This is a genomic window from Synechococcus sp. 63AY4M2 (genome assembly GCF_002760475.1).
Taxonomy (GTDB): domain Bacteria; phylum Cyanobacteriota; class Cyanobacteriia; order Thermostichales; family Thermostichaceae; genus Thermostichus.
In genome coordinates this window covers 1411841-1468916 of sequence record NZ_AXUX01000001.1, presented here as the reverse complement: position 1 = coordinate 1468916, position 57076 = coordinate 1411841, and the positions used below count along the sequence as shown (strand labels likewise).

Here is a 57076-nt window from a genome sequence, read left to right as displayed (position 1 = left end):
CGGCAAATTTTTCCGCCAGTGGTCGCTGCTGGCCCCAAAACCGTGGATAAGCACCACCGCCGGGCCGGCGGATCCCGCCTGTTGGTAGCGGATGGACTGGCCCTGCCAGAACCAGCGCCCCTCGCGGGGGGCCAAGACGCTTGTAGAAGGCTGTTCAGAGAGCATGGAATCCCTATCTCACCCCGAAGGATAGCGCTCTTTTTTGTTGGCACAATCTGGATTGGGAAGCAAGTTCTCTCCCTAGGCCCGTGGCAATGTCGTTGGTAACCTACTCCCTTTTGGGCGTCAACCTGCACCTTACCCTGCCGGAAACCCATCTGCAGAGCTATACCGCCTGGATTGAAGCCCGCATCAGCCAGGGCCTGGGTGCTCAGGTAGTCACCTGCAATCCGGAGATGATCATGCAGGCGCAGCGGGATCCGGCCTTTGCCCAAGTGCTGCAGGAGGCTGAGCTGGTGATCCCAGATGGGGCGGGGGTGGTGTGGGCTTTGCGGCGGCAGGGGATCCGTGTCCAGCGGGTGCCGGGGATCGAGCTGGCCGAAGCTTTGATCTCGCGGGCAGCAGAACGGGGGTGGCGCTTGGCCTTGGTGGGAGGAAGGCCGGCAGTCAACCGGGCAGCGGTTCAGCAGTGGCAAGCTCACTTTCCCTCTCTGTCCATTTGGGGCCATCACGGCTACTTCTCTGGCGCCGAAGAGGAAAAACTTCTGCAAGCTCTCCAGAAAATCCAACCCCAACTGGTGTGGGTGGGGCTGGGATCCCCGCGCCAGGAGCTGTGGATCCAGAGATGGCGCAGCCTCTTGCCCCAGGCCATCTGGATGGGGGTGGGGGGCAGCTTCGACATTTGGGCCGGCCAAAAACGGCGAGCCCCCCGCTGGTGGCGTGACCATCACCTGGAATGGTTGTATCGTCTCTATCAGGAACCTTGGCGCTGGCGACGCATGTTGGCTTTGCCCAGGTTTGCCTGGCGGGTGCTGTGGGATCGCTGATACATTTACGCTGAACACTGCTGAACATCACTGTTCAACTATGCAGCGATAGCATTCTGCTTGTTTCCATTCGCGTTAGCGGGACGGAGTCCAAACAGAATGGCGGTATCCCGCAAAGCTTTGAGTAGAATACCCAAAGCGCAGTTTCCGTGTCGTCTTACTACCAATTTTCTGCTTTGCTTTGGCTACCATGTTGGCAGACTCGAAAGTAAACAGAAAGATCAACTGGTAGTAATCCGTACTGAACATATTATACATTATTTTCAGTATAGTTGAGCTTATTATTGACTAGAGTCATGCTCCTAGCCTGGCAGCTCCACTCGTTCCCTTCTCTCTAGGCGCTTTACCACGATGCTTGGTCAGCACATCGGCTACGCTCCCCGCCTTCACCCTTGGGCTGGTACAGCCCCAAACCCCTCCCTCCTCGTCCCAACCGACCCAGAAACCACCTTGGGCCTCTACCGCAAGCCCCAGACCGGATCCCTGCCAGCCCTAGGTAGCGCTGAGAGCATGGTGTCGCTGCGGGGGGTGAGCAAGGTCTTTCCCAACGGCAACTGGGTTTTCCGAGATGTGAACTTGGAGGTGCGCCGCGGCGAGTTTGTGTTCGTAACCGGGGTGTCGGGGGCGGGCAAGTCCACCCTGCTACGGCTGCTCTACGGGGCCGAACAGGCCACCGAGGGCACGGTGATAGTGGATGGGGTGTGTCTGTTTTCTTCGGAAGGTCGGCGACGGCCCTACCGCATCCCGCCCCGCCCCCTAGCCATGTTGCGGCGGCGCTTGGGGGTGGTTTTTCAAGACTATCGCCTCTTGGCCAATCGCACCCTGGCGGAAAATGTGGCCTTTGTGCTGCGCGCCCAGGGACTTTCCCCAGCAGAGATTCGCCGCCGCCTGGGGCCGACCTTGAAGATGGTGGGGCTGACCGAGAAGCGGGATTGCTTCCCGGACGAGCTTTCGGGAGGGGAGCAACAGCGCCTCAGCTTGGCCCGCGCCATTGTCAACATGCCCGTCTTGTTGCTGGCCGACGAGCCGACGGGAAATCTGGATCGGGAAAACTCCCTATTGGTGCTCCAAATCCTGGAGCGGCTCAATTCTTTTGGCGTGACGATCCTCATGACTAGCCACGACCCCTATCTGGTGGAGCGGGCGGGTCACCGGGTGGTGCGCCTGGAGGGAGGACATCTGTACGATATGCGCTGAGGGGCTCCCGCCAGAGCGGCGCAGCCCCATCTTCCTCTCCACAACTGCGACGCTAAAGCTTAGAGCGGGCAAACTCTTGGACGGTAGGCAGCATGCACTCTCTCTCCCGATTTCTCAACAAAATCCGCTACCTCCTGCAGGAAACTTTTTTGGGGTTGCGGCGAGGAGGCTGGCTGAACTGGGCTGCTATCAGCACCCTGTTGGTGTTGCTGTTTCTGGTGGGGATCGGCGTGGAGCTGTCTCGGGGGGTGGATGCAACGGTCCAGTCGCTGGGGGGGCAACTGGAGATCTCCGTCTATCTGGAGCCGGAACGCCGGGGGGTGGATTTGCAGCCCCAAGTGGCCCAACTGCCTCATGTGGCGGAGGTGAGGGTGATCACCAAAGAGCAAGCTTGGCGCGACCTTTTGCTGGAGATGGGGATCCAGGATGAGGCGGCCCTGGAGACCCAGTTGGGGGATAACCCTTTGGTGGATGCCCTGCGAGTCAAGGCCGATTCTGCCGAGATCCTAGGTCAAGTGGCCGAGCAGATCCGCCAACTGGAGGGGGTAGACGAGGTGTACTACGGCGACCGCATTGTGGAGCAACTGGCCCAAATCCAGGAGGTGCTACGTCTGGGATCCCTGAGCATCACCGGGGTGTTGGCCCTGACGGCAGTGGCGGTGATCACTACCACCATTCGCCTGGTTGTCATGGCGCGGCGGCGGGAGATTGAGGTGATGCAACTGGTGGGTGCGACGGCGACCTGGATTTACTTGCCCTTTATTTTGCAGGGCTGCCTGTTCGGGGTAGTCAGTGCGCTGGGGGCTTGGGGCTTGGTTCTGGGATCCCAACAGTTACTGCAGGAGGCGCTGGAGCAGTTGATTGCGCTGCCCTTCCTCAAGGTGATGCAGGCCGATCCCGGCCAGGCGGAGTTTTGGTTTCTGCCGCTGCTGTTGCTGGGGATGGGGGTTTTTCTGGGCACCAGCAGCAGCTTGATTGCAGTGCGCAAGTCGGCGGGGCGTTGGTTTTGATCGGGGATCCCTCGCCCTGGGCCGGGCTGACGCCCTTATGAGCTGCGAGAGGTTTGCTAAGATAAAAGGCTACCTGGTAACAAGACGCCGACCATGACCTTGCGTAACCCTCACTTGGGCATCGACAACGACGAGCTGATGCGTCGGGTAGAGGCGTTAATTAACGCTTCCAAAAACCGCTATCGCATCACAGTGCAGGTGGCCAATCGGGCCAAGCGTCGCCGCTACGATGACCCCAACGATGTGGAAGAGGGCTGGATGAAGCCCATTCGCCGCGCCATCATCGAAATGTCCGATGAGCTGACCGAGCCGGAAATCATCGGCGACGAGTAGCCGCCTGGCCCCCTTGGAGCTGCGATGGCCAGCTAGGGAGGAAGTTGGCCGGCTCGCTCCTCAGAAATGGGATCGGGGTTGCTCAGCCGTGACTCCATTGGGTGCAAAAGGCGGTGGGTTTCTTCCGGGCTGAGGCCCTGGATGCGCATCTCCAGTGGGCTGCGGAACCAGAGGGCTTGTTGCGGAAACGGGATCTGGATCCCGGCTTGGTCGAAGGCATGCTTGAGGCGACGGCGGTATTCCCGCGTCACCCGCCACTGCTGCAGCGGTTGCACCTTGATCCAGATGCGCAATGTAATCCCCCGCTCCCCCAGGTCATCGACGCCGTGCATCTCGGGGGGCTCGCGGATCTTGTCCCGCCAGGCCGGCTCCCGATACATCTGTAGAGCCACCTGCTCGGTAATGCGGATGGCCTGTTCCAGGTCGTTTTCGTAGGCGATCACGATCCCCAGATCCACCCGCGACCAGCCGTTGGAGAGGTTCTCCACCACCCGAATGGCGCTGTTGGGAATGGAGCGGGCCCGCTGCGACACCGGCGGCAGGCTGCCGGGATCCCCCTGTGGCGCGGCGACCAAGAACAGCCGCCGCCCATCCAGTGTCACGGCCTCCGTTTGGATGGAAGCGGTGGGCAGGCTGAGCGCTTGCCGCAGCTCTTCCAGAGCATCCAAGCGGCTGAGCAAAGGCACGTTGGAGGCGGTGCCGTGGTTTTGAGAAGTTTCCTGCCCCCAGGCAGGCTCGATGGCCGGAGATAGGGCGAGGGACGCGCCGAAAAGGAGCGGCCACAGCAGGGATCCCATTTTCCCCGACTTATCTACCGGTCGCAGCTGGCGCAACATGAATCGTTTGCGTCCGCGGTGTGGAGTACTTGAACAACCTCACTCCAAAAAGAAAAAAGCAATGCCGAGAATGGCATAGGTGGCCAAGAGCAACAGCCCCTCCAGCCAGTTGGAGCGACCGTCGCTGCTGACGGAGTTGACCAGCAACACCGAGACGGCAATGGCCACCAGCTCCACTGTGCCGAAGTTAAAGTTCATCGGCTGGCCCAGCACGTTCCCGGCCAGCACCAACAGAGGCGCCACGAACAGGGCAATTTGCATCGTCGAGCCCAGAGATACTGAGAAGGAGAGATCCATCTTGTCTTTCATGGCCACCGTGATTGCCGTCGCATGTTCGGCCGCATTGCCGATGATCGGCAGCAAAATCACCCCCATGAACAGCGAGGTAATGTGCAAGTGCTCCAGAGTATGCTCCAGGGTGCTCACCAACAGTTCCGACTCCAGCGCCACCAACACCGTCAACCCCAAGAGGGCCAACAGCCAAAACCCCAAACCGGCCCGCTCGGGCGGGGCCGTCAACACTTGGGGAATGGATCCCTCTGCCTGCAAAACCGGATTGGGGGCGAGACGGGCAGCGGCTTCATGTTCTGCCGCCTCTGCCTCGTGAATGGTGTAAAGGTAGCTGTGGGTTTTGAGGGAAAACAGCAAGGTAAGGCCATAAACCCCGATCAGCACCAAAGCCACCGCTGTAGAGAGCTCTTGGATGGAGAGCGCGCCCAAGTTGGCGTCGGCATAGGTGACCACGCTGGGCAAGATCAGGGCCACCACCGCCAGGTTCATTACCGAGGCGTTCATACGCGCCACTTCGGGCCGAAAGCTCTGCTCGCGAAACTTAATGCCGCCCAAAAACATGGCCAGCCCGGCCACCAGCAGCAGGTTGCTGATGATCGAGCCGGTGATGGAGGCTTTCACCACCTCCACCAGTCCCGCCTGCAGCGCCACCAGGCCAATGATTAGCTCGGTGGCGTTGCCAAAGGTGGCGTTGATCAGTCCCCCGATCGTCGGCCCGGTCAAGGCAGCGATCTCCTCGGTGGCTTGACCCATAAACTTCGCCAAGGCCACCACCGCCAAGGCCGCACAAAGGAAGACCAGATTGGGATCCCAGCCCTGCAAGTGGCCTGTCCACGAGAGGGGAACCCCCAGCAGCAGCAGGAACATCAAGCCGTTCAGCGCTCTCTGCCAGCCTGCTGCAGGGCGAACTGAGGAAACCAGAGAATTTGCATCGGCCAGAGTCATAGTTCCGGGGAATAGAGGCTGATAGATAGTTTCAGAAGTGTGGCGGCGGCAGCAGCGGCCTTCCAAAGCAGTCTAGCTGCTGCCAGGGAGGCTTGAGTAGGTACTGCCATTAGAGGGAGATGACTCGATGGCGCTGCAGCAGGCGGAGGAGCTCGGCTCCCAGTTGATCCACCAGGTGCTGCGGATCGCCGATTTTCAAAAAGCTGCTGCCTTCCACCTCAAAGGGAAAGGATCCCTCGATGCCGTGGCGGGGCAGTTGCACCAGCAGCAGTTGCTCGGGGCGCTTCGATTGCAGGGCATAGCCCAGCTCCAGACAGACCTGTGGGCTGGGCAGAGGCCGCCCCCGGCCATTGACCTGCACAGGGGTGACATCGGCCACCACCAGCAACGCCTGCTTGAGCTTGCGAATCAGCGCTGCGTCGATGAGGGGTGTCTCTGGGGATCCCTGCAGTTGTAGCGGAAGAACCGGCTGATGATGGCGGTTAATGGCCTCCACCACCGTCTGCAACGCCTGGTGCAGCGTGGCGCTGGAGTCGGGGTAATCTGATTGGCCACAGAAGTAGATGGCCGGCTCCGTGATGCTTAGGGCAGCCCGCTTATTGAAGTAGATCTCGCGGCTGATTAAATCGAGGTTGGAGATGCTGTAGGCGCCGCTGCCCTCGATGTAAAACTCCACCAGCTCCCCTTCCAAGTAGCGCTGCCACCAGACAGAGGCCTTCACCTGCTCCACATCGTCGAGGAAATCGGCTCGCATCGCCGTTTTCAGGAGGCCGGTACGGCTTAGGCGCAAGTCAGGGGCTCGCTGTTGCACTTGGGAGGCAGACAACACCGAATCCAAATACCAGGCTCTCAAGACAATGATCGCCATCGGATCCCTCTGCGCTTAGCCTCAAAGGTACCTGATTTTGGCCGGCTATCCAAGTCAGCCTAGGCGCAGGGCCAGATCCAGCAGCCGGTGAGCCAGGGTCGATTTGGTGGCCAACGGGAGCAGTTCCGGGTTGCCCTGCCGCGGGATCCAGTAGCCTTGGTTGTGGCTGCTGCCAAAGCCGCTCTCCGGCTGGTCGATGGGGTTGGCCACAATGGCGTCCAGCCCTTTCTGCTGCAGCTTCTCCTTGGCCGGGGGGAGAGGATCCCCGCTCTGGGCAGCAAAGCCGATAAGAAGCTGGCCGGGACGTCGGTGACGGGCTAGGGCTGCCACCAAATCGGGGACAGGCTCCAAGGGCAGCAGCAGGGGCAGCTCGGCCTTGGCCAGCTTGCCCGCATAGGTCTGCGTGGGCCGCACATCCCCCACTGCCGTTGCCATCCAGAGCACGTCCACCTGGGGAAACTCCGCCCGCAAAACCTGCTCCAGTTGGGCTGCTGTCTCCACCGGGATGGCCCGAATGGCGAAGGGTGCTGGATCAAAGGGGATCCCCAGCGGCCCATGCACCAGCGTGACTTCGGCCCCCCGACAGGCGGCGGCCACCGCCAGCGCCACCCCCATCCGCCCACTGGCCGGGTTGCCGATAAAGCGCACCGCGTCGATGGGCTCGCGGGTGCCTCCTGCCGTCACCAACACCCGCTTCCCTTGCCAGTCTTTTTGCCCCCCTGTCCAGAGCAGAGCCCGCACATACTCCTGCAGCGCCTCTGGCTCCAGCAGGCGCCCTTCCCCCACCGCATCGCAGGCCAGGCGGCCCCTGGCCGTGGGCAAGGCCCAGAAGCGGGGATCCCGTTGCAGCCGCTGCCAATTCTCGGCCACTGCTTCAGCCTTCCACATGTGGGTATTCATGGCCGGCGCCAAGGCCACCGGACAGTGGGAGGCCAAAACCACGTTGGTGAGCAAATTGTCCGCCAGCCCCTGGGCCAGCTTGCCCAAGGTGTTGGCCGAAAGCGGCGCAATCAGGAGAGCCTCGGCCCATTCCCCCAGCTCGATGTGCAGCGGCCGTCCCCGCGCAGCTTGCCAGAACTCGGCATCTGTAAAAGCCGGCTGACGGGACACAGTGGCAAACGTCAGCGGGGAGATAAACTGTTGTGCAGCTTGCGTCAAAACCACCCTCACCTCTGCCCCCTGCTGGGCCAGAGCAGACACCAAAACCGCAGTTTTGTAGGCAGCAATTCCCCCGCTCACCCCAACCAGCAGACGCCGCCCCGACCAAAAGGGATCCATATCAGCGAATACTCAAACAGCCCTGTTTCCAGTTTCCCTGCCTTTGCCAGCAACACAACAGGAATCCCTCGCCCAAAGTGCTAGGGCTCAGGCCGCCGATCCCGCCGAGAACAGCACTTGCGAGCCTAGGGCTTGCCTGGGGAGAACCCCTCTTTCGCAAGTCCGACCTCGACTCTACAGGTTCTGTCCCGCAGGGGGAATTCGCTACTGCTGTTTTGCGCACTCGCCTCTTCAGATCCCATTCCGCTTGCCGAACTTGTCTCCTCTAATAAGAAAGAGTTGAAGGCAACTTATTGCAATCGCTATTTGTTTTTGGCTACACTAACTGTTGTCCTTGAGCCATCTTGATATGACTACGACCGGTAAACCAAAACCACTCACTGGCCAAGAGCTCCTCGACAAGGTAACTTCGATGGGAAATGCGGATCGCAAGGAAAAAGCTCGCGCCTGTGGCTACGTCACCTATACCAAGAATGGTCAGGAGCGAGTGAATCTGATGCAGTTCAACAATGCCTTGCTGAAGGCAGTCGGTGTGGATCTCGATGCTAGTGATGAGAACGGTTCCCGCGGTCGGGCTCCGACTTACCGGGTTTCGGTTCACAAGAATGGCAACCTCCTCATCGGAGCTGCCTACACCAAGAAGATGGGCCTCAAGCCGGGGGATCAGTTCGAGATCAAGTTGGGCCACCACAACATCAAGCTAGAGCGCATCGACTGATTTCCTGTCGCCTGCCTTGTCGAGGTTCTCTCTGCTGATAACAGCGTTTCAGCTTGGGTAAAGCCCTCGATGGTTAGGGAAGAGCGAGATGCTTCTTTCCCTCCATCGTCACCCTGTTTTTAGGCGGACAAGGGATCCTCGTATTCGTTGAGGATCCCTATCTGTCTGTATCATCTGTATCAATAGGTATCAATTGATGGCTGAAGCGCAGAGGGCTTCGTTATTCTGACAAAAGTTAAAGTTCATGAGGGCGGCGGCAATGTACACTCCAACTGCACAGAACCTGGCCCGTCGGTGGCGACGCTGGCGAATTTGGGTGGGGCTGGTGGTGTTGGCAGTGGTGTTCTGGGCCGTTCAGCCTCATCTGCAGGTTGAGTCGCAATCGAATGCGCCGCTGCAGTGGGTCTCCTCTCAGCCAGCCCCCGAGCAGCAGGATGTTTTTGTGGACGGGGTTCTACGGCTGCAATTCGATCGGCCGCTGGATCCCAATCTACAACGGCTGGCGGTTCAGTTGGAGCCGCCGGCAGCGGTCATTTTCGACGTGCAGGGAGACGAGTTGTTGCTTAAACCTCGGGATCCCTTGCGCTTTAGCACCGACTACACCCTCACGATCGCGCCGCAGGAGGGGCTGCCGCTGGAGCAGACCATCCAACTGCGCTTTCGCACCGAGCCGCAGTTTACCTACGAGCGGGACATCAAGCCGTTGCTGGAGGCCAGTTGTGTCGGCTGCCACCAGCCGGCAGGGCGACAGCGCACCCAGTTGCTGGACAGCTACGAAGCGGTTCTGGCCTACGTCAAGCCAGGGGATCCCAACAGCGAGTTGATCGATCCCCGCTGGACGCGCCGCCACGCCACCATCCTCAACGCCAACAACCCCAACCGCCCTCAGGCCCGCGGCGGATCCCCGGAGATCGCCTACCTCCAGGCCCGCGGGCTGCCCCTCTCTCGTCTGGGCTTTTGGACGCCGGAGGAGGTGGAGATCGTCCGCACTTGGATCGTCCAAGATGGGGCCCCCCGCAGCAGCGCCCGCGCTCAGGCGGGCAACTAGTCTCACCGCCATGACCGCTCCCCAACCGCTAGCCACCGTCATCCAGGGATCCCTGAGTCGGGGCTTGGAAGCTCGCCTCAACCCCGGTGTCTCGGTAGAAGACCTGCGGGTGGGCAAGTTTGTGGTGATCCAGGGGGAGCGCCACCGCTTCTTCGGCCTGCTCACCGACGTTACCTTAGCAACCAGCAACCCGCAGATCTTGGTCAATCCCCCCCGCCCGGAAGAGACCCTGCTGCAGGAGGTGCTGGCGGGTACCGGCACCTACGGGGTTATCGCCCTCACGCCCATGCTGATGCTGGTGCCGCGGCAGACGGAAGCAGAGAGGCTGTATCCCCTCATCGATCCCAAGCGGCCAGACGACTGCGGCTCAGCCCCTCCTGCTGCCGAGGCGATGGAGCTGTTGCCGGTGAAAACGGTGCCGGCCCACTTTTCCCAGGTGTACGAGGCGCGGGAGCTGGACTTTCGCACCGTCTTCGGCTGGGAAGACGACCCCACTCGGCGCAACTTCGCCATCGGCCAACCCTTGGACATGGCGGTGCCCATTTGTCTGGATCTGGATCGCTGGGTGGAGCGCAGCAACGGCATCTTCGGCAAGTCCGGTACCGGCAAATCCTTTTTGGCCCGCCTGATCCTGGCGGGCATCATCCGCAAACGGGCGGCGGTAAACCTGGTTTTTGATATGCACTCTGAGTATGGCTGGGAGGCGGCCAGCGAGGATAGGCAGGCCACCACCGTCAAGGGGCTGCGGCAGCTCTTCCCCGGCCAGGTGCAAATCTATACCTTGGATCCCGATTCCACGCGGCGGCGAGGGGTGCGGGATGCCCGCGAGCTGTTTATTGCCTACAACCAGATCGAGGTGGAGGATCTGGCGCTGTTGGCAGAGGAGCTCAACCTCTCCGAGGCCAGTCTGGAAAACGCCATTATCCTGCGCAACGAGTTTGGCCGCGACTGGATCAGCCGTCTTTTGAGCCTTTCCAACGCCGAGATTCAGGAGTTTTGCGAGCAAAAAATGGGCAACAAGGCCTCGATCCTGGCCCTGCAGCGCAAGCTCACCCGTCTCGACGACCTCAAGTACATCCGCAACAGCCTGCCCCACAACTACATCGGCGAGATCCTGGAGGCCCTCAGCCGCGGCATTCACGTGGTCATCGAGTTCGGATCCCAGTCCAACCTGCTCTCCTACATGTTGGCGGCCAACGTCATCACCCGCCGCATTCACCAGGCCTATGTGCAGCAGACGGAGCGGTACTTGCAGTCCAAAAATCCCCTCGACCGGCCCCGGCAACTGTGCATCACCATCGAGGAAGCGCACCGCTTTCTGGATCCGCGGGCGGCCAAGCAGACCATTTTCGGCACCATCGCCCGCGAGATGCGCAAGTACTTTGTGACGCTGCTGGTGGTGGATCAGCGCCCTTCCAGTCTCGACCGCGAGGTGATGTCGCAGTTGGGCACCCGCATCACGGCCCTTCTCAACGATGACCAAGATATCGAGGCTGTGTTCACGGGTGTAGCCGGCAGCCAGAACTTGAAAACGGTGCTGGCCAAGCTGGATTCCAAACAGCAGGCCCTGGTTCTCGGCCATGCCGTGCCCATGCCGGTGGTGGTGCAAACCCGCTCCTACGACCAGAGGTTCTACGCCGAGATCGCCGACCCCGACTGGTCGCAGGCCGAAGATGCGGAGGTGCTTTGGGCAGCTCAGAAGGCCAAGGAGGAACTGGGGCTGTAGGGAGGGCTGCCCCACAGCCCGGTCATCAGGCGCAGCAAAAAGCGCCGCAGCGGCGGAAAGCGTATCATCCCTATCAAAACCAAGCGCCGCAAGACCACCAGGGGCCAGTAGGAGTTGGAGAAAGTGCGGGTGAGGAGATCCGTAAAGAGCAACACCACCCAGTTTTCCCAGCGGCGACGGCGACCGTAGCGCCGCAGGACTTGGACCTCTCCCAAATCCTCCTGTCGTCTCCAGGCGTCCAGCAACACTTGGGCCAAGGCAGCGGCATCGCGGATGCCGAGGTTCAGCCCTTGGCCAGCTACGGGATGACAGTGGTGAGCGGCGTCCCCCACCAAAGCCAGGCGGTGCTGATAGTAGCGGCGGCTCTGGCGCAGGCGGGCCGGGAAGACTTGGGGCGGGTTCAGCAAGGTAAGGTAGCCGCCCTGGTCGCCGTAGTAGCGCTGCATCTCGGCCAAGAAGTCGGCCTGGGAAAGGGCCAGCGTGGCCTTGGCCTGCTCGTGGGGCAGGATCCAGACCACCTGGCAGCGGTTGCCGGGCAGGGGCAGGATGGCGAAGGGGCCGGCAGGCCAAAAGCGCTCGTAGGCGACGTTTTGGTGGTCTTGGGCAGGGGCCACCAGGGCGGTGATACACGACTGCCAGTAGTCCCAGCCGTCGCTCGGGATCCCTGCCCGCTGGCGCACTTGGGAGCGCAGGCCATCGGCGGCTACCACCAGGGAGGCGGCCAGCCGGCGGCGGCCTTGGGTCGTTTCCAGCTCTACCTCAGCCGCAGCCTCCCCGTAGGTTACGCTCTCCACCCTGGCTTCGTAGTGGCAGGTGATCTGGGGATCGGCAGCCACCCGCTCCTGGAGCACCTGCTGCAGCCGAGCATGTTCGCCGCAGTAGAAAACTGCCGTTTCCCCCACATCCTCCGGCCTAAACGTCACCCGCTGGGGAGCGTCGGCGTCGGTCAGAATCACCTGGGCAAAGGGTGTGATGTGGGGAGCCAGCGCCTCCCACACCCCGATGGCCCGAAAGATGCGGATCGACAACGGCGAAAGGGCATAGGCCAAGGGGCGCTGCCTGACTGCCTCAGCCGACTGGGCCTCAATGAGGGCCAAGCGCAGGCCGGATCCCTGCAGGGCACAAGCTAGGGTCAAGCCCGCAATGCCGCCGCCGACGATGATCACGTCGTAAACGGCTGCCAAGGTAGTCGGAGTGGGAGCAAGGGTTGTCATTTCTAGTGCTGAGTGCTGTGGGCAACTACTTCTGGGCGGGCGGAGTTTGCCGGCGTGGCGGCCCGCACCGCTCGGAACATGCCAAAGCGGCAGAGGCCAGTGCCGAAGGCCAGGCGCATGAGCAAGAAAGTGGGCACCTCCCGCAGCGACTTGATCAAGCCCACCAAGCCAAACTTCAGCAACCCTTCGGGACGGACAACCCCCTGCCAGATGGAATCCAGCCAAGAAGGAAGAGTTTCTTGCGTCCAGTCGGCAGTTTGCACCTGTCCTTCCACCAGGCCCGTGGCTTGCAACTGTTCGGCAAACCCCTCGATGCTGGAAAAGGCGGGGTGCGACCACTGATCCAACAACTGCCGCATCACCAGCCGCTCCCAGAAGTTGAGGGGCTTTTGACGGTCGTCGCGCTGGTTCCAGTCCGCCACCACCAAGATGCCGCCTGGCTTGAGCACCCGCAGCATCTCGCTGGCGTAGCGAGCCTTGTCCGGCATGTGGGGCCCCGCCTCGATGGACCAGACCACATCAAAGCTGGCGTCGGGGAAGGGCAGGTTGAGGGCGTCGGCCACCTGAAACCGGACGGGCAGATCGGGGGGGGTGAGCTCCTGGGCCCGCTGCACCTGCTGCGGGCTGATGGTGATGCCGGTCACCACAAAGCCATAGTCGCGGGCCAAGATGCGACAACTACCGCCAATGCCGCAGCCCACATCCAACACCGTCGTCCCCGGCGGCAGCCGATCCAGCCCGCCCCAGCGCACCATCTCGTGGACAAAGTCGTGCTTGGCCTGGATGAAGTTCTTCCGCCGCGGCGGGGATCCGTAGTGGCCCAGGTGAATATGCTCGCCCCAGTAGAACTCCAGGATCCCGTCTCGCGTCCATTCGTCGTAGGCGCGGGCTACCGATTCAGGAGAGCGGTACTTGCGGGCGGTCAACAGGTAGGCTCCCAATCCTATAGCTAGGAGCAGGACTAGGCCCCAAAAAACCCAGAGTGTTGGATTCATTAGAACTACCTTGAGATGGCTAGAGGTGGCAATTGATGATTGTTGCTGCGGTGGCAACAGACACAGCGGGGATCCCTTCTGGCCTCCGTTGATCCAGCGGAGCAAAGCCCCACTCTCATCTTGCCCTATTTGCCAGCTGCAAGGCGGCCTAGGAGTGTCGTAGCCGCACGGTTGCCCGCGGAGGAGACGCTGGCCTGAGCAACCTTGCCGGGGGCTAGGTGGCCTGGAGCTCCTCCCTTAGACGCTGAGTGGCTGCCACCATGTTTTTCAGGGCAGGGATCACTTCCTCCCAGCGGCGGGTTTTTAGGCCGCAGTCGGGGTTGACCCAGGTTTGCTCTAGCGGCAAGTGGGCCACTCCCAGGCGCAGTTGCCGGAGAATCTGCTCGGTGTCGGGCACCGCCGGGCTGTGAACGTCGTAAACGCCGTTGCCTACCTGGTGGCGATAGCCGGCTTGGGCAATCTGCAGCAAGGTTTTGTTGCTGCTGCGGCTGTTTTCGATGGAGAGGACGTCGGCATCCAGACGCTCGATGTGCTCGATGATGTCCCCGAACTCCGAGTAGCACATGTGGGTGTGGATCTGGGTTTCGGGCTTGGCGCCAGCGGTAGTCAGGCGGAAGGCCTCCACCGCCCAACTTAAGTATTCTGGCCAGCGCTCTTTTTTCAAGGGCAGCCCCTCTCGCAGCGCTGGCTCGTCCACCTGCACCATCGCGGCTCCGGCAGCTTCCAAGTCGGCCACCTCTGCCCGCAGGGCCAGGGCAATTTGCAGGGCCTGCTCGCGACGGGAAACGTCAACGCGGGGGAAGGACCAGTTGAGCATGGTTACCGGCCCTGTCAGCATCCCCTTGACCGGCTTTTGAGTCAGAGATTGGGCCACCTTGAACTCCCGCACCGTCATGGGGCGAGGGCGAGACACGTCGCCGTAGAGAATGGGGGGACGCACGCAGCGGCTGCCATAGCTCTGCACCCAGCCGTGCTCGGTAAAGGCAAAGCCCTGCAGTTGTTGGGCGAAGTATTCCACCATGTCGGTGCGCTCGAACTCACCATGCACCAGCACATCCAGGCCAATTTCTTCTTGGATGCGGATGCACTTGGCAATTTCGGCGTCGATGGCAGCTTCGTATTCGGCCTGGGAGATCTCGCCCTTTTTGTACTTGACCCGCCACTGCCGGACTTCGGGGGTTTGGGGAAAAGAGCCGATGGTGGTGGTCGGCAGCGGTGGCAGCTTGACCTGCCGGCCTATACGCTGCTCGTAGGGAAGGGAGCGCTGGAAGTCCTGCGCCGTCAGGTTAGCCAAGGCCTGGCGCACTGTAGAGTTGGGGGGATTGAAGTCCTGGAAGGCCTGCCACTGCTGCTCCAGCTCCTGCTGCTGGGCGGCGGTGTCTTCGCCGTTGAGGGTGCGGGCCAGCAGAACCACCTCGGCCAGCTTCTGCTCGGCAAAGCTGAGAACATTGCGCAAAGGCTCTGGCAGGTGGGTTTCCAGAGCAGCGTCGTGGGGCACAAATTGGAGCGAGCAAGAAGGCTGCACCCGCAGGTTGGGGGCTAGGGCTTGCAGCTCTTGCAGAGTGGCCAGAACGGCTTTGGGCTGGATCTGCCAGATGTTGCGCCCGTCCACTACCCCCGCCCCCAGGATCTTGTCGGCGGGGAAGCCGTGGGCTCTGACCAGTTCCAGGTTGTGGCCGCGGGTGAAGTCGAGGCTGAGGCCAGCTACCGGAAGCTCCACCGCCCAGGGGTAAGTCTCCCCCAAGTCGTCAAAGTAGGTAACCAGGTGGAGAGGGATCCCCACGCTTGCAAGCCAGCGGTAGGTCTGCTCCACCGCTTCCTGAAGACTTTTGCCTTCGCTGGTCACCAAGATGGGCTCATGGACTTGCACTTCCCGGATCCCCAGGCGCTGCAGCTCCTGCAAGAGTTCTCTGTAGAGAGGAAGCAGCTTCTCCAGATCCCCCCGCAACTCGCCAGAGCGCTGGCTTAGAGCAAGAAGGGTAACCGGACTGAGGAGGACGGGGCTGGTGCGGTTTCCTAGGATCCCTTGCGCCCGTCGCACCGTGGCCAGGAAGTCGTCGAAATGGGCCTGAGGGATCGCGTCGGCCTCAATTTCCGGCACCAGGTAGTGGTAGTTGGTGTCAAACCACTTGGTCATTTCCAAGGCCGGCAGCCCCTCCTGCCCCCGCGCCATGGCAAAGTAGCGCTCCAGGCCTGATAAGCTCTGAAACCGGGAGGGAATCAGCCCCAGCCAGGTGGCCCAGTCCAAAACGTGGTCGTAGAGGGTTTGATCTCCTACGGCAATGTGGTCGAGGTTGGCCTGTCGCTGGGTTCGCCAGGCCTGACTCTCCAGATCCTGCAGCGTCGCCAACAAGGCTTCCGCCTCCAGGGTGCCGCCCCAAAAGGCCTCCAGGGCTTTCTTCAGCTCGCGGCGCTTGCCCATGCGGGCATAGCCTAGGGTTTGAGTTTCAATGGCCATAAGGTACCTTGTCCTGAATCGAATTCGGTAATTGAGGTTGCCGCCAGTTGTCATCCAACCTAGGCAGCAAGAGATGGCCGCCGACATGCCTATCGGTGGCATCCCGGCAGAAGGTTTTCCCTAGGCCAGGAAACCTGCCGGAGCTGTCAAGGCGTTCCTTCACCCTGGCGGCTTGCCCACTCTGCACAGGGGGATGCCCAGAGGACTCTTTTGTGCAACCAAAGCGAGCAACCGTCCTCCTAGCTGCCCCTGAGCTATCTGCTCAGCTCTCTTGTCCGCGCTTTTGACTGAGTGCCTACGATCCGAGAGCGTCGAAAATCCGTAAGCAGGCCGATGAAAAAACTTCGAGACGGGAACGGGCTAACGTCAAAATGGGGAGCATATCTGTACCTCGCAGATATGGTGAACTGTGGAAAAACCGCCGGCGGGCATTCTGACTTGCTCAGTTTTGGAGGGGCTGGCTTGCGTTTCAAGGCCTCTTGCAACAACGAACTAGGGATCCCAAGTCCAAAACCGGCTCACAGCTGCGGGACAGCGGCAGATTCTCACTGCACTTTCCCCGTTGCCTCTGACGGCTGATCCCCGTCAGAACCGACAGTAGACTTTATCCTATCACTGGTTTTAGCGGGACTGGGCGGATTTGAACCGCCGACCTAGCGCTTAGGAGGCGCTTGCTCTATCCAGGCTGAGCTACAGCCCCAGGTCAGGTACCTCACTGATACTAGCAGAGAGGCTAGGGGGTATCGCCGCAAGGCTGCCGAGCAATAGCGTTCTTATGGAATTGCTGGAACAAAGGCTTTGCTTTCTGACACAAAACCCAACGCGGCGGCTCACCCCAGTAGTACTCTTTTTTCCAAATGGGCAAGCGCTCCTTGATTGCATCAATGATGTAACGTGCTCCAGCAAAAGCGGCGCCGCGATGTTCAGCTGTAGCACCAACCCAAACCGCAATATCACCAATTGCAAGATGACCCTGGCGGTGACAGGCAACAGCACCGCAGAGGCCAAACTTGGCGTGGGCTTCTCGGAGGATCTTCTCGCCCTCCTTCTGGGCAAGGATCTCGTAGACTTCGTACTCCAAGCTGAGAACAGGTTTGCCCTGGCTGTGGTTGCGTACCCAGCCCTCGAAGGTTACTAAGGCACCCGCTGTGTTATTGACGAGCAAACGACTGAGTTCAGCTGGCTGGATGGTGCTATCCACAATTAGAAAACGCAGCATTTAGCCCCCACAAACTGGTGGAATGAAAACTACCAAGGCACCTTCATCTATCGGCCTAGTCAAGTCACAGAACTCATGATTGACAGCAACCTTAACGTCCTCCGCTGCTAGCGAAAATCCATACTTTGCTTGCAGCTGCTGATAGAGCTCTAGGTAGTTTGCTGCACTGGTTTGCAGCACTTCGCTGCTCCGCTGAGCCTGTTCCCGCAGCACTGCTACATATTGAATTGTTACGGTCTTACTTAGGACAGATTGAGTTACCATGGCTGCAACTACCCCAAACGGATTGGAAAGTGGCATACTCCTCGGCGGTATTGACGTTCATGAGCTCGACCTCATGGTTGGGGGTAACTAGGGTGCAGGGCTGCCTGCTGAGGATTTCCACAGGGCAGTACACCCCTTCCGCGTAAGCCCTTTCTAGTACCGCTGCAGCTTGAGGAGTATAGATGGCGCAAAGAGCTTCCGGGAAGCCGCGCTCGGGGTTAACATAGCAAGTTGCGATTGTTTCGGCTTGGTAGTGATCCAGCAGCTTTTGGATTGTTTCTGACCGAAGGTTCAGTAGATCACAGGCAACAACCAACCAGTTAGCTTCAGGATGAGTATTCAAGGCAGTCAATAGGCCACTGATCGGGCCAACGCTTTCTACTAGATCTGGTAGTGTGGGCAAGAGCTCTAGAGCTGTGCCCGACCACTGACCGGCACGCGCTGACAAGTAAACCTGCTGGCAGTAGGGCTGCAGCAGTTCATAGAGATAGGCGGCGTGGGGTTTGCCAAAAGGGTTCAGCAGCGCTTTATCGCGACCCATGCGCTTGCTACGTCCCCCTGTGAGCACCAAGCCATAGAGGGGACGTTCCAGGAGGGCGTTTTTGCCGCCGGACTTAGTTACTAGGCGGGTCTCCTGGATGCAGATATGGGGCGACACCGACTTGCACATGTCATAGATTGTCAGCGCTGCTGTTGCCGCACCACAGAGAGCTTCCATTTCAACCCCTGTCTTAGCGCTGGTCTTGACAGTGCAGTGGATGGTTACAAGCAAGTGATCATCAATTGTGATATCAAAGGTGCAGTCTTCAACAGGGATCTGATGACAAAAGGGGATCAGTTGGTCAGTTCTTTTAACAGCCATTGTACCGGCAATGGTTGCTGTCTGAAATACCGGTCCTTTTTTCAGGTGGATATCTTGGCCAACAACATAGGATCTGAGAGCAGGTGGCAGTTGAACTCTTGCCCGTGCTGTGGCCGTTCGCAAAGACACCGATTTGTGGCTAATATCTACCATATGCGGATGGCCTTGAGCATTAAGATGGGCCCATGTACGATCAGCTTTGTCCATAGAGCTAGCCCCCTAAGCCGTACATTGGGTGTGAGACCTGCTCAACCCGGCGCAGTGGTTTCATCCCCAAAAGCTGCTGGTAAATTTGCTGACGTTGGCCTGGTGTTTTGTCTCGAACCGAGAGACCCTCCTCACTAAATAGGCAGGCAAAGAGACGACCATCAGCTGTCAAGCGCCACCGGGAACAGCTGCTGCAGAAGGGCTGAGACTCAGAGGCAATAAATCCAACTTTAACATTCTCGTCGATTGTAAAGTAAAACGCTGTCGAATCAGGTGCCGCTGGAAGGGGGGTTAGAGTATAGCGTTCTTGCAGACGGGCAATGCACTCTTGTGCTGAAACGTAGTGTTCTTCATAGAGAGAGTTGGCATAGCCGACCCGCATCAGCTCCAGAAAGCGAACTGTCACGCCTGTCTTGCGGGCAAACTCAACGAAATCAAATAGCTCGCAATCGTTGATCCCCCGCATTACAACCGTATTGACTTTGAGGCTAAATCCCCGGGCAATACCCTCCTGGATATTACGGAGAATATCCGCCAGGCAGTCGCGACGGGCAATTGCAGCTTGGGTGGAGGGCTGTAGGCTATCGAGGCTAACATTAAGGTTGAGAACGTTGGCAGCCTTGAGAACGTCCCAGTAGCGGTGGAGCAGCAGGCCATTGGTTGTTAGGCTGAGGGACGGGATCTTCAGCTTGGCAAGTTCCTGAATGACTTCATCAAAGTCTTGCCGAACCAGAGGCTCACCACCTGTAATGCGAACTTCTTCAATGCCATAGTCCAGCAACTCGCCAATAATTTCTTTGTATTGCTGCGGAGTTAAGTAGCTACTTTTGTCCAGAAATTCTGGATGCAAAGGCATGCAGTAGCGGCAGCGAAGGTTGCATTGATCGGTTAGAGAAACCCTTAGCTTGCGAATGCGACGATTCCATTGATCCACTAGCTGCATCTTAGTACCACGGATAGAATTGGATGCTTTGCTCGGGGCTGAGGATAGTTTGAGCCGGGGGTAACTCTACAAAGCCATCGCTGTCTGTTAGAGCGATGAAGTCTCCGGAGTTGTTAGGCATAATCGGTGTAAAGACTCGGTTGGCGCTCATCTTAACGGGCACAAAAAGAGTGAGATTGGGTTTGAAGGTAATGACTTCACTTAGGTGCCCAGAGTCAGTGTTACGGTTGAGGAGATAACGATGCAAACATACAAGAGCTGAGATGGGGTTGCCTGGGAGGCCCCAAACTATAGTATTGGCCTGATGGTCGATGCCAAACCACATTGGCTTGCCTGGCTTTTGCGCCACGCCGTGGATGTAGGCAGTAACACCACAGCTTTGCCAGATGGCCGGCAAGTAGTCACACTTTCCCCTTGAAACACCCCCAGAGTAAATCAAGAGGTCGTAGTTTGGGGTATTGGCTTGGTAGTGGGTGGCAATGGCAGCAGGATCGTCCGGAAGGTGATCGGTCTCAACCTCGGTATACCCGTAGGCAAGAAGAGCCGCTCGGAGGGCCTCAGCGTTGGAGCGCCGCAGTTGGTAGGGTGCAGGGGTTTGCTCAATGGGAATCAATTCGCTGCCAGTTGCCACAACTTTGATGCGAGGAGTCCTCTCAACTTGGATGCGGCTGTAGCCAAAGGAGGCCAAGATCCCGACGTGGATGCTCTTGAGGGTAATGCCGGGGCGGAGAACCAGCGCTCCTGCAGAACAATCGCTACCTTGGGGATGAACAAAATCACCCCTGTTGCGTTCGACTTCCTGGGTGATGGTGGCAATTCCTCCCTCGATACGAATTTGCTCGTAGGGAATGACGAGATCACTACCCAGCGGCAGGGCACAGCCAGTCATCACTTCCAAGCACTGCTGCGGATCGGGCAGGGTGGCAGGGCTTGTCCCCGCAGGGGCTATGCCTGCAACAGCAAAGCTTCGCTGCCCAGCAGCATAAGCGGCATAGTTGATGGCGATACCGTCCATCAGGACCCGGTTAATTGGCGGGTAGTCCCGATCGGCGTAGATCGGCTCTGCCAAAACCCGGCCCACACAGCTTGCAATCGGGATCGACTCGGTTTTGGCTGGCAGCCAGTGGTCTTTAATAATGGCTTCAGCTTCCTGGACAGTGACCATAGGTGTGGGGTGCGGAAAATTCCTGAAAGGCGGGTAGGAAATTGCGGTTTTCGTGGCCAGGGCGACTGAGCTTAATGAGGGCAAAGCGCTGCAACGGGGTCAGCTTTTGCCATAGCTCAAGAGTCAGCACGACCCCCTTGGCTGCCGCCTGCTCAAGAACGCAGTCAGGGATGGTGGTAGCGTCTTCCCAGGCAGGGTTTGGATCAACAGTTACCTCAGCGGCCTGCTCTTGGCAGACACTTTCGATAAGGTGAATTAGGTAGGCGCGGTAGGCAGCTCGGTTGTCAGCGGTATCCGTTGGCAGGTCAACCAAACTTTGGCGCTGCTGGTAACTAAAACGCAGCCACTGATGTAACTTGAGCTTGATGCCGCACTGATCGAGCTTTAAGCGCACGATCATGGGAATGCAGCGAAGGCTGTCGGCAAAGTCTTGCTCAAACTTAAAGATCATTTTGGTGGCCGCTCGATGCGACTAAGCTTGACGGCACAGGCTTTGAGTTCAGGTTGCTTTGAGCTGGGGCAGGCAACCGGGTGGGTGAGAGCGTTACAGCTTGTATCATTGCCCCACAATGCCCCCCAGTGCATGGGCATGAACACTGTGCCAGGGCTGATGGCGCAGGTAATTTTAACCGGCAGGGTAGCCTTGCCGCGCCGTGATTCAATCCTCACCCAGTCACCCTCAGTTAGCCCTACCTTGCTGGCATCGCGGGGATGGATTTCGAGAAAGGGTTGGGGGTGCATTGCTCGGATTTTGGCGACATGTCCAGTGCGGGTTTGGGTGTGCCAATGGCCATAGAGACGTCCTGTGGTGAGGATGTAGGGATATTCAGGGTCGGGCGGCTCGGCAAGGCCGCGGGAATGGCTGGGGATAAAGCGGGCACGACCTGTGGGCGTTGGGAAACGGTGAAAGGACTCCGTCCCGCTGGCGCGATCGGTATAGAGGTTGCGGGTCTCCACTGAACCTGTGCGCGGATATGGCCATTGCTGAGGCCCCTGGCGCAGGAGCTCATGGCTGAGGCCAGACTGATCGCAGAGACGCCCGGCAGTTAGACCCACATATTCGGCAAAGACCTCAGCGCTATCGGCAAAGTCAAATGCCTTGGCAAAGCCCAGGCGGCGGCCTACTTCCGCCCAAATTTCCCAATCAGCCCGCGCTTCACCAGGAGGGTTACGCCAAGCTGGACAGAGGGTAACGCGGCGCTCCGAATTGGTCATGGTGCCTGTCTTTTCGCCCCACTGGGCAGCAGGGAGTACCAGATGGGCATAGGCAGTGCTTTCGGTGGGGAAGTAGGCGTCTTGGACAATCGTAAAGGGCGACCGCGCCAGAGCTGCTTCTACCCGACGTAGATCAGGCAGGCTCACCAGGGGATTGGTGGCGGCAATCCACAAAATATCGAGGGCATCGGCTTCGAGGGCACGGATCATCCCCAGCGCATCAAGGCCAGGTTCAGGGTTAATTGGGCCAAGCTGCCAGTGCTGCTCCACTGCTGCCCGATCCTCTGGATTCGTAACCTTGCGGTAGCCGGGCAATAGATGTGCCAAGCCGCCCGCTTCTCGACCGCCCATAGCATTGGGCTGACCTGTTAGCGAAAAGGGCCCTGCCCCTGCAAACCCTATCTGGCCGGTGAGCAAATGGAGATTGATGAGGCTGGTCACCTTGGCCGTGCCTTCGCTGGACTGGTTAAGCCCCATCGACCACATGGAAAGCGTTTTCTGCGACTGCTGCCACAGTCGCGCAACAGCAAGTACCTCCTCAACTTCTAGGCCACAGCGGCTGGCTACTTGCTCAGGGGTGTAGTCGGCAACCAGGGCAGCATAGGCTTCAAAGCCTTCGGTGTGCTGGGCAATGAAGTCATGGTTGATGGCGCCCCACTGAATGAGTAGGTGAGCAATGCCATTGAGCAAGTCAATATCGCTACCTGGAGTAATCCTCAGATACAAATCGGCCTCCTCAGCCGTCTGCGTACGACGGGGATCCACCACAACAATCTTTAGGCTTGGGTCGCTTTTGTGGCGCTTGCGCAAGCGATTGAACAGAATTGGGTGGCATTCAGCGGTATTGGTGCCGATCAAAAAAGCCAGCTCGCAGCTATCGAGATCCGTGTAGCTACAGGGGGGGCCGTCCGAGCCGAGACTCTGGCTGTAGCCCTCTACGGCAGAAGACATGCAGAGGCGGGAATTGCTGTCGAAGTTATTGCTTCCTAGACACCCCTTAAGTAGCTTTTGGGCAATGTAGTAATCTTCGGTTAGCAACTGCCCTGAGCCGTAGATGGCAATCCTTTCGGGAGAGGTCTGGCGAATGCGCTCGACAATTAAATCCAGCGCTTGATCCCAGCTCACCGGCTGGAAATCCTCGCTGAGGCTAGGGCGATAGAGAGGCACCGTAGCCCGATTGCAATCGAGGGTTTCCAGGAGAGTCGCACCCTTAACGCAAACCATGCCCTGGCTGGACGGATGAGCTCGATCGCCGCGAATTTTTGTGCCGTCGGCCAGAATTTCTAGGCCACAACCAACCCCACAGTAGGGACAAAGGCTGCGTACGTTATCCATGTTCCCCCTCTGTTGTTACTTGGCTTGGTGTGGGCAAGGCGGCCGTAGGGAAAGAAGCTAGGGGTGTTGGGCCTAAGGCCTGCTTATCTAGCTGTCCTTGCCGCGGTTCTCACAAGTTCCAACGCCCCAGCCTAGAGACATTGACCTGGAACTTTTGTAGCTTGCGTTACTTTTTGCTCCTCACTATGCGGAAACATCATAGGAGGAATGCTTGAGCAGCATAGCCACCTCCTGCCAACTGCGGTTAGGTCTCTAGGCAAAGCAAGGGAGAAACAGGCAAGGAGTGCTCCTAAAGGCTCCGTCCCGCTAGACGAGGCGAGGAAAGTTTTAGGTCTGTAAAGGGCAACCTGAGATCTGAGATCAAGCTGCATAGGGGAGAAAGGCCCCCGAGTCGTTTGCACTTGGATACTGACGCTCCAAAGGGGAAGCAGACGCTGCTATGAGCTGACTTTCTCTTCATAAAGCCTATCTAATGCTCTGCCGTCGAGCAACTAAAGCTCCGCACGTCATGACCTTGATCAAGCTGCTGGCGGTAATCGTAATTGTCGGCATTCTCTCTGCTATTAGCATTCCCAATTTTCTTAACCACATTCGCCGTTCCAGAGTTGCAGAAGCCCAGACAGCTCTAGCAGCTATCGGCGGTGCTTCAGAAGTTTTCCGAATGGACTTCATGGTTTATCCTCCTGCCTACGCCGATATTGAATTTGGCGGGATCCACAGGGATCGCTATTTGCAAGATCCTTGGCAAGCCCCCAACTATCGTCTTCCTGAAGTTGTTCCTCCCACTGCCAGCTCAAGCGGCGTTCGTTGGATGACTGAGTCTCACACACATACAACTGTTAGTGGGGATCTCCTGCGCTGCGACCTTGGCTTAGGGGATCGCCAGCAAGAGGTTTTGGCCTCTGGCTACGACCTGCGCAGCTCTTGCAACCTCTATCGCTAGGAAGACAAGACTCGGGCAACTTGAGCTTGAGCTGCCGACTAGCTGTTCCATCGATTGGCCGGTTCTTAACCTGCTCGACAGGTGTTATCTTGAAAGCGCCTGTGAAAGGGGAAGCGGAGCTTTGGCCAGTAGCCTGCTGATCCGCAATGCCGAGCTGGTGGTACCGGAAGGGGATCCCTGGCTGGGAGATGTGCTGGTGAAAAACGGGCAGATTGCCGAGATCGGCCAGCATCTGGCTGCAGAAGGGGTGGCCAGGGTCATCGACGCCGAGGGCCATACCCTGATGCCGGGGGTGATCGATCCCCAGGTTCACTTCCGCGAGCCGGGCCGGGAGCACAAAGAAGACCTACAGACGGGATCCTGGGCCTGTGCCCGCGGCGGGGTAACCAGCTTTTTGGAGATGCCCAACACTGACCCGCTGACGATCGACCAGGCAACGCTGGATGACAAGTTGGCCCGGGCCGCCAGCAAGTGTGTGGTCAATTACGGCTTTTTCATCGGCGCTACCGCCGATAACTTGAAGGAGCTGCAGACGGTGCAGGGGGCTTGCGGCATCAAGATCTTCATGGGATCCATGCATGGGCCCCTGTTGGTGGATGATCAGGCGGCGCTGGAGCGGATTTTCGGGGAAACGGATCCCAACTTCTTAATTGCCGTCCATGCCGAAGATCTGTCTCGCATCAAAGCTCGTAAGGCCCTGTTTGCCGGACGCACAGATGTAGCCGTTCACTCGCAAATTCAGGACGAGGAATCGGCCCTGATCGCCTCACGGCGGGCTTTGGACTTGGCCACCCGCTACCGCCATCGCCTACACATTTTGCACCTTTCCACCGGCCTAGAGGTGGAACTGCTGCGCCAGCACAAGCCGGCCTGGGTGACGGCAGAGGTGACCCCCCAACACCTACTGCTCAGCACCGCCGATTACGCTCGTCTGGGATCCCTGGCCCAGATGAACCCCCCCCTGCGGGATCCCGCTAACCTGGCCCAACTGTGGCAGGGGCTGCACGACGGGATCCTGGATTGCATTGCCACTGACCATGCCCCCCATACTCTGGAAGAAAAGGCTCAGCCCTACCCCCACTCCCCCTCGGGTATGCCGGGAGTAGAGACGGCCTTGCCCCTGATGCTGACTGCAGCGCAGCAGGGCCGCTGCACGCTGGCGCAGGTGGTGCAGTGGATGTGTGAGGCGCCGGCCCGCCTCTACCGGATCCCCAACAAAGGGCGGCTGCAGGTGGGCTACGACGCCGACCTGGTGCTGGTGGATCGCCACACACCCAAACCGGTGCGGCGGGAAGAGCTGCTGACCAAATGCGGCTGGAGTCCCTTCGAGGGCTGGGAATTGGTGGGCTGGCCCCTAGTCACGATCGTGGGCGGACAGATTGCCTTTCAAAACGGCCAGGTGGATCCCTCGGTGCGGGGAAAGGCTCTTCAGTTTCAGCGCTAGCCAGGGATCCCTGCTATCCCGCAAGGGCTTCCGATAGCAGCAGGACAGAAGTGGCGCAGTAGCCTATCCTAGCTTCCCTCTCCCTTTGTGGGAGAGAAGCCAGGCCTGAGGGCGGGATGGCGCAAAAGCATCAGGAACGGTCTCAGGCTGGTTTGCCGATCACCACACACCTCGGCCTGCTGGGTCCGGCAACTCTGGCCCAGAAACTCGTGTTACTCTGAAAATGATAATTACTGATAATCAAAATTGAAAACAGCAAGGAGGGCCTCATGAAAGTTGCCTACGTGTTCACTCACCCTCGCTGCGGCACCTATAAGTTGGGCCAGATGATCCTGCCCCAGCTAGAAGCAGGGGTGCATGGAGCGCAGGTGGTGGGCATGTTCTTTTTCGACGACAACTGCTTTGTTTTGCGGCAGGGGGATCCCATCGGCGAGCGCCTGGCCAAGATTGCCGAAGCGCAGAACATTTTGCTGATGATGTGCGACATGTGCGCCCTGGAGCGCAACCTGGCGGAAGGGGAACCCAAGTGGTGCGACTCAAAAGGCCAGGGGCGCAAGGAGCCGGGCTACTGCGTTCCCAAAAACGTGGTCAAAGGGGTGCAGGTGGGCTGCTTCCCCGACCTCTACGCGGCCTTGCAAGACAACCCACCTGACCAGGTGATCAGCCTCTAGCCAACTGGCCTAGCTGACGGCTACAGCAGCAGGCGGCTCTTGGCGGGGCTGAGAGCCGATCTTGCGGAAGATCAGCCGCTCGTTGGCCACCTCCACCAGGATGCGGTCGCCGGGCAGGAACTCGTTTTCCAGCAGCTTGGTGGCGAGGGGGTTTTCGATCTCCCGCTGGATTACCCGCTTCAGCGGGCGGGCGCCAAACACGGGGTCGTAGCCCAGCTCGGCCAGGTAGTCCTTGGCCTCTTCGGTGAGGACAATTTCAATTTGCTGATCCGCCAGCAACTGCTCCACCCGCCGCATCTGCAGGCTGACGATCTGGCGGATTTGCTCTTTGGTTAGAGCGTGGAAGATGATCAGTTCATCCACCCGGTTGAGGAACTCCGGCCGGAAGTGGTGCCGCAGCATGGCCAGCACCTGGCTTTTCATCTCCTCGTAGCGGCTCTCGTCGCCGCCAATTTCCAGGATGAGCTCGCTGCCAATGTTGCTGGTCATGATGATGATGGTGTTTTTGAAGTCCACCGTCCTGCCTTGGGAGTCGGTGATGCGGCCGTCGTCCAGCACCTGCAGCAGGATGTTGAAGACATCAGGGTGGGCTTTTTCCACCTCGTCAAAGAGCACCACCGAGTAGGGGCGCCGCCGCACCGCTTCCGAGAGCTGCCCGCCTTCTTCGTAGCCCACATAGCCCGGCGGAGCCCCAATCAAGCGGGAGACGGAGTGCTTCTCCATGTACTCCGACATGTCGATGCGCACCATGGCCTCGGAGGTGTCGAAGAGGAACTCCGCCAGGGCGCGGGCCAGCTCGGTCTTCCCGACGCCGGTGGGCCCCATGAACAGGAACGAGCCGATGGGCCGATTGGGATCCTTGAGGCCGGCCCGGGCCCGCCGGATGGCGGCTGCCACCGCCGCTACCGCCTCGTCCTGGCCCACCACCCGCTGGTGCAAGTGGGCTTCCAGGCGCAGCAGCTTCTGCTTTTCCGACTCCATCAGGCTGGTGACCGGGATCCCGGTCCAGCGGGAGACGATCTCGGCAATGTCTTCGGGCGTCACCTGCTCCCGCAACAAGGGCTCGCCGTTGGCCTGCAGCTTGGCCAGGTGGGCCTCCTGCTCTTGGATCTGGCGCTCCAGCTCCATGAGCTTGCCGTATTTGAGCTCGGCAGCGCGGTTGAGGTCATATTTTTGTTCTGCCTGTTCAATCTGCAGCTTGACGGCATCCCGCTCGGCCTTGAGGTTTTGCAGCCGCTCGATGGCCTCTTTTTCCATTTGCCAACGGGCGCTCAGCTCCCGCTGCCGCTCCATCAAGTTGGCTAGCTCCTGCTCAATTTTGCCCAGGCGCTCTTTGGAGGCGGGGTCGTCTTCTTTCTTGAGGGAGAGCTCCTCCATCTGCAGTTGCATGATGCGCCGGTCGATTTCATCCAATTCGACGGGCTTGGAGGTGATCTCCATCTTCAGCTTGGCCGCCGCTTCGTCCACCAGGTCGATGGCCTTGTCGGGCAGGAAGCGCTCGGAGATGTAGCGGTTGGAGAGGACTGCCGCTGCCACCAGGGCCGAGTCGCTGATTTTGACCCCGTGGTGCAGCTCGTAGCGCTCTTTGAGGCCGCGCAGGATGGAGATGGTGTCTTCCACGGAGGGCTGATCCACATACACCGGCTGGAAGCGGCGCTCCAGGGCGGCGTCTTTTTCGATGTGCTTGCGGTATTCATCCAGGGTGGTGGCGCCAATGCAGCGCAATTCGCCGCGGGCCAGCATGGGCTTGAGCAGGTTGCCGGCATCCATCGCCCCTTCGGCCGCCCCTGCCCCCACCACGGTGTGCAGCTCGTCGATGAAGAGGATGATCTGCCCTTCCGATTCGGTGACCTCCTTGAGCACGGCTTTGAGGCGGTCTTCAAACTCGCCGCGGTACTTGGCGCCGGCAATCAGGGATCCCATATCCAGGGCGATCACCCGCCGGTTTTTCAGCGACTCCGGCACGTCTCCCCGGTTGATGCGCTGGGCCAGGCCCTCGACGATGGCGGTTTTCCCCACACCCGGCTCGCCGATGAGGACGGGGTTGTTTTTGGTGCGGCGGGAGAGCACCTGAATGACGCGGCGGATCTCGTCGTCCCGCCCAATCACCGGATCCAGCTTCCCTTCGCGGGCGGCCTTGGTCAAGTCGCGGCCATAGCGCTCCAGGGCCTCGTAGCGGGACTCGGGATTTTTGTCGGTAACCCGCTGTTTGCCTCGCACCTGTTGGATAACGGGCTTGAGGCGCTCGACCGTCAAGCCCAGGGGTGCTAGAACGCGCTTGCCCACCCGCTCGTCGTCCAGGGATCCCAAAAGCAAGTGCTCTACCGAGATAAAATCATCGCCATACTCTTTGCGAAACTCCTCGGCTCGATCCAGCGTGGTCTCCAGGCCGCGGCCTAGGTAGAGCTGATCCACCCGCGCCAGCTTGGGCTGCTGGTTGATAAAGCTTTCCACTCTATCCCGCACCAGCCTCGGATCGAGGCCGGCCCGCTGCAAAATGGTCTGGGTGAGACCCCCCTCTTGATCCAGAAGGGAGATCAGCAAATGCTCGGTTTCCAACTGTTGCTGCTGGTGCCGCCGGGCTACATCTTGGGATTGGACAATGGCGCTCCAGGCTTTCTCGGTAAATTGGTTGGGATTGGTGGGCTGCATAGGGGTTTGGCAGGAGTTTTTTTACAGTGTATAGGAAGACAATGCAGGGGGCAGCCAAGGGGCTCTCAGCCCTTGCTGCCGACTTGGGGAAGCGCTGCTGGCATCCTACGATCCAGGTATCGCCTATTTTGCCAAAGCCGGAGTTCGCAACAACCGTCCCCTCCTACCGCGATTGATGGACGGATCCCCGCCTTATTCCTCTTCTTCGTAGGGCCGTCCCTCGCCGATCACCGCCAGGTCAATTTGTTGGCGGTAGTAGTCTACGTTTTTAATCTGCACCTCCACCCGATCCCCCAGGCGGAACTGGCGCCGGCTTTTGCGCCCTACCAGGGCCTGCTGGCGGCTGCGGTATTCGTACCAGTCGTTTTTCAGGGTGCTGACCCGCACCAAGCCTTCCGCCAAGATGGGATCCACCTGCACAAAAAAGCCGTAGTTCTGGACGCTGACGATCAGGCCGGGGAACGTCTCCCCCAGGTGTTTTTGCATGAACTCGCACCGCTTCAAGCCCATCAGCTCCCGCTCTGCCTGTTGATGGAGCTGATATCCCGCCTGGATTTTGGGCAGTTGCGCTTGGAGAAAGGCCTGCCACTCCTCATGCACTTTTGGCGGCAGCACCTGCCAATCAATTTGGTCGTAGCTGCCGGGGCCATGCAGATCCACCACGGTTTTGGAGCGCGGGCTGCGGCGATCCCGTCCTTTGCTCAAGGCTAGGTGCAGAGCCCGCAAATTCAGCAAATCGGCATAGCGGCGCAAAGGGGCAGTAAAAGAGGCGTAGGGCTCTTTGAGGCCAAGGCCAAAATGGCCGAGCGGCTCCTGCAGCGGCTGCAGGCAATACTCGACGGGGGGCAGAGTAGCCAACAACTGGGCCACCAAGGCTGGGCTAGTCCCTGCGGCCAAGACATCGGGGGCGGTGATGCGGGCACAGATCCGCTGCCAATCGGCTAACGTCACAGCTTCTGGATCCTGCAAGTTCAGATCCAGCTTCATGGCGTTGGCCAGACGCAAAAAGTTCTGCAGGGCCTCAGCGGTGGGGGGCTTCTGCACGCGGGCCAACGAAGGGATCCCCAATTGGCGCAAATGGTGGCCCAAGGTTTGGTTGGCCAGCAGCAGAATTTCGGTCATCAGGGCGTGGGCGCCGAGGCGATCGCTGACCAGCAGGGGCCCATAGCCGCTTTCATCGGCAGAGTAGGGGGTGAGCAAATCCAACAGGGGCAGATCGAACCCGCCTGCCTGGTGGCGCTTGACTCGCAGGACTTGGCTGAGACGGAGCAGGTTTTGCAGCAGGGCCATCAACTCCGGCACCTCCTCATCGGGGCCCAGATCCGCGGCGGTGGCCAAGAGAGCCTGCACCTGGCCGTAGGAGAGGTGGGCCCGCGACTGCACCAGGCTGGGGTGGATCTCGAAGTTGCGCACCACCCCTTCGGGGTCAATGGTCAGCAGCAGCGAGTAGGCCAGACGCTCCTGCTGCGGCAACAGAGCCAGGCGGCTGTGCACTTCCGGCGGGAAAAGGGGCAGCACCACGCTATCCAGGTAAACCGTGGCGGTGCGCCGCTGCGCCTCCCGCTCCAGGGGGTGATCCGGATCCAGCCAGTGGGCTACATCGGCAATGTGCACCCCCAGCAGCCAGTGGCCCTCTTCTTGCCGCTGCAGGGAGACGGCCACGTTGGGCTCGAGGCCGTGGGGGTGCTGCAAGTCCAGCGGCTCCAGCGTGACGCAAAACCAGTCCCGCAGATCGCGACGGTTCTTTTGGTCGGAGCGGCTCAGCTTTTTGGGCAGAGTTGCCGCAGCCTCCAGCACCGCCGGGGGAAACTCCTGGGGCAGGTCGTACTTGCAGCAGACCAGATCCGCATCGATGGACGCCTCCGGGCCATTGCCCAAGATCTTGCGAATCGTGCCCACGGGGGGCAAGTTGCCCAGCGGGTAGCGCTCCACTTCCACATAGGCCACCCGACCTTCCGCCAGCTCGGCAGGGGATCCCTCGGTCAAGGCCAGCTCGAACAGCAGCCGGTCATCCAGAGGCACCACCCGGAAACCCTCTTCCGTCTGTTTGAGGCGGCCCACGAGAGTGGGATTGGCCCGTTCCACAACAGCTACCACCTCTCCCTCTGGGCTGCGGCGGCGATTGCCTTCTTTGGTAATCCGGGCTATCACTTGGTCGCCGTTCCAAGCGCCGCTAAGGTTGCTGCCGTGGATATACACATCCTCTGCCCCCGGTTCATCCCGCACGGCAAAGCAAAAACCCTTGCTGGAACAGCGCAAACGCCCCACCACCAAGGATTCATCCGGCTTACGCCGATAGCGGGGCGGATCCCCTGTCCGTTCGAGAAACCCCGCCCGTACCAGACCATCGAGGGCAATCTCGAGCATTTCCGGCGCTTCTGGGTCTGAGGCTGGCAGGAGGGCAAGCAGCGCGTCTTTATCGGTCCATTGCTCGGCAGGTTGAGAGAAAAAGTGATGAAAAATCCGAGAGAAATCCATTGCGGGTATCCAGGGGGAATGAGAGCCGCGATTAAGGGACAGGCGCAGCCACTTGGATTAGTCGCGGTGGCCGGTGACGATAAAGGCTACTCGCTGACCGATGTTGGTGCAGTGGTCGGCCAGACGCTCTAGGTAGCGGATCGCCAGCAACATCAACAGGATAGGCTCGATCGATCCCTTGATGTCAGACTGCTGCGCCAACGTATTGTAAAGGTTGGTGTAGTCTTCATCAACGGCGTCGTCTTCCCGCTTCAGTTGTCGGCCCAGCTCGGCATCCAACTCCGTCAGGGCGGCCAGGCTGTGGCTGAGCATTTTCTGGCAGCGCTGCATCGTCAGGCGAATGCGGCCCAGCTCCGGGGGCGGCGGGTACATGACCAAGCGCAGGGCCACTTCGGCCAAATCTTTGGCGTAGTCGCCAATCCGCTCCAGATCGCGTACCAGTTGCATCAGGGTACTGATCCAGCGCAGATCCCGCGCCACCGGGGAGCGCAAGGCAATCAAATTAATACAGTCTTTCTCGATTTGACGATAAAAACGGTCAATTTGCTTGTCTTGGGCGATCACCTGTTCGGCGGCGGCCAAGTTCTGTTCAAACAGGGCCTGCTGGGCCAAGACCACCGACTTTTCCACCAGCGCCCCCATGCGCAGCACGTCCTGCTGTACCCGTTTGATGTGAAGTTGTAGCTCGGCTTGCCCCATGGCTTTCTCCCATGAATGTGGGCAGGGGGGAAATGTCTGCAGTCGTTTTGGATCACCAGAGCCAGTTGATCTCAATCATGGCAAACTTCGCCTGGAATAGGGGCAGGGAAGATGGCCAACTTGGGGGAAGATGAAAATAGCGGTTGCCCTTTGAGGGGGATTCGTCTGTCTGGAGTTCTCGGGTTGCTTTGTCATTGAGACGGTCTCATGGCTCTCCCCCCTATCGTTGTGTTGGACGATGATCCCACCGGATCCCAAACCGTTCACAGTTGCTTGCTCCTCACCCGCTGGGATCCGGAGACCTTGAAGCTGGGGTTGCAGGATCGTTCGCCGATTCGCTTCATCCTCACCAATACTCGGGCTTTGCCCCCGGCGAAGGCAGCGGAGGTGACGCGGTCGGTATGTGGGGCGTTGAAGGAGGTGATGGGGGAGCTGGGGTGGGAGCGGGCCCTTTTCGTCAGCCGCTCCGACTCGACTTTGCGGGGGCACTACCCCTTGGAAACCGATGTGATGGCAGCGGAGCTGGGGCCCTTCGATGCTCATTTTCTGGTGCCGGCCTTTTTTGAGGGAGGGCGCATCACCCGCAACAGTGTCCACTACCTACGGGTGGGGGAGCGCTGGGTGCCGGTGCATGAGACGGAGTTTGCCCGCGATGCGGTGTTTGGCTACCACCACAGCTATTTGCCTGAGTATGTGCAGGAGAAAACCCAAGGGCGGATCCGGGCCGAGCAGGTGGTGCGACTGACCCTGGAGCAGATCCGCGCCGGCTGTCTGGAGCGGCTTTTGAGGCTGGAGGGGAATGTCTGCTGTGTGGTGGATGGAGAAACCCAGGCGGATCTGGATCGTTTTGCCCAGGATGTCTGGGCGGCTCTGGAGCAGGGGAAGCGCTTTTTGTTTCGCAGCGCCGCCAGCCTCTTGACGGCCCTGGCCCAGTTGCCGCCGCAGCCGGTTCCGCCAGAGGAGATGGGGCAGTTTGTCCGCTCCGACCGGCCAGGGGTGGTGATTGTGGGATCCCATGTGCAAAAGTCCAGCCAGCAGTTGGCTCGGCTGTTGCAGGAGCCAGGGATCCAGGGCATCGAGGTGGAGGTAAAGCGCCTGTTGGAAGCGGGGAGGGAAGCGGAGCTGCTGCCGGCCCTCTTGAGCCAAGTCCACCGCGCCTACGGGCAGGGCCTGACACCGGTGGTCTACACCAGCCGGGAAGAAGTGGGGTTTGACGGCGCCAACCCGGAGGCACGCCTGGCCTTTGGGCAGAGAGTTTCCCGCCTGTTGATGGCCATTGTGCAGGGGCTGCCGGAAGGGATCGGCTATCTCATCAGCAAGGGCGGCATCACCTCCAACGACACCCTCAGCCTCGGCCTCAATCTGCCGGCCGTGCGGCTGCTGGGGCAGATCTACCCAGGGATCTCCATGGTGCTCACGCCGGCGGATCACCCCCGCTTTCCCAACCTGCCGGTGGTGCTGTTTCCGGGCAACGTGGGCGAGGCGGATACGTTGGTTTTAATCCACCGTCGCCTCCACAGCCGCGGGCTAGTCTAGCCTGGAGGAAATCACCATGGCTGAACTCATCTCCCCCCCTGAAGCTCTGCCTGCCTTGGAGGCCTGGTGGGGATCCCTGCGGCAGGGGCCAACGGTGTTGCCTCCGGCGGTGGTGCACCGCTGTTCTGAGCGCCTGGGCAGCCGGGATGCCGATGTGGTGATTGCCGGCGGCACCCTGGGGATTCTCTTGGGGGCGGCTTTGGCCCGGCGAGGCTGGCGGGTGATCCTGATCGAGCGCGGCATCTTGCGGGGGCGGGAGCAGGAGTGGAACACCTCGCGGCAGGAGCTGCAGGTGTTGTTAGAACTGGAGCTGCTCACCCCGACAGAGTGGGAGGCAATCCAGGTGACCCACTACCCCCGAGGGCGCATTGGCTTTGGGGAGGGTCCCACCTGGTGGGTGGAAGGGGTGCTCAATGTGGGCGTGGATCCGGTCAGCTTGCTGGAGTTCCTCAAGCAGCACTTCCTAGACTGGGGAGGGCAGTTGCAGGAGCAAACTGGCTTTCTTGGCGCCACAATCCACCCCGACGGGATCCGCATCCAGACCACCACCGGCCAGCTCAGCGCCCAGCTCCTGGTGGATGCCATGGGGCACCGCTCCCCCATCGTGGCCCAGGCCCGCCAAGGGCAGCCGCCGGACAGCGTCTGTCTGGTGGTGGGATCCTGTGCCCAGGGGCTGCCCGACCAACCCACTGGGGATCTGTTCTACAGCTTTACCCCCGCCCAGAACGGCTACCAGCCCTTTTGGGAAGCTTTCCCCGCCCGCGATGGGCGCACCACCTACTTGTTTACCTACTGCGACCGGGATCCCCGCCGACCCAGTCTGGAGAGGCTGTGGCAGGACTACTGCCGGCTGCTCCCTGCCTACCAGGGGGCCGAGCTGGCGCAGATCCGCTGGGTGCGCAAGCTGGGTGGCGTTTTCCCCGCCTACCGCCGCAGCCCGCTGCAACTGCCCTGGGATCGCCTCTTGGCAGTGGGAGACAGCAGCGGCAGCCAGTCGCCCTTGAGCTTTGGCGGCTTTGGGGCGATGTTGCGCCACCTGGATCGCCTGCAACAGGGGATCCACGAGGCCCTGGCGCAGCGGCAGCTCGACCGGGCGGCCCTGGCCCTGCTGCAGCCCTACCAGCCCAATTTGGCGGTGACCTGGCTGTTTCAGAAGGCGATGATCCCCCCTTTGGCGGAGAAAAACTGGGATCCCAACAGCATTAACCGCTTGTTGAGCAGAGTGTTTGAGGCCATGATGGCCGCCGGCCCCCAGGTGGTGCAGCCCTTTTTGCAGGATGTGGTGCAGTTGGGCGGCTTGGCCCAAGCGCTGTGGGGCGTGATGAGGCGGGATCCCTGGCTGGTAGTCGAGCTTTTGCCCCGGCTGGGCTTGCCGGAGCTGGTGGAATGGGCGGGCCACTTCGGCGCCCTCGGCCTCTACGAGCTTTTGCAAAGGCTAGCTGACCGCCCAGAAGCAACCCCGCAAGACTACTTTTGGAAGCGGCGGCGCGAGGCCTGGCGCTACGGCTGCGGCCGGGATCACCTCTCCTAGGTGTTCTGGCCGTACACCACCACCCCATAGGGCGGTATCTCAACGGGCTCCCCTTGGTTTTTTGCCGGCAGGGAGGATCCCTGGTCGCCGCTATCTAGAAGCTTCTGCCAACTGCCGCCGGGCCATTGGGCGTAGGTGACCACCTGGTCGGGGCTGAAGTTCAACAGGGCCAGGACAGCTTGGGATCCCTGGTGGCGGTGCAGGGCCAGGCCAGTTTGGGCAAACAGCTCCACCTCCACCGAGTTCCGCTCCAGGTTTTGCAGCGGCGCCAGGGTCTTGCGCAAGTGAATGAGGGTTTGGTACCACCGCCGCAAGACCTGGTGATGGCCGGCGTGGCCCAGTTCCCAGTTGAGCTTCGAGTGCAAGAAAGTCTCTTCCGCTTGGGGATCCGGCACCTCCCCTTGCCAGGCAAAGGCGCTGAACTCGCGGCGGCGTCCTTGGCGCACCGCTTCCACCAGGTCGGGATCCCCGTGGCTGACAAAATACAGAAACGGCGCCACCTCCCCGTATTCTTCCCCCATAAACAGCAGCGGCAGCATGGGGGCCAGCAGCAAAGCAGCGGCAGCCAACTTGAGACCTTCAAAAGAAGTCAGCTGGCTGAGGCGCTCTCCCAGCCTGCGGTTGCCCACCTGGTCGTGGTTTTGGATGCAGATGACAAACTGGGATCCCGGCCTGCCGATGGCGGAATTGCCGTGGCGCCTGCCGCGGTAGGGGGAGTACTGGCCGGAATAGACGTAGCTTTCGCGGTAGGCCTTGGCCAGGTGCTCCAATTGGCCAAAGTCTTGGTAGTAGCCTGTCTTTTCCCCGGTCAGCAGGGTGTGAACCGAGTGATGGAAGTCGTCGCACCACTGGGCATCTAGCCCGTAGCCCCCCTGCTCGCGGGGGGTGATGAGGCGGACATCGTTGAGGTCGCTTTCCGCTACCAGAACCCTAGGCCAGCCGCTGCGCGCTTCTAGGGCATCTACCCGCTCCGCCAATTCTTGCAAAAAAGGGTGGGCGCTGAAGTCGTAGATGGCGTGCACCGCGTCCAGCCGCAGGCCGTCCAGGTGAAACTCCTCTAGCCAGTACTCGGCATTTTGCAGGAAAAACTCCCGCACGCCGTCGGAGGAGCGGTCGTCGAAGTTGAGGGCCTCTCCCCAAGGAGTGCGGTACTTGTCGGTGAAGTAGGGGCCAAAGTCCCGCAGGTAGTTCCCCTCCGGCCCCAGGTGGTTGTAGACCACATCCAAAACAACCGCCAGGCCCTGCTGATGGCAGGCGTTGACCAGTGCTTTCAGGCCCGCTGCTCCCCCATAGCTAGTCTGCACGGCATAGGGATAGACGCCGTCATAGCCCCAGTTGCGCTCCCCCGGAAACTGGGCCACCGGCATCAGCTCCAGCACGTTGACCCCCAGCTCCACCAGGTGCGGCAGGCGAGGGATCAGGGCGGCAAAGGTGCCCTCTGGGGTAAAGGTGCCTACATGGAGCTCGTAGAGGATCCACTGGGAGAGCGGGATCCCCCGCCAGCCCTGATCCTGCCAGTCGAAGTGGGGATCCACCACCCGCGATGGGCCGTGGACGCCGTAGGGCTGGCAGCGGGAAGCGGGATCTGGCCGCTCCACCACCCCCGCTGCGGTGTGCAGACGGTAGAGGTAGTCCACCGGCCCCGGCGGGATCCCCTCCACCTCCGCCTGCCAATAGCCCTGCTCCTCCTGCTTGAGAGGGATAACCTGTTGGACAGGGCTGATTATCTTCAGCTCCACTTGTTCGACTAAGGGCGCCCATACCGAGAAGCGATAGCGGCCCTGCCCCAAGGGATAGGCGCCCATCCGTCCGAGCGGAGGAGAAGTCTGAAGCACGAAACCTGTCTGCACAACTTGGCTTCTACTATAGCGCCTTGCTCCCCTACACAAAAGGATAGCTTGGTAGCCCCGTACTTTAGTACGGGGCGGAAAAGCCCTTGAGCAACTTTAGTTGCTTCTTTTAGCTAGTACAGAGCTTCTCCAGGAAAACGACCTACTGCGGTGCAAAACCCGCGCGGCAATAACTAACCTGGAGGAACTTAAGTCCGAAGTAAGCAGAACTTTGAGGTTATGCCTCAAAGAACTGTCTAGGGGCGTGTTGAAAGCGCCTTCGCGAGTCCATTTTGAGCTGCGTAAGAATCCCCTGGGTGGGAGTGTCAAAGAACCTAAACTCTCCTGCTTCCCCTGCTGAGAAGGAGCCAGCCAGGCAAGAGGGCACCTGGCTCAAAAGAACCCTAGGGGAAGTTGCACCTGCAAACCCCCTCGGCGGATTCCCTTCTGGATGCAGGCGTGCTCAGCGCTATTCGGCGCTCCGCCCCCTTTCCTCCCTTGCCGAAGAGGTTTGCCGGCGAGAAACTGGTGCTGGAAGTTAAGGTGTTGAGCGGATCCCTGAAGGCTAGCCTCGTTGGGGATCCGAAAAACTAAGCCGAACCCTGGTTTGGCTACCTTGTATAGCCACAAGCCAAGTTCAGACTACTGAGAATTGCCTAGGCCATGGACTTACGGCGGTTGCGCCGCATGGCTACCGCTTTGCGCTTGCGCTTTTCCAGGTTGGTTTCAAAGTGGCGATGGTTGCGCAGATCCCGCAGAATGCCCGCCTTGGAGACCTGGCGCTTGAAGCGGCGCAGCGCCGATTCGATCCCTTCGTTTTCGCCAATCGTCACTTGAGTCATAAAGAAGCTATCTCCTCCGTCGATGAGTAGAACGAAAGCACAATCGGGATCCCTATCCTAAACCATCTCCGCCCTGCTGCTGACGGTTACAGGGCGCGGCTGCCAAAGTTGAGGCCCGAAACCGCCTCACCCTCTCTCAAATTCACGACAAACGAGGCCGTTGTTCCGGTGGAAGGCGGCGGAGAAGGCGTTGGCGCTGGGCTGGGGGCGCTGCCGATTACGGATTGTACAAAACCCACAAAGCTGGACACTCGCGTGTACACCCCGTAGAAATTGGGCTGGGCGCAGCCTCTGCCAAAACTGGTGATCCCGGCTAGGGCAAAGCCAGCGCCGCTGGGCACCAGCAAAGGGCCGCCGCTATCGGCCTTACAGGTATCCACACCCCCCTGAGGAAAACCGGCGCAGAGCATGGTGTCTAGAATGATGCCGTCGTAAGACTGGGGCGCGTTGCACACCTCGTTGGCGACAATGGGAACTTCAGCCTGCTGCAGATCCAGAGGAAAGCCACTGGGCCTTTGGCCAGGGACGAGGGGGAAGGTGGCTCCCCAGCCGAGGATGGTGGCGAGAGTACCAGGGGCAGTCAGATTGGTTTGGTTGGGCTGCACCAGCGGCAGGGTAGGCAGGGCCACTGGCCGAGAGAGGCGCACCAGGGCAATGTCATTCCCCCCCTCTGGCCATCGTCGGGGGTCGAAGTTGGGGTGGATAACAATTTGCGCGGCGCGAATGCGCTGGCCAGCGCCCAATTGCAGACGGGTGGTTCCCAACAACAGATCCAGGTTGCGTGCATTCACATCCTGCTGGCCTTGCTCCAAGTCGAAAAAACAATGGGCGGCGGTAAGCACCCACTCCGGGGCAATCAGGGATCCCCCGCAAAACTGCGCCTGAAAAGGATCCGGTTCAGTCGCGTCTAGCAAGGCCACCATCCAGGGAAAGGCTCCCGGCTGAGCCGGCCTACCACCGACAATCCGCCCCGCTCCTGGGCGCGGCGTGGTGAACACTCGCCCTGGAGGCAAGATGGCAGTAACCCGGTAGGTGCCGGGGGACAAGTTGGAGAAACGAAAGTTGCCGTTGGCATCGCTGACAGTGCTGGGTTCCCCTGGATCGAGGCGTCCATTGCTGTTCAAGTCCAGAAAGGTGGTGATGCCCGGCAGCCCCGGCTCCCCCGGATCCCGCAGCCCATTGCCGTTGAGATCGTCGAAATGGGATCCCTCGATGCGCCCTGCAGGAGGGGCTGGAAGCGGCGGCAGGGGACGGTTGGAACCCCCACCACCACAGGCACTTATGCTCAGGGCCAAACCCAACCCCACCAGAACAGACCAAAAGTGGGCCAGGCCAAAGGGAAAATGGGAGCGCAAAGGATAAAGCATGGTCATTCTCCAAGGCCAGACGGTTATGCTAGCCAAGCATATCCTGCCAACCGAGGAAGCCTAAAGATTGGGACTCCTGCGCCCAGCCTCCAAGACTCCTTGTTTGGGCAGGCTGCGGGAGGGTGAGTCTGCGCTGAAAGAGTGTTACGCTCTTTAGCTAGGTGCAAAGGGATCCTTAAAGTATGCAAGCCATCACCCTGCTCGGCTCCACCGGCTCCATCGGCACCCAAACTCTGGACTTGGTGGCTCAGTATCCGGAGCGCTTTCGGGTTGTCGGCTTGACCAGCTACAGCAACGTCACTCTCTTGGCCGAGCAAGTGCGGCGGTTTCGGCCTCAAATTGTAGCCATCGGGCGGGAGGAGCTGCTGCCGGAGCTGCGATCCCTGCTGACCGGGATGCGGCCGCTGCCGGAGCTGGTGGCGGGAACGGAGGGGCTGTGTCAGGTGGCGGCCCACCCGGCGGCCCAGCGGGTGGTGACCGGGATCGTTGGCTGTGCCGGCCTCTTGCCCACCTTGGCCGCTATCCGCGCCGGCAAAGACATTGCCCTGGCCAACAAAGAAACCCTGGTGGCAGGCGGCCCGGTGGTGCTGCCCCTGGTACGAGAGTACGGCGTCAAGCTCATCCCGGTGGACTCGGAGCATTCGGCCATCTTTCAATGCCTACAGGGGGTGCCGCCGGGATCCCTGCGCAGGATCTTGTTGACGGCTTCCGGGGGAGCTTTTCGGGATTGGCCTGCCGAAAAACTAGATCAGGTCACCTTGGCCGACGCCCTCAAACACCCCAACTGGGTGATGGGGCGCAAGATCACCATCGACTCGGCCACCCTGATGAACAAGGGCCTGGAGGTGATCGAGGCCCACTGGCTGTTTGGTTTGGATTATGACCGGATCGAGGTCCTCATCCACCCCCAGAGCATTGTCCACTCCTTGATCGAGCTGGCAGATACTTCTGTTCTGGCCCAGTTGGGCTGGCCGGATATGCACCTGCCCATCCTCTATGGCCTCAGTTGGCCGGAGCGCTTAGCCACCCCTTGGGATCCCCTCGATTTGGTCAAGCTGGGATCCCTCACTTTTAAGGCTCCGGATCACCGCAAGTACCCTTGCCTACAACTGGCTTATGCTGCTGGACAGGCAGGAGGAACCCTGCCGGCAGTGTTGAATGCCGCCAACGAAGCGGCGGTGGCCCTCTTCCTACAGGAGCGCATCCGCTTTTTGGACATCCCTCGCCTTTTGGAGCAGGTGTGCGAGCGGCACCAGGTCATCCCTGCCCCCAGCCTGGAGGACATTCTGGAAGTGGATGCCTGGGCGCGGCAACAGGTGGAGCTGCTGGCGCAGCAGGCCCCGGCCCAAGTTCTGGCCTGATCCCTACCGGGGGGATCCGGCACAGCGCTAGAGTGGGAAAAGGCTTGAGGAGCACCTGAGTGGCGGGATCCCATCTCCGACAACTGGCCCATTATCTGCGCCCCTATCGCCGGCAGGTGGCGCTGGGCATTGGATCCCTGCTGGTGGTAAACGGCCTGGGGGTGTTCCTGCCCTGGTACGTCAAGCTGGCCATCGACGATCTCAGCCAGAACTTGGCCGCCCTGTCGCCGCAGCGCATTGCACTTTACGCCCTGACGGTGTTGATCGTCTCCAGCCTGATGATGGGCATTCGCATTGCCTCGCGGGTGTGGATGTTTGGCGTGGGGCGGCAGGTGGAGTTCCGCCTCAAGCAGGCCATCTTCGAGCATTTGCTGACGCTGCAGCCTTCCTACTTTGCCCAGCAGACGGTTGGGGATATCCTCACCCGCATCACCAGCGATGTGGAAAATGTCCGCCGCCTGTTGGGCTTTGCCCTGCTCAACTCGACCAACACAATCTTTGCCTACGGCACCACCTTGCCGGCCATGTTTGGCATTGAGCCGCGTCTGAGCGCCCTGGCCCTATCGGTGTTTCCGGTGATGCTGGTGCTGGTGAAGTTGAGCAGCTCCCGTCTGCAGCAGGAGCAGCTCCAGGTGCAGCAGGAGCTGGCGGATCTAAGCGATCTCATCCAGGAGGACATGAACGGCATTGCCCTGATCAAGGTGTATGCCCAGGAAGAGCACGAGCAGAGGGAGTTTCGCCGCCGCAACGAGCGGCTGCTGCAGGCCAATTTGCGCCTGGCCCTCACCCGCAACCTGCTTTTTCCTTCCCTGGTGGCCTTGGTCAGCCTGAGCCTGCTGCTGCTGCTGGCGGTGGGCGGACCCCAGATTGCCGCCGGGACGCTGACGATTGGGGATTTTTCTGCCCTCACCCTCTACGTGGAACGGCTGGTGTTTCCCACCACTCTGCTGGGCTTTACCATCACTGCCTACCAGCGGGGCCAGGTCAGCCTGGAGCGGATCGACGCCCTGCTGCGGGTAGAGCCCACCATCCGCGATGCTCCCCAGGCTCTACCCCTACCTCTGGAACAGGTGCAGGGGCGTATCGAGGCCAGGGGCCTGACTTTTGCCTATGCCGACACAGGATCCGCAACGCCGGCGCTGCAGGATCTGCACTTTTGCGTCGAGCCGGGCCAATTGGTGGCGGTGGTGGGGCCGATTGGGGCGGGCAAGTCCACTCTGGCCAATGCCCTTCCTCGCCTGCTGGAGATCCAGCCGGGGCAACTGTTTTTGGATGGGCAGGATATCACCCAGATTCAACTGGGATCCCTGCGGCGGGCCATTGCCTATGTGCCCCAGGAGAGCTTCCTGTTCAGCGCCACGGTCCGGGATAACATTCGCTACGGCAAGCCGGATGCCGAAGACTGGGAGGTGGAATGGGCCGCCAAGGCCGCCCACATCCACGCCGAGATCCTCACCTTTCCCAAGGGCTACGACACGCTGGTGGGGGAGCGGGGCATCACCCTTTCTGGCGGCCAGCGGCAGCGCGTGGCCCTGGCGCGGGCTCTGCTGGTGGATGCGCCGATTTTGATCCTGGATGACTGTCTCTCCAGCGTGGACAACCAGACGGCCCAGGCCATTCTCCGCCACCTGCGCCAGGCCAGGGCCCAGAAAACGGCGATCTTCATTACCCATCGCCTCACGGCGGCGGCGGAGGCGGATCAGATCTGGGTCATGGACAAGGGCCGCATCGTGCAGCAGGGATCCCATGCCCAGTTGCTGGCAGATCCCCAGGGGCTCTACGCCCGTCTCTGGGCCAAGCAGAAGCTGGAAGAGGCCCTGGCCTAGGTTTTCTCGGGGAGAGATCTGGCGGATCTATGGCCAGGAAGCCGGCTGAGCGGATACCGTAGGCGGCAAAGCATTGGGGTGAGAGGTGACATGGAGACTGCCGGGATCGTTGGCGTTAGCGGTGCGGAGCCTTCTCTAGGCCAATTGCTCAACCAAGCCGGGATCCAACCCCAGGTGGTTCAGGGATCCCTAGAGGGCGTGCAGGTCAGGGGTCTGTGTGCCGATTCGCGCCAGGTGCAGGCTGGGGATCTCTTCTTGGGCATGCCGGGATCCCGCGTTGACGGCGGCGAGTTTGTCCGCGAGGCGCTCACCCGAGGAGCCGTGGCGGCCCTTATTGCCCAGGAGGCTTGGGAGAAAGTTAGCGGAGAGGCTGGAGGAGGCAGTCAGCCCATTCTGGTTTTGCCCCGCAGCGGCATCAACAGGGCCCTGGCCCAGGTGGCGGCGGCCTTCTACGGCTTTCCCGCCCGCCAGCTTACCCTGGTGGGAGTTACCGGCACCAACGGCAAGACCACCACCACCCATCTCATCGAGCATCTGCTGCAGGCCGCCGGTCGCCCCACTGCTTTGCTGGGCACCCTCTACAACCGCTGGCCTGGGCACTGTGAAGTAGCCCCCCACACCACGCTGTTTCCGCTGGAGCTGCAGCGCAGCCTGAGACAGGCCAAGGAAGCCGGCGCTGAGGTGGCGGTGATGGAGGTGAGCTCTCACGCTTTGGCCCAGGATCGGGCGTGGGGCTGTGCCTTTGCCGCTGCCGTTTGGACCAACCTCACCCAGGACCACCTGGATTTCCACGGCAGCATGGAAAACTACTGGCAGGCCAAGGCCACTCTCTTCCGGCCAGAGTATTTGCAGGGGCGGGCAGTGGTCAATGCCGACGACGCAGGCGGACGGAGGCTTCTAGAAGCCATTCCAGCCCCTCTGGAGCCCTGGGCCTATTCCCTCAAGCCCCTAGAAGGGATCCCCGGCCTATGGCCCAGCCAAGTTCACCTACATCCCACCGGCCTCAAGGCAACCCTGCACACCCCTATGGGCACCTTTGCTGTGGAGGCGCCCCTGGTGGGATCCTTCAACCTTTCCAACTTGCTGGCGGCGGTAGGGGTAGCACTGCACCTGGGGATCCCCCTTGAGCTCATCCAGGCGGCCCTGCCCCATTTTCCCGGGGTGCCGGGGCGGATGGAGCGGGTAACCTTGCCGGGGCAGGACATCACGGTAATCGTGGACTATGCCCACACCCCCGATGGGCTGGAGAACTTGCTCAAGGCCCTGCGCCCGCAAGTGCAAGGCCGGCTGATCTGCGTCTTTGGCTGTGGCGGGGATCGGGATCGGGGCAAACGCCCACAGATGGGCCGCATTGCCGCCACCTGGGCAGATCAGGTGATCGTGACCTCAGATAACCCGCGCACTGAAGATCCGCAGCGGATCTTGCAGGATATCCTGGCCGGGATCCCTGGATCCCCCTGGGCGGTGGAGGTGGATCGGCGCCAAGCCATCCGCCTGGCCATCCTAGAGGCCCAGCCGGGCGATACGGTGGTGATTGCCGGCAAAGGCCACGAGGACTACCAGATCCTGGGCAGGGAGAAAATCCACTTCGACGACCGAGAAGAAGCCCGTGCAGCCCTCGCCCTACGCCTCTGCTCCCCTCTCCCTTTGGGAGAGGGGCTGGGGGTGAGGGAATCCCTCAGGGAGAGGGGCTGGGGGTGAGGGGCGGCTAACGCGAGCGGTTTTGCAGCATCAGCTCGACAAACTCCCGAAAGAGGTGGTCGGCATCGTGGGGGCCGGGGCTGGCTTCCGGGTGGTACTGCACCGAAAAGAGGGGCAACTGGCGGTGGCGGATCCCGGCCACGGTGCGGTCATTGAGGTTGAGGTAGCTGATCGCCACCCCATCCCCAGGGAGCGAAGCGGCCTCCACCGCAAAGCCGTGGTTTTGGCTGGTGATCTCCACTTCCTTCTCCAGCCCACAGGGGTGGTTGAGGCCGCGGTGGCCGAACTTGAGCTTGTAGGTGGATCCGCCCAGGGCCAGGCTGAGGATCTGGTGGCCTAGGCAGATGCCGAACATCGGCTTCCCGCTCTGCAGCAGCGCCTGGGTGGTGCGGATGGCCGTCGTCTCTGCCGCCGGATCCCCCGGCCCGTTGGAGAGGAGGATCCCGTCGGGGTTGTAACTCAAAATCTCCTCGGGGCTGGCGTGGGCCGGCAACACCATCACCCGGCAGCCGTAGCGGGCCAGGCGGCGCAAGATGTTGCGCTTGATGCCAAAATCCAGCGCCACCACCCGCAAGGGGGGATCCGGAATCGGGATCCCTTGGCTGCGGCCATAGTCCCAGTCGGCGGGGGTAGGTTCCAGCCACTCGTAGGGTTGGGGAGTAGTAACTTCCGCCACCAAGCTCAACCCCTGCATGGAAGGAGCCTGGCGCACCCGCTCCAACAAAACCTGGGGATCCAAAGTCTCCGTGGAAAGGGCCCCGTTCATCACCCCCTGAGAGCGCAGCCGCCGTGCCAAAGCCCGCGTATCTACCCCAGCAATGGCCGGGATCCCATATCGTTGCAGGTATTCGGGGAGGGTGGATGTAGCCCGCCAGGAGCTGGCCAGGCGCGACACGTTGCGGGCGATGATCCCCGCAACCTGAGGCCGAGCCGATTCTTCGTCCAGCTCATTGACTCCGGTATTTCCCAGCTCCGGACAGGTGAAGGTAACCATCTGCCCCCGGTAGCTAGGGTCGGTGATCACCTCCTGGTAGCCGGTCATGCCCGTGTTGAACACCACCTCGCCCACCGCCGTGCCTGGCGCCCCAAACGACCAGCCGGGGAAGGCGGTGCCATCGGCCAGCACCAACAGAGCCGGCTGCCGAGCGTGCCAGGGGAAGACTTTTTCCGGAGCTTCAAGAGTTGAGGAGACCATAACCTGTGAACCTAGACAACCCCCCTCTCCCAAAGGGAGAGGGGCTGGGGGTGAGGGCAATGGACCGGGATCGGCAGCCTGCCTATCCTACCCCAACTAGACCTCCTCCGGCTCGTTGGCCACGTTGCCACACTCGGGGTTGTTGTCCTTGCGCAGGGTGCCGATCAACGTGCTCACCACCACGCAGCGGTTCTCGCCTTGGGAGTAGGTGCTGCTGACTACAAAGCGCCCCAACTGACGCGCCCGCCCCTCCGAGTCGAAAACGGCCCTTCCGCCGTTGAAGGTATTGCTGACAGTAACAAAATTATTCAGGCGCACCCACTGGCAAGGGGTGGGCTCATCGCAAAGGCGCTCCTCGTCCTGGATCACCAGCGTGGGGACATTGGGATCTGAGTTATCGATCCCGACCACCCAAGCGCGGCCCTGGAGAGAGGCTCTGGCGTTGGTGCGGGCGGTGCGCAGGGCTCGCTCCACCTTGTTTTGCGCGTCCTCCAGTTGGATGCGCGCCCAGATGTTGATCCCGGAGGGGACGGCCAGCCCGGCCAGAATGCCGATAATAACCACCACCGCCAGGACTTCTACCAGCGTAAAGCCCAGGGATCGAAGCGGCTGAGCTCGGCCAATTGTTTTTTTCTCCAAGGCCAACATACTGGACATTCCCCCTAGGAGAGCGGACGGTTGATAACACCGCGGGCAAGAACCAGTGTTTGCATTGGCAGCAAGTAGCGCGACACCTCTGAGATATCGACGCTGGTGGCATTTCGGATGTAGCGACGGAAAAGGCCAGGGTTGGCCCGCTCCATGGCCGTGGCGGTGATGTTGATGATCACATCCTGCGGTCGGTCAGCGCCGACGCTTTGCCGCACGCAGACATAGAAGCCCACGTCGTTTTGGTTATCTCCCAGCCCTGGGAAGGTGACGCCGTTGGGCTTGCCGCCACCAAAGGCATAGCCCTGCGGGCAAGCGGGTGCAACCTGCGGACTTCCCTCTCGGCTGCTGAAGATGTTGGAGACTAGAGTTGTCAGGCGGGGGCCTTGATTGCCTGCATCGGCAATACGCTCCTGGGGTGTTCCCTCCCGCTGGAGCCTTTGCAAAGCCTGCTGAGAGGGCCAGGCGAGAAAACCCTCCTGGAAAGGATCGGGATCAACCCTAAAGAATGGGCTGCGCCCAGCGCAGTTATTTTGACCCTCAGTGTTGAAGGGTCGCAACTCAAAACGGTCGATCCGCGCGTTGCCTTCCCAGGGAGTGCGCCCCGTTGGGTTGCCGGCGTTGTTGTAGTTGCGGCGCAGGTAGTACACCACCAGGGTGTAGATGCCGCGGCGGCTGACAAGAGTGTCCCAATCCGCATTTCTACCGTTCTGATCGCGCGGAAACTCGGGAGGTGGCTGGTCTGGTAGGGTAGCATTGCCTCTTCGAATATCTTGCAAGGTGGGGTTGCCCGCGTAGCATCCCTGCGGGATCGGCTCCAACTTCCAAAAGGCAACAACCGGGATAGCGTCATCGGGTCGGCGGATCCAGCCCGGCGCGTAGAGCCGCTGAATGACATCCGGGATCCTGTCCCCAAGTCGATCAGATTGCTGTGGGTTCTGCTCAGTGTCGTTGTAAATGTAAAGCGCCTCTGCCAGATCCTGCTGGATATACTGCATGGCCTGGGTCAGCTCCGCCTGCACCTGGGTGCGGCCCGTCTCTTCCCGATCCAGCCGCATCGTCTCGATGACAATCATCGCGGTGGCCAGGAGAAAGATGAAGGCAACCAGCAGTGAGACCAACAGCTCAATGAGGGTAAACCCCGCACTCTGGTAAACCCTGTGGCGAAAAACCTTGAACATAGGAAAACACCACCTTTTTGTGAGCCTGCAGGAGGAGCTTACCCGTCGCTTCAAAGCGAGGTAGGGCTTGGGCTGGGCAGCGGGAAGGCATTGCAGTTGTTGGTCGGGATCCCACCCCTAGCTTGAACATCGGCCAAAACGGCCCGGCAAACATCCCCCAAATTGGCAGCCAGGTTGACTTCTACAATCGAGCTGGCCATGGGAAAGAGCCACACATCGGCATTGGCCAAGTTCTGATTGGCGGAGACCGTCTCAGCGCGCAGGCCAGGAAGAGCTTGCCGAGTGTTTGGATCAAAAGAAAAGCGGTGGTACACCCTCACCCCCAAAAAGAAGGAGCAGGGAACCCCTGAGATGACGGTGTTGTTGCGTCGGTCAATGCATTCCCCGCCCCTATCCCGAAAGGTTTGGATGACATAGGTTTCGGGGTTTCGCCCCGGCAACCGCACTTCGGCCAGGCGAATGGAGTAGTTGGGGCCGGGGTTGTCCATATCGGCAGGAGGCGGGGTATTGGCCAAGGGGCTTGCTCCAATCCTGGGCAGACGAGCCAACTGAGCCGGGTTCTGGAAAGCAGCTGGGTTAGCGGCCAGCTCCAGGTCAACCAGAGTGCGAATGCGATCCACCTCAGCCCGGGCCAGTTGATTGGCCACTTCTATCCGCTCCGTCATGGCCCGCCGGTAGGCGATCAGGGTGAGAGCAGGAGCAAGAGCGGCCATAGCCAAAGCCACAATGACCACCGAGGCCAAGACCTCAATGAGCGTGAAGCCTTCTGCTTCCAATTGCTGCCGCAAAAGCCGCCACTTTTTCATATCCCCTCCAGCGCTCGCCCAGATCTGCCTACCTTGAATCTACCCCTGGCATGGGAAGTCAATATCAGTTGAATTAGTTGCAGCCTCCAATCCGAGCAGCCGCCTGCAGGGGCACATCTGGCTGAGCTTGCAGCCCGCAGCGCAGCCGCCGCACATACGGATCCTGAGGATCCAACTCCCGCAAGAACTCAGTGCGGGCATTGGAGGGGAATTGGAAGCGAGCCGACACCGCGCTGGGACGACGGGCAATTTGCAAGCCCACATCGTAGCCGAAGCGGCGGTTGGGTGGGTAGTAGTAGTCGTAGCCCCGCGTGAGGGCCGAGCCCGTAACCAAGTTGGGCGGCTCAAAGCTCTGCTGCAGGAAGGGGCCGGTAGCATAGGTGCTGTAGTTGAGCTGGATCATCGAGCCGCTGAAGAAGAGGTTGATATCCTTCCACAGCTCGTTGAGCCGCAGGAAGTTATGCATGCCGCCGGCAGTTTGATGCAGCCGCGAGGGCAGGGTACCACTGATGGCAATGGCGTTCACCCGCGTTTCCCCGGCCGGCTGCAGCTGCCGGTTTTGGCTGCCATCGTCGTTGCGGCGGCGCTGGTTCACACTGGTTGAAGCCAGCTCCTGGAAGCGGGGAATGGGAATGGGCCGACGGGTCACCTCATCCAGGATTACCCCCAGCACCGGGTTTTCGCCGGCAAAGCCAGTGGGAGTCTTGTTCAGGTCCAGGGTGAACGGCTCCACATCCACCCAGGCAAAGGCGGCGGTATCGCTGGGGAAATCGCTGTCGGTCATTGTGGAACCGTTGCGATCGATCTGGATCTGAACCCTCTTGGTGCCCGGATCCAGCCTGACGTAAAAGCACAGGCCATTGCGGATATCTTCGCTCCCCTTGGTGTCAATGTAGTAACCGCCAAGATAGTTGGAGCTTGGGGAGTAGTTCTGAGTGTCACCTTTGTTTACCCAAGCATAGGGGTTCAACGCCATCTGGGGCTGAACCAGCAGTTTATTGGGATTGGCAGGATTCTTCTCCGCAAACAGCGGATCCCGATCCAGTACATCCCAAGGCTCGTTGGAGTCGCGAACGCCGTCGCCGTTTTTGTCCCAGAAGTTCAGTTGGCCGTCTCCGTTCCAGTCTTTGATGCGCAACGTGCTGGGGCGGCTGTCACCGGTGTAGGCGGTGTACTTGAAGGTGGTGTTGAAGTTGGGGCGAAACACTCCGGGCACCCAGAAGCCGCCTTTGGAATCTGGGCCTTCCTCCTCCGAGGGGCAGCCCACCGTCAGATCTTCCCTAAGTAATTTGCGCCTCAGCGCTCGGGCCCAGAGGTCGGTTTCCTCTGTAAACGGGCCTTCTAGAGCCTCTCCCTTGATAGCCGGGCGGATGCCGGGCTCGCGGTTGGGTTGAGAAACGATCTCGGAGAGAACGCCACCTCTCACCAAGCCCTCGCGGGCAGCATAGGCCGGTTCGCCAAACATCCAATTGAAGGCCGCCTGCAGAGCCTCGGCAGGGTTGGGCCACTTGGGTGGCTTGGGCACCCCGGCTTTCACCTCCAGCACCGGGGAAAGCTGCGGCTGCAGAGCGATCGTCACGCCCTCGGCAGGAGCCGCAGCCACCGTATTCACGCTGATGGTCTCCGGCTCCGGATCCGCTTGGATTTCCCAGACGGGGCGCAGATCCACCGTGTTGGGCTTGGCTGCCATCCACTCGCCCAAGGGGCTCTTGGAGGGCGTTTCTGGGGCAAAAGTGCTGGGCCCGCAGGGAAGCCCTCGACAGGTCAAACTTTGGGTCTTCGTTGCATTGGGCGAGCAGGTGGGGCTGCTGGTGCTGTCGATGAGGGTGCCCGTCTGGGTTTGGGTAAAGGTTTTGGTTGTGCCGCAGTCGATCTTGACCTCATTGCAACTGGCCGGTGACCAAGGGCCCCAGTTGTAGTTGCAGGTCTGCGGGCAAGTAACCGTTTGGGATTGCGTCTCGGTGTAGCTGGTTCCGCAAACTGCCACTGTGCAGGTGCGGCTGCGAGTTTGGGTGACTTTGGTGCCGCCGTTGGCCACCGTACACTTAGGAGTCCATTCAGACCAAGCACCGCAGCTAGCATCTGGAGGCCTGCAGGTAAAGGCTCGGGTTTCTTTTTCGGTGAAGGGGCTTTGGCTGGTACAGAGCGGGGTTACCGTGCGGGTGCGGGTTTGGGTGATGCTGGTGCCGCTACACTGCTGCTGCTGGGTACACTGAGGCGTCCAACCTGACCAAGGCCCGTAGTTGTACTGAGGGTAGCAGGTGATCGTCCGAGTTTCCGACGGTGGCGGAGTGCCAGGGCAACCGGCAGGCAAGGTGGCAGTTCTGGTTTGTTTAATAGTGGTTTGCTGACAGATGTTGGTTTTACATGCAGGAGTCCAGTCTTTCCAGATGGGATCGCAATTGAGGGGTTCTGCGCAGTACTGCTGGTTGGGTGCCAGAGGTTTAGTCTGATCCGGCTGGCAAGGTTGGTTGACCGGCTTCAGCGGCTTCAGGTAGCGCAGGTCGTAGTTTTCCAGCGGCTGCCCATCTCCCTGGGTTGTAAAGCGGACGAAGGCATTGCCCATGTTCTCGTAGGCCTGAATCTCCACCAGGTAGGGAGAAGGCCGAGTGTAGTCGGTAACGCACTGCAGCTCCAGCCGGAAACTCACACGGTTATCGGCGCTATCCGACCAAGCTTCGGCACCAACAGCCTCATCCTCCGACAGCTCTTCTAGACGAGTGCCCGCATTGCGATAGAAGCCTCTAAAAGCTGGCTCTTCCTCATCTGGGTTAGGAGTGTAGTTGGGGTTTCTGCGAATGATGAGTCGGCCCCCATCGTCGGTGTTGAGGTTGTAGGTGGCAACACCCGGCCAACGGGGATACAGCTCCCCGACCCAGCGCACTACAAAAAAGTCATTACCATAGTTGTTGCCACTTCCCCATGACCCCTCTCTGCGCCGCCAGCAGGAGCGCCAGAAGCCTATGTTGCCCCTGTCTATGTCTAGAGCATCAGCGGGAGGTTGAGACGTATCCGGCTCACTGCATCTTGGCATCCACAAAAAGTCAGCCTTGGGAAAGTCGGGTTGAGTATTCCACGAAAGGAAGGGGGAGTTGGTGATCAGGTAGTCCTGGTTGGCAAACAGGTAGTAGAACCCACCCCAAGGCGGGAGATCGGGATGGCCACCGTCTTCCCAGAAGGCAAAGCCTTTTCCAGGTGGATCTCTAGGGGGATCCCAGCCGGAAATACCGGAACCATCGGTTTTTAAAGCATCGCGAATACAGGCCCATCGCGAGCCGGCTGAGCTGCCCCAGCCGCCTGAGGTGTTGCAGGTTGGCCCTCCTTGATCCTCTTCTTTCATGAAGGAGCCGATCTGCCAATCTTGAGCAGGATAGATTGGATCCGGCCAGCGCACCGCCCGCAAGTAGGGCAGGTTGTCATCTTGAGCGCTCGAAGGCAGGGGGCCTATGGCTCCGGTGTCCCCAAACCCTGTGTCGCGGTTGTACTGGTTCTGCGGGCTGGTTATCCAGCCGTTGTAGTACTCGGCCAACAGGCCACCGCCTCCTTCTATTTCAGGCGGTCGGCAAGGCTGGAGGGAAGCTATCAGCAGCCAGCGGGAGGTGTCCAGCACCGGGTTGCCCAAAGCCGAAATGCGGGTGCCAAAGTTGGCATAGCCCACATCGGGTGCCCGCAAGAGCCGCACTTCTGGCACGCCAAGCCCTGCTGTCCTGTCAGCGTTATTTGAGCTCGGGTTGGCACTGTCGCGGCGGGCAAAGATGGTGTCGCGGGCAAACACATCCGGCCAGCCTGGCTGCCGCACGTGGTTGCCCAAATTCTGCGCCCCGTTGGTGTTGTCGAAGCGCAGAACCCCAGCACCATCTCTGTTGGGATCCGGAGCCGGCCAGTTGTCGCCTCGGATCACCAGCGCTTGGTTGAGGAAGGAGGTGTTGGCTCCTAGGTTTGGCCCGCTGCAGCCGTAGTGGTCGTTGCGGCGAGGAGCCGAGGCTCGTTGTGGGCTGCCCTGGTAGTTCCGGTTAGCCACAAAGCTGCTGCCGCCGCCGTTGAGCGTAGCATCCTGCACAAAGCCGTCGTCGATGCTGCCATCGCAGAAATCGGCAGAGAGGATGTTCACCGAGTCGCCCAACACGTCGCTAGGCCGCCAGAGATCCTCCGCCGCCCGGGCAAAGCGCCGGTCTTCATTGGATCGCAGCCGCCCGTAGAAGTTGCTGTAGAGGCCATCTGCTCCGAAATTGAGGAGAGTTGTGAACTCCTCCAGCCGCTGCCCGTTCCTCGTCTGGTGCAGGTTAAAGTCCCCTTGGATGTAAACGGGGTTGTCGGAAACGAAGGAGAGGCCAAAAATCGCGTCATCAGGGTTGAACCCGCCGCGGGCCAGCACCGCCCCGTTGCGCAGCCGGAAGCCGTAGGGCCGCCGATCCGGATCGGCATAGTAGTCCACCGGTTTGGGGCTGAGTCCACCTGGATCGGAAACAGGGGGATCCCAGACCGTTTGGCCATTGGCCGTGCCTCGATTCGGCTGACCGGCGTTCATAACGCCAGCGCTGCCCAAAGTGCCGCGGGCGTTTGCGTTGCGCCAGCTGGTTAGGTAGCTATCAAAAGTGCCCAAGGGCGGACGAGCAATGGCATCTTCCCGCACGGCATCTTCCCGGAAGGCGTAGAAAATCCCCCCTTCTCGGTTCTCGCCAAGCCCAGCAGGCAGCCAAGTGTCCCCGTTAATCAACCCCCTGGCCTGTCTGTTGACGTTGTTGGTCAGCAGGGCCAGGTCGATGTTGAGGGCCCGCACCGCCATTGCCTCGCGGCCATCGTAGAAGACGGAATCTTTGAAGGGCACGCGACGACACTGGTTGCCAATCCGAATCAGCTCAAACTGGTTGCTATTGGGGCCAGCAGCAGTGCAATTGGCTGGGGCATGGGGCAAAGCCCACTGGTCAATGGTGGCCCGGGGCCTCAGCCTCATGGATTCCAGATCCACCACGGCTTGATAGGTTACTGGCCCCTGTAGGAAGGGGTAGGCCTGCCTCCGCTCATCTTCAAGGGGATCGTTGGGGTTGGGGGGCACGCTGTGGTAAAAGGTCTCGCGGGGGAAGATGTAGCGCAGCGGCAGATAAAACCGGTTGGCTGCCTCTCGGTCCCCAGCTCGGCTGGCTTGGATGTCGTTCCAAAGGATTTGAGCTGTGGGATCAGGATTGCTGCGGGTGGCGGCATCCCAAATGCGCAGGATGTTGTCGGCCAGCATGCCCAACATGCAGCCTGCCGTTTGCAGGGTGGTTTGGTCGGCCAGGCTCAATTGGTCAACAGAGGTGCCTCGGTTGACGATATCAATAACCCGCCGCAGCTCGGAGAAGTTGCCAAAAGCCGTAATAAACGGATCCGGGTGAATGCGGCCCGCTTGTTGCTTGGGTGGATAGGCCCCGTCAGGATCGCCGGCAAAATTGGCCAGGTTGGTGAGCGCTGTCCACAAAGGAGTGCCAGGCCGCAGTTGCTCCCGCATCGGCTCGGGGTCATACTCCCAAACGTTGGTGCCCTCTCCAGTAAAGAAGTTGATGCCCAGTTGAGTACGCTGGTCGCCGGTAGGGAAGGTGGAAGCCCGCTGCAAGCTCCAGGGAGTGCCGGGGTGAGCCACCGTGGCCAAGCAGGCAATGGGAAAGCGCCCCTGCTCATGGCTGTAGTGGTAAACGGCTGTAGCCTGCACCGCCGCTGGGTTATCTCGCAGGGTTAGCCGTTGCCGCGCCTCGTTGCTGATGAAAATGGCCTGTAACTTGGTGGGGTCCTCGGGATCCCCGGGCGGCACCAGAGGCAAAGGCAAAGAATCGGTGCGGGTTAGCTCCAGCCGCTGGCCCACGATCACCCGCAGACCTTCCACACGGGCCCGCCGCTCCCAATAGCCATCCAAGCCCACCTCGGAAAGGGCGCCTGGGGGTGGGTTGTCCTCGGTCAAAGACTCATTCTGGTTGTTCCTGGCATCAGCAGGAATCGGGCTACCGGCACCGACACCAAACCTCTGAGCAAAGGTGTCCACGTCGCAGCCCTTCTGCGGGTCAGGAGTTACAGGCGGACGGTCGTAGCTGGCTTTGGGGCCAAAGCGGTTGTCGGCCCGGTAAACATCGTCCACGTAGGGCGGGCAGACTTGGTCTTTCGTTGACTGAAAGCCGCCTGCTTGAACTCGTCCTGGTGGGCCACTCGCTGAATTCCGCCTGACATTAATTGGAGAGACTGACCATCCCGCTGGATCCTGGGCGTAGATTCCGCGGGTGCGAATGCGGCCAAAAAGCTGTAGCTCCAGCGGATCCAGCGCCACATTTTCTGGCTCTACCTGGTTCTGCACCGAGTCAAAATTTTGGTTGTTCAACCGAGCCTGCGCCTGTGGCGCTACGTCTTGCCGGCCAGAGTGAACATCGAAAATCAGAGTATCGCTCACCTGCTGGCCGGCGTAGCCAATGGCCCCTGCCACCAGCTCTCCAAAGGCAGTGATCTCAGAGTTGTCAGCGGGCATGTAGAAGCAGGATTGCTCCGAGCTGATGGCGAAAGCCCGGAACAAGTTGTTGGCAGTGTTCCGGAAGAAAAGGCTACCGCCTGCGTAGATAGCACCGTTCCAGTTGTAGCCAGGAGTAAAGAAAAACTCCACGTCGCCGCGGTTGAAAATTCCCCACTTGTTCAGCAGATCCCGCCGCCGATCCTGCTGAAACTGCAGAGCCGAAACGGCGCGGGTGGTGGAGTCGGCCCCCTCAATGGGCAAAGTTACAGCGTACACCTGAAAGGGCTTGTACAGCGCAGAGCCCACCTGGAACCAATCCCCCACGTTGGGGTTGACCGTCTGTTCAGCCGGAGAATCGGTACACCCTGCCAAGGCCGAACCCTGCAGTGGCCCACTGCGGATCAGCAGCCGCCGCGCCCGCTCAGTATCGGAAATGTTTTCCTCAAAGTCCTGGAGGTTCCTTTGCCCCGTAACCGGCGCTCGGCGGTTGTACAGGATGGTGTAGGCGGTAACGGAGTCGTCGATCCCGTTGTTGTCGGTATCCACCAAGAACCACCAGACTGGGGCTTGCCGCTGCACTTCAATTCTCCGGCTGGGATCCTGGGGATCCGGAACAAGGGCTCTGTAGTTCAGCAAAAAGCGCCGCTCATCGGGAAGGGTATAGGGATCCGAGGGCTCTGCAGGCACCGCCGTGCCATCGTTGAGCAGCGCAGAGGTGAATTGGGCATCGGTGGGGGCACTGTTGGGCAGGCGGCGATCCCGAATCAGGTTGTCGATCTTGGCCCTGGCTCGGTCGATGGCAGCATTCAGTTGCCGGCTGATGGTCAGCTCCGCCCGTTCCACCTGGGTTTGGATGGTGCGCTGGGTAGAGCGGGTCAGCAGCCCCACCGTCACCAAGCTCAAGACCAGCACGATCAAAATGGCAACCGGCAGGACAAAGCCCCGCTCGCGGATCCTGCCCCGATCCACCGGGATCTTCAGAGAGCTGAGCAAGCGCAGGACAAGTTTGAGCAACAGCGGGGAAGGAGCAGACATGGCCGTATCTCGGATAACGGGGAAAAAGAAGTAGCCTCTGGGGGAACGCCAGGATAGCAACAGTATGCAAGGGATCCGAAGTTTCAAACATCCCCACCTCTGGGGGGAATCCCCAAGCCCTTTCTCCAATTCACAAGATCCCCAGTTGCTGCGCCTTGAGCAGGGCGGTGACGCGGTCGTTGGCATCCAGCTTGCGGTAGGCGGCGCTGGCATATTCTTTGACGGTTTCGATGCTCAGGCCCAGACGGCGGGCAATCTGTTTGTTGGCCAAGCCCTCTTTCATCAGTTGCAGCACACACAGCTCGCGGGGGGTGAGCTTGGGCAGCTCCTGTCGGGCAGGCAGCCAGTCTCGTTCGGGGTTGGACAAAATCTGACGGATGACGCGGGCCAATTCCGCCGGGTCGGTCTCTTTGGAAAGGTAGCCTTTGGCCCCAGCCCGCCGCGCTGACTCGATCAAAGCCGGCTCTTGAAAAGTAGTCATCATCACCACCACCACCGGCAGGCCCAGCTCGACAATCTGCTGGCAGGCCAGGATCCCGTCTCCATCCGGCATGCGCACATCCAAAAGGGCCACCTCGACGGGGCAACGGCGGCAGTACTCAACGGCCTGGGATCCCGTCTCGGCTTCGGCCACCACCTCAAATCCTTGCGCTTGCAGGGCAAACTTTAGCCCCAGCCGAAACAGGGGATGGTCGTCGGCAATCAGAACCCGGACAGGGGAACTCATGGCAGGGGATCCCGGCCTATGAGAGGGCTAAGCTTAATCTGCCCAAAAGAGGGAGCTAGCCCTCACCCCCAGCCCCTCTCCCTCAGGGACAGGGGAGCTAGTTTTTCACAAAGACCATGCCGCGGGCGCCGGGGTTCAGGGTGGGATCCAGTTGGGTTTGGGCATTGTACAGGGCGCCTGTCAGATCGGCTGCTTCCAAAAAAGCGCCGCGCAGGTCGGCCCCGCGCAGATCGGCCTGGCGCAGGTTGGCTCCTGTGAGGTCGGCACCGACGAGGACGGCCCCGCGCAAGTCGGCGCCGCTGAGGTTGGCCACCTGCAGGTTGGCGCCGGTGAGATTGGTCTGCTGCAGGTTGGTCTGGCTGAGATCGGCTTCCCACAGAAAGGCCCCGCCCTGATCCGAGCCGCGCAAGTTGGCGCCGCGCAAATCGGCCAAGTTGAGGATCGCCTGAGAGAGGTCGGCAGCTTGCAGGTTGGCCTGCCTGAGGATGGCTTCTTTCAGGTTGGCGCCGCTCAAATCCACTCCCGGCAGCTCGGCTCCCGTCAGATCGCAGGCGGGGCAATCTTTGCTGGGGGCAACAACCTGGGATCGGCCCAGTTGGGCATCCAGCTCCAGTTGGGCAAAAACAGGAAGTGCCGCGATCCCGACCACCCCGCCGAGGAGACCGACCCAGCACTGGGACCATGCCATTTTTTTCACGGGGATCCCTCCTGGCTGACCCTCACCCCCGGCCCCTCTCCCAGAGGGAGAGGGGAGCTGGAGATCAACCTAGAACTATAGCCGTTGGCGGGAGCATGACTCTAGTCAATAATAAGCTCAACTATACTGAAAATAATGTATAATATGTTCAGTACGGATTACTACCAGTTGATCTTTCTGTTTACTTTCGAGTCTGCCAACATGGTAGCCAAAGCAAAGCAGAAAATTGGTAGTAAGACGACACGGAAACTGCGCTTTGGGTATTCTACTCAAAGCTTTGCGGGATACCGCCATTCTGTTTGGACTCCGTCCCGCTAACGCG

General features: G+C 60.5%; 44 protein-coding genes, 1 tRNA gene, 1 pseudogene and 1 riboswitch (1 of these 47 only partly in view). Of the genes and pseudogenes, 16 read left to right on the top strand and 30 right to left on the bottom strand.

What is annotated here, in order from left to right; translation table 11 throughout:
* Window positions 1-165: the start of an alpha/beta fold hydrolase gene (locus tag SYN63AY4M2_RS06495; RefSeq protein WP_049749697.1), read on the bottom strand. The gene continues 762 nt to the left of window position 1, outside the view; 165 of the gene's 927 nt are visible here — the first part of the coding sequence; it begins with the start codon at window positions 163-165; the stop codon falls past the left edge of the window.
* Window positions 166-254: 89 nt separating this feature from the next.
* Between SYN63AY4M2_RS06495 and SYN63AY4M2_RS06490 the strand changes: the two genes are divergently transcribed.
* Window positions 255-986 carry a WecB/TagA/CpsF family glycosyltransferase gene (locus tag SYN63AY4M2_RS06490; RefSeq protein WP_011429066.1) on the top strand — a complete coding sequence of 244 codons (732 nt, stop codon included), beginning with the start codon at window positions 255-257 and terminating at the stop codon, window positions 984-986.
* 38 nt (window positions 987-1024) lie between these two features.
* On the opposite strand, the pseudogene SYN63AY4M2_RS14450 reads toward SYN63AY4M2_RS06490, so the two are convergent.
* Window positions 1025-1232, bottom strand: a pseudogene (locus tag SYN63AY4M2_RS14450) (hypothetical protein); the annotation flags it as partial.
* A gap of 105 nt (window positions 1233-1337) precedes the next feature.
* Here SYN63AY4M2_RS14450 and SYN63AY4M2_RS06480 point away from each other — a divergent pair.
* From SYN63AY4M2_RS06480 to SYN63AY4M2_RS06470, 3 genes are all read left to right on the top strand, one after another.
* A complete protein-coding gene (locus SYN63AY4M2_RS06480) occupies window positions 1338-2183 on the top strand; it encodes an ATP-binding cassette domain-containing protein (protein ID WP_240527761.1) in 846 nt (281 codons plus the stop codon).
* A gap of 92 nt (window positions 2184-2275) precedes the next feature.
* Window positions 2276-3193, top strand: a complete 918-nt coding sequence (locus SYN63AY4M2_RS06475) for a permease-like cell division protein FtsX (protein WP_011429074.1) — start codon at window positions 2276-2278, stop codon at window positions 3191-3193.
* A gap of 93 nt (window positions 3194-3286) precedes the next feature.
* Window positions 3287-3526: a DNA-directed RNA polymerase subunit omega gene (locus SYN63AY4M2_RS06470; RefSeq protein ID WP_011429075.1), complete on the top strand. Its 240-nt coding sequence runs from the start codon at window positions 3287-3289 to the stop codon at window positions 3524-3526.
* A gap of 32 nt (window positions 3527-3558) precedes the next feature.
* Here the strand turns inward: SYN63AY4M2_RS06470 and SYN63AY4M2_RS06465 are convergent, their stop codons facing one another.
* The 4 genes from SYN63AY4M2_RS06465 to coaBC form a co-directional block, all read right to left on the bottom strand.
* On the bottom strand, window positions 3559-4362 hold the full coding sequence (locus tag SYN63AY4M2_RS06465) for a mechanosensitive ion channel family protein (protein ID WP_099812601.1): 804 nt from the start codon (window positions 4360-4362) through the stop codon (window positions 3559-3561).
* Window positions 4363-4401: 39 nt separating this feature from the next.
* Window positions 4402-5520, bottom strand: a complete 1119-nt coding sequence (gene cax, locus SYN63AY4M2_RS06460; protein ID WP_011429079.1) for a calcium/proton exchanger — start codon at window positions 5518-5520, stop codon at window positions 4402-4404.
* A gap of 187 nt (window positions 5521-5707) precedes the next feature.
* A complete protein-coding gene (locus tag SYN63AY4M2_RS06455; protein ID WP_011429080.1) occupies window positions 5708-6466 on the bottom strand; it encodes a hypothetical protein in 759 nt (252 codons plus the stop codon).
* A 54-nt stretch (window positions 6467-6520) separates the two neighbouring features.
* Window positions 6521-7744: a bifunctional phosphopantothenoylcysteine decarboxylase/phosphopantothenate--cysteine ligase CoaBC gene (coaBC, locus tag SYN63AY4M2_RS06450; protein ID WP_011429081.1), complete on the bottom strand. Its 1224-nt coding sequence runs from the start codon at window positions 7742-7744 to the stop codon at window positions 6521-6523.
* Window positions 7745-8156: 412 nt separating this feature from the next.
* Here coaBC and SYN63AY4M2_RS06445 point away from each other — a divergent pair, with 412 nt between their 5' ends.
* The 3 genes from SYN63AY4M2_RS06445 to SYN63AY4M2_RS06435 all read left to right on the top strand — a co-directional run bounded on the left by SYN63AY4M2_RS06445 (window position 8157) and on the right by SYN63AY4M2_RS06435 (window position 11236).
* Window positions 8157-8462, top strand: a complete 306-nt coding sequence (locus SYN63AY4M2_RS06445; RefSeq protein ID WP_346426048.1) for an AbrB family transcriptional regulator — start codon at window positions 8157-8159, stop codon at window positions 8460-8462.
* Window positions 8463-8721: 259 nt separating this feature from the next.
* Window positions 8722-9510, top strand: coding sequence for an Ig-like domain-containing protein (locus tag SYN63AY4M2_RS06440; RefSeq protein WP_011429083.1), 789 nt, complete (start codon window positions 8722-8724; stop codon window positions 9508-9510).
* A 10-nt stretch (window positions 9511-9520) separates the two neighbouring features.
* Window positions 9521-11236: an ATP-binding protein gene (locus SYN63AY4M2_RS06435; RefSeq protein WP_099812598.1), complete on the top strand. Its 1716-nt coding sequence runs from the start codon at window positions 9521-9523 to the stop codon at window positions 11234-11236.
* Here SYN63AY4M2_RS06435 and SYN63AY4M2_RS06430 read toward each other — a convergent pair.
* The 11 genes from SYN63AY4M2_RS06430 to SYN63AY4M2_RS06380 form a co-directional block, all read right to left on the bottom strand.
* The gene (locus SYN63AY4M2_RS06430; RefSeq protein ID WP_011429085.1) at window positions 11206-12450 is read right to left on the bottom strand and encodes an FAD-dependent hydroxylase; all 1245 of its coding nucleotides are present in this window, start codon (window positions 12448-12450) and stop codon (window positions 11206-11208) included. The genes SYN63AY4M2_RS06435 and SYN63AY4M2_RS06430 overlap by 31 nt on opposite strands.
* A 2-nt stretch (window positions 12451-12452) precedes the next feature.
* Window positions 12453-13445 carry a methyltransferase domain-containing protein gene (locus SYN63AY4M2_RS06425; protein ID WP_011429086.1) on the bottom strand — a complete coding sequence of 331 codons (993 nt, stop codon included), beginning with the start codon at window positions 13443-13445 and terminating at the stop codon, window positions 12453-12455.
* 214 nt (window positions 13446-13659) lie between these two features.
* Window positions 13660-15903, bottom strand: coding sequence for a 5-methyltetrahydropteroyltriglutamate--homocysteine S-methyltransferase (gene metE, locus SYN63AY4M2_RS06420; RefSeq protein WP_011429087.1), 2244 nt, complete (start codon window positions 15901-15903; stop codon window positions 13660-13662).
* A gap of 405 nt (window positions 15904-16308) precedes the next feature.
* Window positions 16309-16514: riboswitch (cobalamin riboswitch) on the bottom strand.
* Between the two features lie 14 nt (window positions 16515-16528).
* A tRNA-Arg gene (locus SYN63AY4M2_RS06415) sits at window positions 16529-16603 on the bottom strand.
* Window positions 16604-16636: 33 nt separating this feature from the next.
* The gene (locus SYN63AY4M2_RS06410; protein WP_011429088.1) at window positions 16637-17122 is read right to left on the bottom strand and encodes a molybdenum cofactor biosynthesis protein MoaE; all 486 of its coding nucleotides are present in this window, start codon (window positions 17120-17122) and stop codon (window positions 16637-16639) included.
* Entirely contained in the window at window positions 17123-17386 is a 264-nt protein-coding gene (locus SYN63AY4M2_RS06405; RefSeq protein ID WP_011429089.1) for a MoaD/ThiS family protein, read from the bottom strand. It abuts the gene before it with no gap.
* Entirely contained in the window at window positions 17361-18455 is a 1095-nt protein-coding gene (moaC, locus tag SYN63AY4M2_RS06400) for a cyclic pyranopterin monophosphate synthase MoaC (protein WP_011429090.1), read from the bottom strand. The genes SYN63AY4M2_RS06405 and moaC overlap by 26 nt, the downstream gene beginning before the upstream one ends.
* A gap of 4 nt (window positions 18456-18459) precedes the next feature.
* Entirely contained in the window at window positions 18460-19398 is a 939-nt protein-coding gene (gene moaA, locus SYN63AY4M2_RS06395) for a GTP 3',8-cyclase MoaA (protein ID WP_011429091.1), read from the bottom strand.
* A 1-nt stretch (window position 19399) separates the two neighbouring features.
* Window positions 19400-20563 carry a molybdopterin molybdotransferase MoeA gene (locus tag SYN63AY4M2_RS06390; protein WP_011429092.1) on the bottom strand — a complete coding sequence of 388 codons (1164 nt, stop codon included), beginning with the start codon at window positions 20561-20563 and terminating at the stop codon, window positions 19400-19402.
* Complete coding sequence (locus SYN63AY4M2_RS06385) at window positions 20541-21014, bottom strand: nitrate reductase associated protein (protein WP_011429093.1); 474 nt, start codon at window positions 21012-21014, stop codon at window positions 20541-20543. The genes SYN63AY4M2_RS06390 and SYN63AY4M2_RS06385 overlap by 23 nt, the downstream gene beginning before the upstream one ends.
* Entirely contained in the window at window positions 21011-23113 is a 2103-nt protein-coding gene (locus SYN63AY4M2_RS06380) for a nitrate reductase (protein WP_099887280.1), read from the bottom strand. Before SYN63AY4M2_RS06380 ends, SYN63AY4M2_RS06385 begins: the two co-directional genes overlap by 4 nt.
* A 508-nt stretch (window positions 23114-23621) precedes the next feature.
* On the opposite strand from SYN63AY4M2_RS06380, the gene SYN63AY4M2_RS06375 reads away from it, so the two are divergent.
* The 3 genes from SYN63AY4M2_RS06375 to SYN63AY4M2_RS06365 all read left to right on the top strand — a co-directional run bounded on the left by SYN63AY4M2_RS06375 (window position 23622) and on the right by SYN63AY4M2_RS06365 (window position 26171).
* Complete coding sequence (locus tag SYN63AY4M2_RS06375; RefSeq protein ID WP_099812592.1) at window positions 23622-24056, top strand: hypothetical protein; 435 nt, start codon at window positions 23622-23624, stop codon at window positions 24054-24056.
* A 121-nt stretch (window positions 24057-24177) separates the two neighbouring features.
* Window positions 24178-25500, top strand: a complete 1323-nt coding sequence (locus SYN63AY4M2_RS06370) for a dihydroorotase (RefSeq protein ID WP_099812591.1) — start codon at window positions 24178-24180, stop codon at window positions 25498-25500.
* A 269-nt stretch (window positions 25501-25769) separates the two neighbouring features.
* Window positions 25770-26171 (top strand): SaoD/DsrE family protein, encoded by a 402-nt coding sequence (locus SYN63AY4M2_RS06365; RefSeq protein WP_099887279.1) that lies wholly within the window; start codon window positions 25770-25772, stop codon window positions 26169-26171.
* A gap of 9 nt (window positions 26172-26180) precedes the next feature.
* On the opposite strand, the gene clpB is transcribed toward SYN63AY4M2_RS06365, so the two are convergent.
* From clpB to phoU, 3 genes are all read right to left on the bottom strand, one after another.
* A complete protein-coding gene (clpB, locus tag SYN63AY4M2_RS06360) occupies window positions 26181-28823 on the bottom strand; it encodes an ATP-dependent chaperone ClpB (RefSeq protein WP_011429097.1) in 2643 nt (880 codons plus the stop codon).
* Window positions 28824-29015: 192 nt separating this feature from the next.
* Window positions 29016-31301: a ribonuclease R family protein gene (locus tag SYN63AY4M2_RS06355; protein ID WP_099812589.1), complete on the bottom strand. Its 2286-nt coding sequence runs from the start codon at window positions 31299-31301 to the stop codon at window positions 29016-29018.
* Between the two features lie 57 nt (window positions 31302-31358).
* Window positions 31359-32000: a phosphate signaling complex protein PhoU gene (gene phoU / locus SYN63AY4M2_RS06350; RefSeq protein WP_011429099.1), complete on the bottom strand. Its 642-nt coding sequence runs from the start codon at window positions 31998-32000 to the stop codon at window positions 31359-31361.
* A gap of 207 nt (window positions 32001-32207) precedes the next feature.
* Here phoU and SYN63AY4M2_RS06345 point away from each other — a divergent pair, with 207 nt between their 5' ends.
* Together SYN63AY4M2_RS06345 and SYN63AY4M2_RS06340 are read left to right on the top strand one after the other, a co-directional pair.
* Window positions 32208-33536 (top strand): four-carbon acid sugar kinase family protein, encoded by a 1329-nt coding sequence (locus tag SYN63AY4M2_RS06345; RefSeq protein WP_099835692.1) that lies wholly within the window; start codon window positions 32208-32210, stop codon window positions 33534-33536.
* A 16-nt stretch (window positions 33537-33552) separates the two neighbouring features.
* Window positions 33553-35067: an FAD-dependent oxidoreductase gene (locus SYN63AY4M2_RS06340; RefSeq protein WP_099812586.1), complete on the top strand. Its 1515-nt coding sequence runs from the start codon at window positions 33553-33555 to the stop codon at window positions 35065-35067.
* Here SYN63AY4M2_RS06340 and treZ read toward each other — a convergent pair.
* A complete protein-coding gene (gene treZ / locus SYN63AY4M2_RS06335) occupies window positions 35064-36872 on the bottom strand; it encodes a malto-oligosyltrehalose trehalohydrolase (RefSeq protein WP_099887278.1) in 1809 nt (602 codons plus the stop codon). The two genes, SYN63AY4M2_RS06340 and treZ, sit on opposite strands and share 4 nt — an antisense overlap.
* 438 nt (window positions 36873-37310) lie before the next feature.
* Here treZ and SYN63AY4M2_RS06330 point away from each other — a divergent pair, with 438 nt between their 5' ends.
* On the top strand, window positions 37311-37490 hold the full coding sequence (locus SYN63AY4M2_RS06330; protein WP_011429104.1) for a hypothetical protein: 180 nt from the start codon (window positions 37311-37313) through the stop codon (window positions 37488-37490).
* A gap of 62 nt (window positions 37491-37552) precedes the next feature.
* On the opposite strand, the gene rpsU is transcribed toward SYN63AY4M2_RS06330, so the two are convergent.
* Window positions 37553-37738, bottom strand: coding sequence for a 30S ribosomal protein S21 (gene rpsU, locus SYN63AY4M2_RS06325; RefSeq protein ID WP_011429105.1), 186 nt, complete (start codon window positions 37736-37738; stop codon window positions 37553-37555).
* Between the two features lie 86 nt (window positions 37739-37824).
* Window positions 37825-39111: a trypsin-like serine protease gene (locus SYN63AY4M2_RS06320; RefSeq protein ID WP_240530506.1), complete on the bottom strand. Its 1287-nt coding sequence runs from the start codon at window positions 39109-39111 to the stop codon at window positions 37825-37827.
* 176 nt (window positions 39112-39287) lie between these two features.
* On the opposite strand from SYN63AY4M2_RS06320, the gene SYN63AY4M2_RS06315 reads away from it, so the two are divergent.
* The 3 genes from SYN63AY4M2_RS06315 to SYN63AY4M2_RS06305 all read left to right on the top strand — a co-directional run bounded on the left by SYN63AY4M2_RS06315 (window position 39288) and on the right by SYN63AY4M2_RS06305 (window position 43993).
* Entirely contained in the window at window positions 39288-40466 is a 1179-nt protein-coding gene (locus SYN63AY4M2_RS06315) for a 1-deoxy-D-xylulose-5-phosphate reductoisomerase (protein WP_099835688.1), read from the top strand.
* A gap of 59 nt (window positions 40467-40525) precedes the next feature.
* Window positions 40526-42292 carry an ABC transporter ATP-binding protein gene (locus SYN63AY4M2_RS06310; protein WP_099887277.1) on the top strand — a complete coding sequence of 589 codons (1767 nt, stop codon included), beginning with the start codon at window positions 40526-40528 and terminating at the stop codon, window positions 42290-42292.
* A gap of 90 nt (window positions 42293-42382) precedes the next feature.
* Entirely contained in the window at window positions 42383-43993 is a 1611-nt protein-coding gene (locus SYN63AY4M2_RS06305) for a UDP-N-acetylmuramoyl-L-alanyl-D-glutamate--2,6-diaminopimelate ligase (protein ID WP_099887276.1), read from the top strand.
* Window positions 43994-44000: 7 nt separating this feature from the next.
* On the opposite strand, the gene carA is transcribed toward SYN63AY4M2_RS06305, so the two are convergent.
* From carA to SYN63AY4M2_RS06270, 7 genes are all read right to left on the bottom strand, one after another.
* The gene (carA, locus tag SYN63AY4M2_RS06300) at window positions 44001-45188 is read right to left on the bottom strand and encodes a glutamine-hydrolyzing carbamoyl-phosphate synthase small subunit (protein WP_099887275.1); all 1188 of its coding nucleotides are present in this window, start codon (window positions 45186-45188) and stop codon (window positions 44001-44003) included.
* Window positions 45189-45284: 96 nt separating this feature from the next.
* Window positions 45285-45836, bottom strand: a complete 552-nt coding sequence (locus SYN63AY4M2_RS06295; RefSeq protein WP_168175104.1) for a type II secretion system protein — start codon at window positions 45834-45836, stop codon at window positions 45285-45287.
* A 14-nt stretch (window positions 45837-45850) separates the two neighbouring features.
* The gene (locus SYN63AY4M2_RS06290; protein WP_099887273.1) at window positions 45851-47017 is read right to left on the bottom strand and encodes a prepilin-type N-terminal cleavage/methylation domain-containing protein; all 1167 of its coding nucleotides are present in this window, start codon (window positions 47015-47017) and stop codon (window positions 45851-45853) included.
* Window positions 47018-47067: 50 nt separating this feature from the next.
* Window positions 47068-47823 carry a prepilin-type N-terminal cleavage/methylation domain-containing protein gene (locus tag SYN63AY4M2_RS06285; RefSeq protein ID WP_099887272.1) on the bottom strand — a complete coding sequence of 252 codons (756 nt, stop codon included), beginning with the start codon at window positions 47821-47823 and terminating at the stop codon, window positions 47068-47070.
* 73 nt (window positions 47824-47896) lie between these two features.
* Window positions 47897-55330: a hormogonium polysaccharide biosynthesis protein HpsA gene (hpsA, locus tag SYN63AY4M2_RS06280; protein WP_099887271.1), complete on the bottom strand. Its 7434-nt coding sequence runs from the start codon at window positions 55328-55330 to the stop codon at window positions 47897-47899.
* Window positions 55331-55460: 130 nt separating this feature from the next.
* Window positions 55461-56057 (bottom strand): response regulator transcription factor, encoded by a 597-nt coding sequence (locus SYN63AY4M2_RS06275; protein ID WP_099834699.1) that lies wholly within the window; start codon window positions 56055-56057, stop codon window positions 55461-55463.
* Between the two features lie 97 nt (window positions 56058-56154).
* Complete coding sequence (locus SYN63AY4M2_RS06270) at window positions 56155-56745, bottom strand: pentapeptide repeat-containing protein (protein ID WP_011429117.1); 591 nt, start codon at window positions 56743-56745, stop codon at window positions 56155-56157.
* Window positions 56746-57076 lie beyond the last annotated feature (331 nt).

Coding starts and splice junctions, on each gene's coding strand:
- treZ (WP_099887278.1), bottom strand. CDS start 36,872: ATGGGCGCCTATCCCTTGGGGCAGGGCCGCTATCGCTTCTCGGTATGG.
- SYN63AY4M2_RS06430 (WP_011429085.1), bottom strand. CDS start 12,450: ATGACAACCCTTGCTCCCACTCCGACTACCTTGGCAGCCGTTTACGAC.
- SYN63AY4M2_RS06315 (WP_099835688.1), top strand. CDS start 39,288: ATGCAAGCCATCACCCTGCTCGGCTCCACCGGCTCCATCGGCACCCAA.
- SYN63AY4M2_RS06390 (WP_011429092.1), bottom strand. CDS start 20,563: ATGGTCACTGTCCAGGAAGCTGAAGCCATTATTAAAGACCACTGGCTG.
- moaA (WP_011429091.1), bottom strand. CDS start 19,398: ATGCAGCTAGTGGATCAATGGAATCGTCGCATTCGCAAGCTAAGGGTT.
- phoU (WP_011429099.1), bottom strand. CDS start 32,000: ATGGGGCAAGCCGAGCTACAACTTCACATCAAACGGGTACAGCAGGAC.
- SYN63AY4M2_RS06380 (WP_099887280.1), bottom strand. CDS start 23,113: ATGGATAACGTACGCAGCCTTTGTCCCTACTGTGGGGTTGGTTGTGGC.
- SYN63AY4M2_RS06375 (WP_099812592.1), top strand. CDS start 23,622: ATGACCTTGATCAAGCTGCTGGCGGTAATCGTAATTGTCGGCATTCTC.
- SYN63AY4M2_RS06455 (WP_011429080.1), bottom strand. CDS start 6,466: ATGGCGATCATTGTCTTGAGAGCCTGGTATTTGGATTCGGTGTTGTCT.
- SYN63AY4M2_RS06435 (WP_099812598.1), top strand. CDS start 9,521: ATGACCGCTCCCCAACCGCTAGCCACCGTCATCCAGGGATCCCTGAGT.
- metE (WP_011429087.1), bottom strand. CDS start 15,903: ATGGCCATTGAAACTCAAACCCTAGGCTATGCCCGCATGGGCAAGCGC.
- SYN63AY4M2_RS06270 (WP_011429117.1), bottom strand. CDS start 56,745: ATGGCATGGTCCCAGTGCTGGGTCGGTCTCCTCGGCGGGGTGGTCGGG.
- SYN63AY4M2_RS06475 (WP_011429074.1), top strand. CDS start 2,276: ATGCACTCTCTCTCCCGATTTCTCAACAAAATCCGCTACCTCCTGCAG.
- coaBC (WP_011429081.1), bottom strand. CDS start 7,744: ATGGATCCCTTTTGGTCGGGGCGGCGTCTGCTGGTTGGGGTGAGCGGG.
- SYN63AY4M2_RS06295 (WP_168175104.1), bottom strand. CDS start 45,836: ATGTTGGCCTTGGAGAAAAAAACAATTGGCCGAGCTCAGCCGCTTCGA.
- SYN63AY4M2_RS06290 (WP_099887273.1), bottom strand. CDS start 47,017: ATGTTCAAGGTTTTTCGCCACAGGGTTTACCAGAGTGCGGGGTTTACC.
- hpsA (WP_099887271.1), bottom strand. CDS start 55,330: ATGTCTGCTCCTTCCCCGCTGTTGCTCAAACTTGTCCTGCGCTTGCTC.
- SYN63AY4M2_RS06425 (WP_011429086.1), bottom strand. CDS start 13,445: ATGAATCCAACACTCTGGGTTTTTTGGGGCCTAGTCCTGCTCCTAGCT.
- SYN63AY4M2_RS06355 (WP_099812589.1), bottom strand. CDS start 31,301: ATGGATTTCTCTCGGATTTTTCATCACTTTTTCTCTCAACCTGCCGAG.
- SYN63AY4M2_RS06480 (WP_240527761.1), top strand. CDS start 1,338: ATGCTTGGTCAGCACATCGGCTACGCTCCCCGCCTTCACCCTTGGGCT.
- rpsU (WP_011429105.1), bottom strand. CDS start 37,738: ATGACTCAAGTGACGATTGGCGAAAACGAAGGGATCGAATCGGCGCTG.
- SYN63AY4M2_RS06490 (WP_011429066.1), top strand. CDS start 255: ATGTCGTTGGTAACCTACTCCCTTTTGGGCGTCAACCTGCACCTTACC.
- SYN63AY4M2_RS06345 (WP_099835692.1), top strand. CDS start 32,208: ATGGCTCTCCCCCCTATCGTTGTGTTGGACGATGATCCCACCGGATCC.
- SYN63AY4M2_RS06365 (WP_099887279.1), top strand. CDS start 25,770: ATGAAAGTTGCCTACGTGTTCACTCACCCTCGCTGCGGCACCTATAAG.
- SYN63AY4M2_RS06445 (WP_346426048.1), top strand. CDS start 8,157: ATGGGAAATGCGGATCGCAAGGAAAAAGCTCGCGCCTGTGGCTACGTC.
- clpB (WP_011429097.1), bottom strand. CDS start 28,823: ATGCAGCCCACCAATCCCAACCAATTTACCGAGAAAGCCTGGAGCGCC.
- SYN63AY4M2_RS06470 (WP_011429075.1), top strand. CDS start 3,287: ATGACCTTGCGTAACCCTCACTTGGGCATCGACAACGACGAGCTGATG.
- moaC (WP_011429090.1), bottom strand. CDS start 18,455: ATGGACAAAGCTGATCGTACATGGGCCCATCTTAATGCTCAAGGCCAT.
- SYN63AY4M2_RS06305 (WP_099887276.1), top strand. CDS start 42,383: ATGGAGACTGCCGGGATCGTTGGCGTTAGCGGTGCGGAGCCTTCTCTA.
- SYN63AY4M2_RS06465 (WP_099812601.1), bottom strand. CDS start 4,362: ATGTTGCGCCAGCTGCGACCGGTAGATAAGTCGGGGAAAATGGGATCC.
- SYN63AY4M2_RS06340 (WP_099812586.1), top strand. CDS start 33,553: ATGGCTGAACTCATCTCCCCCCCTGAAGCTCTGCCTGCCTTGGAGGCC.
- SYN63AY4M2_RS06405 (WP_011429089.1), bottom strand. CDS start 17,386: ATGGTAACTCAATCTGTCCTAAGTAAGACCGTAACAATTCAATATGTA.
- SYN63AY4M2_RS06275 (WP_099834699.1), bottom strand. CDS start 56,057: ATGAGTTCCCCTGTCCGGGTTCTGATTGCCGACGACCATCCCCTGTTT.
- SYN63AY4M2_RS06385 (WP_011429093.1), bottom strand. CDS start 21,014: ATGATCTTTAAGTTTGAGCAAGACTTTGCCGACAGCCTTCGCTGCATT.
- SYN63AY4M2_RS06440 (WP_011429083.1), top strand. CDS start 8,722: ATGTACACTCCAACTGCACAGAACCTGGCCCGTCGGTGGCGACGCTGG.
- SYN63AY4M2_RS06410 (WP_011429088.1), bottom strand. CDS start 17,122: ATGCTGCGTTTTCTAATTGTGGATAGCACCATCCAGCCAGCTGAACTC.
- carA (WP_099887275.1), bottom strand. CDS start 45,188: ATGGTCTCCTCAACTCTTGAAGCTCCGGAAAAAGTCTTCCCCTGGCAC.
- SYN63AY4M2_RS06320 (WP_240530506.1), bottom strand. CDS start 39,111: ATGACCATGCTTTATCCTTTGCGCTCCCATTTTCCCTTTGGCCTGGCC.
- SYN63AY4M2_RS06285 (WP_099887272.1), bottom strand. CDS start 47,823: ATGAAAAAGTGGCGGCTTTTGCGGCAGCAATTGGAAGCAGAAGGCTTC.
- cax (WP_011429079.1), bottom strand. CDS start 5,520: ATGTTCCTGCTGCTGCTGGGGGTTCCCCTCTCGTGGACAGGCCACTTG.